38 protein-coding genes and 3 tRNA genes are annotated in these 42,301 nt (G+C 36.8%); 32 read left to right on the top strand and 9 right to left on the bottom strand.

The features are described 5' to 3' along the window. From ACWIUX_RS06910 to ACWIUX_RS06900, 3 genes are all read right to left on the bottom strand, one after another. Window positions 1–1,252, bottom strand: a 1,252-nt coding sequence (locus ACWIUX_RS06910) for an AAA family ATPase (protein WP_448589994.1), incomplete at its 3' end; no start/stop codon positions are given. Next, on the bottom strand, window positions 1,239–2,489 hold the full coding sequence (locus tag ACWIUX_RS06905; protein ID WP_448589993.1) for an exonuclease SbcCD subunit D C-terminal domain-containing protein: 1,251 nt from the start codon (window positions 2,487–2,489) through the stop codon (window positions 1,239–1,241). The genes ACWIUX_RS06910 and ACWIUX_RS06905, both read right to left, overlap by 14 nt. A gap of 43 nt (window positions 2,490–2,532) precedes the next feature. Further along, the gene (locus tag ACWIUX_RS06900) at window positions 2,533–3,549 is read right to left on the bottom strand and encodes a TQO small subunit DoxD (protein WP_448589992.1); all 1,017 of its coding nucleotides are present in this window, start codon (window positions 3,547–3,549) and stop codon (window positions 2,533–2,535) included. Between the two features lie 212 nt (window positions 3,550–3,761). Here ACWIUX_RS06900 and ACWIUX_RS06895 point away from each other — a divergent pair, with 212 nt between their 5' ends. From ACWIUX_RS06895 to ACWIUX_RS06870, 6 genes are read left to right on the top strand one after another with little or no spacing between them, the layout of a single operon-like run. Then, window positions 3,762–7,343, top strand: a complete 3,582-nt coding sequence (locus tag ACWIUX_RS06895) for a nitrate reductase subunit alpha (RefSeq protein ID WP_448589991.1) — start codon at window positions 3,762–3,764, stop codon at window positions 7,341–7,343. Beyond that, the gene (gene narH / locus ACWIUX_RS06890; protein ID WP_448589990.1) at window positions 7,340–8,776 is read left to right on the top strand and encodes a nitrate reductase subunit beta; all 1,437 of its coding nucleotides are present in this window, start codon (window positions 7,340–7,342) and stop codon (window positions 8,774–8,776) included. The genes ACWIUX_RS06895 and narH overlap by 4 nt, the downstream gene beginning before the upstream one ends. A gap of 2 nt (window positions 8,777–8,778) precedes the next feature. Further along, window positions 8,779–10,080, top strand: a complete 1,302-nt coding sequence (locus ACWIUX_RS06885) for an MFS transporter (RefSeq protein ID WP_448589989.1) — start codon at window positions 8,779–8,781, stop codon at window positions 10,078–10,080. Window positions 10,081–10,086: 6 nt separating this feature from the next. Continuing rightward, complete coding sequence (gene narJ, locus ACWIUX_RS06880) at window positions 10,087–10,596, top strand: nitrate reductase molybdenum cofactor assembly chaperone (protein ID WP_448589988.1); 510 nt, start codon at window positions 10,087–10,089, stop codon at window positions 10,594–10,596. Continuing rightward, window positions 10,583–11,272, top strand: coding sequence for a respiratory nitrate reductase subunit gamma (narI, locus tag ACWIUX_RS06875; protein ID WP_448589987.1), 690 nt, complete (start codon window positions 10,583–10,585; stop codon window positions 11,270–11,272). The genes narJ and narI overlap by 14 nt, the downstream gene beginning before the upstream one ends. A gap of 18 nt (window positions 11,273–11,290) precedes the next feature. Then, complete coding sequence (locus tag ACWIUX_RS06870; protein ID WP_448589986.1) at window positions 11,291–12,463, top strand: FprA family A-type flavoprotein; 1,173 nt, start codon at window positions 11,291–11,293, stop codon at window positions 12,461–12,463. 9 nt (window positions 12,464–12,472) lie between these two features. Here ACWIUX_RS06870 and ACWIUX_RS06865 read toward each other — a convergent pair whose 3' ends face one another. Beyond that, complete coding sequence (locus ACWIUX_RS06865; protein WP_448589995.1) at window positions 12,473–12,649, bottom strand: ferredoxin; 177 nt, start codon at window positions 12,647–12,649, stop codon at window positions 12,473–12,475. 119 nt (window positions 12,650–12,768) lie between these two features. Between ACWIUX_RS06865 and ACWIUX_RS06860 the strand changes: the two genes are divergently transcribed. From ACWIUX_RS06860 to ACWIUX_RS06815, 10 genes are all read left to right on the top strand, one after another. Further along, a complete protein-coding gene (locus ACWIUX_RS06860; protein ID WP_448589985.1) occupies window positions 12,769–13,506 on the top strand; it encodes a Rossmann-like domain-containing protein in 738 nt (245 codons plus the stop codon). A 125-nt stretch (window positions 13,507–13,631) separates the two neighbouring features. Next, the gene (locus ACWIUX_RS06855) at window positions 13,632–14,735 is read left to right on the top strand and encodes a linear amide C-N hydrolase (RefSeq protein WP_448589984.1); all 1,104 of its coding nucleotides are present in this window, start codon (window positions 13,632–13,634) and stop codon (window positions 14,733–14,735) included. Between the two features lie 349 nt (window positions 14,736–15,084). Next, complete coding sequence (locus ACWIUX_RS06850) at window positions 15,085–15,288, top strand: hypothetical protein (RefSeq protein WP_448589983.1); 204 nt, start codon at window positions 15,085–15,087, stop codon at window positions 15,286–15,288. Between the two features lie 43 nt (window positions 15,289–15,331). Further along, window positions 15,332–16,147: an electron transfer flavoprotein subunit beta/FixA family protein gene (locus ACWIUX_RS06845; RefSeq protein ID WP_448589982.1), complete on the top strand. Its 816-nt coding sequence runs from the start codon at window positions 15,332–15,334 to the stop codon at window positions 16,145–16,147. 11 nt (window positions 16,148–16,158) lie between these two features. Next, window positions 16,159–17,196, top strand: coding sequence for an electron transfer flavoprotein subunit alpha/FixB family protein (locus ACWIUX_RS06840; protein ID WP_448589981.1), 1,038 nt, complete (start codon window positions 16,159–16,161; stop codon window positions 17,194–17,196). Beyond that, the gene (locus ACWIUX_RS06835; protein WP_448589980.1) at window positions 17,183–18,484 is read left to right on the top strand and encodes an FAD-dependent oxidoreductase; all 1,302 of its coding nucleotides are present in this window, start codon (window positions 17,183–17,185) and stop codon (window positions 18,482–18,484) included. The genes ACWIUX_RS06840 and ACWIUX_RS06835 overlap by 14 nt, the downstream gene beginning before the upstream one ends. Continuing rightward, window positions 18,481–18,756 carry a ferredoxin family protein gene (locus ACWIUX_RS06830; protein WP_448589979.1) on the top strand — a complete coding sequence of 92 codons (276 nt, stop codon included), beginning with the start codon at window positions 18,481–18,483 and terminating at the stop codon, window positions 18,754–18,756. The genes ACWIUX_RS06835 and ACWIUX_RS06830 overlap by 4 nt, the downstream gene beginning before the upstream one ends. 121 nt (window positions 18,757–18,877) lie before the next feature. Next, window positions 18,878–20,638 (top strand): AMP-binding protein, encoded by a 1,761-nt coding sequence (locus ACWIUX_RS06825; protein ID WP_448589978.1) that lies wholly within the window; start codon window positions 18,878–18,880, stop codon window positions 20,636–20,638. Window positions 20,639–20,887: 249 nt separating this feature from the next. Then, complete coding sequence (locus ACWIUX_RS06820) at window positions 20,888–21,145, top strand: thioredoxin family protein (RefSeq protein WP_448589977.1); 258 nt, start codon at window positions 20,888–20,890, stop codon at window positions 21,143–21,145. A gap of 8 nt (window positions 21,146–21,153) precedes the next feature. Then, window positions 21,154–22,128: a permease gene (locus tag ACWIUX_RS06815; protein WP_448589976.1), complete on the top strand. Its 975-nt coding sequence runs from the start codon at window positions 21,154–21,156 to the stop codon at window positions 22,126–22,128. A gap of 3 nt (window positions 22,129–22,131) precedes the next feature. Here ACWIUX_RS06815 and tsaA read toward each other — a convergent pair whose 3' ends face one another. From tsaA to ACWIUX_RS06795, 4 genes are all read right to left on the bottom strand, one after another. Continuing rightward, window positions 22,132–22,839, bottom strand: coding sequence for a tRNA (N6-threonylcarbamoyladenosine(37)-N6)-methyltransferase TrmO (tsaA, locus tag ACWIUX_RS06810; protein ID WP_448589975.1), 708 nt, complete (start codon window positions 22,837–22,839; stop codon window positions 22,132–22,134). A gap of 18 nt (window positions 22,840–22,857) precedes the next feature. Further along, a tRNA-Glu gene (locus ACWIUX_RS06805) sits at window positions 22,858–22,933 on the bottom strand. 7 nt (window positions 22,934–22,940) lie between these two features. Continuing rightward, window positions 22,941–23,014, bottom strand: a tRNA-Gln gene (locus tag ACWIUX_RS06800). A 12-nt stretch (window positions 23,015–23,026) separates the two neighbouring features. After that, window positions 23,027–23,102, bottom strand: a tRNA-Phe gene (locus tag ACWIUX_RS06795). 135 nt (window positions 23,103–23,237) lie between these two features. On the opposite strand from ACWIUX_RS06795, the gene gltB reads away from it, so the two are divergent. The 15 genes from gltB to ACWIUX_RS06720 all read left to right on the top strand — a co-directional run bounded on the left by gltB (window position 23,238) and on the right by ACWIUX_RS06720 (window position 39,573). After that, on the top strand, window positions 23,238–27,794 hold the full coding sequence (gene gltB / locus ACWIUX_RS06790; protein ID WP_448589974.1) for a glutamate synthase large subunit: 4,557 nt from the start codon (window positions 23,238–23,240) through the stop codon (window positions 27,792–27,794). Between the two features lie 20 nt (window positions 27,795–27,814). Beyond that, window positions 27,815–29,281: a glutamate synthase subunit beta gene (locus tag ACWIUX_RS06785; RefSeq protein WP_448589973.1), complete on the top strand. Its 1,467-nt coding sequence runs from the start codon at window positions 27,815–27,817 to the stop codon at window positions 29,279–29,281. Between the two features lie 70 nt (window positions 29,282–29,351). Further along, window positions 29,352–29,921 carry an elongation factor P gene (gene efp, locus ACWIUX_RS06780; protein ID WP_448589972.1) on the top strand — a complete coding sequence of 190 codons (570 nt, stop codon included), beginning with the start codon at window positions 29,352–29,354 and terminating at the stop codon, window positions 29,919–29,921. Then, window positions 29,918–30,367: an acetyl-CoA carboxylase biotin carboxyl carrier protein gene (gene accB, locus ACWIUX_RS06775; RefSeq protein WP_448589971.1), complete on the top strand. Its 450-nt coding sequence runs from the start codon at window positions 29,918–29,920 to the stop codon at window positions 30,365–30,367. The genes efp and accB overlap by 4 nt, the downstream gene beginning before the upstream one ends. Before the next feature lie 164 nt (window positions 30,368–30,531). Continuing rightward, window positions 30,532–31,875, top strand: coding sequence for an acetyl-CoA carboxylase biotin carboxylase subunit (gene accC, locus ACWIUX_RS06770; RefSeq protein WP_448589970.1), 1,344 nt, complete (start codon window positions 30,532–30,534; stop codon window positions 31,873–31,875). Continuing rightward, complete coding sequence (nusB, locus tag ACWIUX_RS06765) at window positions 31,872–32,276, top strand: transcription antitermination factor NusB (RefSeq protein ID WP_448589969.1); 405 nt, start codon at window positions 31,872–31,874, stop codon at window positions 32,274–32,276. The genes accC and nusB overlap by 4 nt, the downstream gene beginning before the upstream one ends. A 53-nt stretch (window positions 32,277–32,329) precedes the next feature. After that, on the top strand, window positions 32,330–33,091 hold the full coding sequence (hisF, locus tag ACWIUX_RS06760; RefSeq protein WP_448589968.1) for an imidazole glycerol phosphate synthase subunit HisF: 762 nt from the start codon (window positions 32,330–32,332) through the stop codon (window positions 33,089–33,091). Between the two features lie 10 nt (window positions 33,092–33,101). Then, window positions 33,102–34,394, top strand: a complete 1,293-nt coding sequence (purB, locus tag ACWIUX_RS06755) for an adenylosuccinate lyase (RefSeq protein ID WP_448589967.1) — start codon at window positions 33,102–33,104, stop codon at window positions 34,392–34,394. Between the two features lie 14 nt (window positions 34,395–34,408). Continuing rightward, window positions 34,409–35,104: a phosphoribosylaminoimidazolesuccinocarboxamide synthase gene (gene purC, locus ACWIUX_RS06750; RefSeq protein WP_448589966.1), complete on the top strand. Its 696-nt coding sequence runs from the start codon at window positions 34,409–34,411 to the stop codon at window positions 35,102–35,104. A gap of 84 nt (window positions 35,105–35,188) precedes the next feature. Then, the gene (gene ispH, locus ACWIUX_RS06745; protein ID WP_448589965.1) at window positions 35,189–36,022 is read left to right on the top strand and encodes a 4-hydroxy-3-methylbut-2-enyl diphosphate reductase; all 834 of its coding nucleotides are present in this window, start codon (window positions 35,189–35,191) and stop codon (window positions 36,020–36,022) included. Further along, window positions 36,019–37,296 (top strand): ribosome biogenesis GTPase Der, encoded by a 1,278-nt coding sequence (gene der / locus ACWIUX_RS06740; RefSeq protein WP_448589964.1) that lies wholly within the window; start codon window positions 36,019–36,021, stop codon window positions 37,294–37,296. The genes ispH and der overlap by 4 nt, the downstream gene beginning before the upstream one ends. Before the next feature lies 1 nt (window position 37,297). Continuing rightward, entirely contained in the window at window positions 37,298–37,897 is a 600-nt protein-coding gene (plsY, locus tag ACWIUX_RS06735) for a glycerol-3-phosphate 1-O-acyltransferase PlsY (protein ID WP_448589963.1), read from the top strand. Further along, complete coding sequence (locus tag ACWIUX_RS06730) at window positions 37,894–38,877, top strand: NAD(P)H-dependent glycerol-3-phosphate dehydrogenase (RefSeq protein WP_448589962.1); 984 nt, start codon at window positions 37,894–37,896, stop codon at window positions 38,875–38,877. The genes plsY and ACWIUX_RS06730 overlap by 4 nt, the downstream gene beginning before the upstream one ends. Window positions 38,878–38,902: 25 nt before the next feature. Further along, window positions 38,903–39,223, top strand: coding sequence for an HU family DNA-binding protein (locus ACWIUX_RS06725; protein ID WP_448589961.1), 321 nt, complete (start codon window positions 38,903–38,905; stop codon window positions 39,221–39,223). Window positions 39,224–39,414: 191 nt separating this feature from the next. Continuing rightward, window positions 39,415–39,573 carry a hypothetical protein gene (locus tag ACWIUX_RS06720; protein WP_448589960.1) on the top strand — a complete coding sequence of 53 codons (159 nt, stop codon included), beginning with the start codon at window positions 39,415–39,417 and terminating at the stop codon, window positions 39,571–39,573. Window positions 39,574–39,665: 92 nt separating this feature from the next. Here the strand turns inward: ACWIUX_RS06720 and ACWIUX_RS06715 are convergent, their stop codons facing one another. Then, entirely contained in the window at window positions 39,666–41,207 is a 1,542-nt protein-coding gene (locus tag ACWIUX_RS06715) for a DUF4127 family protein (protein WP_448589959.1), read from the bottom strand. Window position 41,208: 1 nt separating this feature from the next. Here ACWIUX_RS06715 and ACWIUX_RS06710 point away from each other — a divergent pair, with 1 nt between their 5' ends. Further along, entirely contained in the window at window positions 41,209–42,108 is a 900-nt protein-coding gene (locus tag ACWIUX_RS06710; protein WP_448589958.1) for a glycosyltransferase family 9 protein, read from the top strand. Window positions 42,109–42,301 lie beyond the last annotated feature (193 nt).

Here is a 42,301-nt window from a genome sequence, read left to right as displayed (position 1 = left end):
TTAAATTTCCAAAAGCCATGTTTTCTTTTATGTAAGTCTTTAAACTATTTATTTTATTTTCAATGCTAGTAATACTTTCCTTTGTATCTTCGTTTTGTTTTATAATTTTTAACATTTCTTCTTCTTCGTTGTTTCGCAACTTTTTATAGGATTCTAAGTCTTTCTGGTTAATTTTTATATCATAATCAAGCGACCTAATTTCCTTTAAAACTGGTTCTAACAATTCTTTATCCTTTTCCTTCTTTTGTAAATTAACGTTTATGTTTTCTAGTGCAACCTTTAACCCTTCGAGTTGTTCGTTTAAATCTCTTTTCTTTTCCTCTTTATTTTTTAGGTTGTCTTCTTTATTCTTTATGGATTCATTAATATCTTGTAATTCTTTGTATTTGGGATAAAGGTCTTTTGCGAGTTGTGCTCGATCTCTTTTTAACCTTTGTGGTTCAAAGTCTTTTATTTCTTGCTCTATTCTTAAAAGATCCTCTTCTAATTCTTTTAGTCCAAGTTCAAGTTCTTTCTCCCTTCTTTTTTTATTAGCTAAATCGTTCATTTTTGAGAGTTCTTTATCGTACCTTTTTTCTTGCTCTAGACACCCCTCGTATTCGAGTCTAAGTTTTCTTTCATCTTCAGGAGATAATGTATTCAAACTCGCAAGATCTCTATTCAAAGAATCTCTCTCTTCCTTTAAGGCTTTTCTCTTCTCGTGAACGTATATGGAAATTTCGCTGTAGATCTTTGCTCCGGTAATCTGCTCAAGAATTGCAGATCTGTCATCAAGATTTGCTTTTAAAAAGGATGCGAAATCGCCTTGCGCAAGGAGAATAGACCTTGTAAATTGATCATAGCTCATTCCTGTTATCTCATTTATTTTCTCTTCTACCTTTTTTGTTTTTGTTTCTAAAATCTTATTGTTTTTAATATCAAACAGCTCTCTTTTCGGTTGTTGTGATTTAGTTTTATTTTGTCCCCAGTATACCCTGTATACGCCTTTTTGTGTTTCAAATGTAACTTCTGAGAAACACTCTTCTGTATTCCTTGACATCAACTCGTTATTATTTGTAGAAATTTTGTTCAATCTTGGGGTTCTTCCATACAGAGCAAGGGAGATGGCATCCAATATTGTAGATTTTCCCGAACCAGTTTGGCCTGTAATTAAAAATATAGAGCTTGAAGTAAAATCTGGGTGAGTAAAATCAATTAGCCACTCATTGTAAATGGAATTTATATTTTTTAGTCTAATTTTAAGAATCTTCACTTGATAGATCCCTCTCGCTCATATATCTAAGTATTTCTTTAAAGGCATTTCTCAATTCAGATCTTTGTTCCTCAGGTACAGATTTTTCCTCTAAACATCTTTCAAACATTGAAATCGGATCTAAACTTAATTCATTATCAGAAGACTCAAATTCATCGTTTAAGGAATTAGATAACCTACCATTTTTAATTTTTAATATTTCTATATTATTTGATCTAGACAAACTTTCAACTTGTTCTTTTAAATTAGATATTATCTCTTCTCCTGTATATACTACCTCTAAATAATATTCTTTACCCGTATTAGATAATTCCTCTAATTTTTGAGCTATTTCTTTAATGTTGCCACTTATAGAGATTAGATCTTTCTTCTTTGGTACTTCAATGCTTTCTACGGTTAAATTCTTATTATAAAATTGAGCTAAAAAAACCTTCTTTTTTTGTTCGTTAGATTTAAACCCCATTGGCAATAAGGAGCCAGAATATCTAATTTTTTCATTTTTGCCTATTATTTGTGGCGTGTGAATGTGACCTAGGGCAATGTAGTCAGCTTCTTGTGGCAGAAATTCTACTGGTATCTGGCATAGAGATCCTATATAGAGATCTCTTATCCCATCGTCATCTTCTAAAATGGCAGAGCCTAAGAAAAGATGTCCCATTATTATTATTGGTATGTCTAATTTCAACTCATTCTTTTTGTTCTTTGCAATTTCAAATACCATGTTATAGTGTTTTTTGATAGCCTTGATAACTTTGGTTTCCCTTTCACTTATAGACTCGCCTTCTTCGGGAAGTCTTAAATCCTTTTCTCTTAAATATGGTACTGCACAAACTATTAAAATTGGCTCGTCATTATCCGATAAAACTATAACTTCATCTTCTGGGTTTTCTGAAATTGACCCTATTACGTGAACGTTTAAGACCTTTAATATCTCCTTTGGTGCCGATAGAAAGGAGGGCGAGTCGTGATTGCCAGAAGTTATCACTACGCCTTTGCAATTGGATTTAGATATATTGTGCAAAAATCTGTAATATAGCTCTTGTGCCTGACTACTTGGAGTACTTGTATTAAAGATATCTCCTGATATTAGCACTACGTCGACATTCTTTTCTTCTATTACTCTATATAGCCAATTTAGGGCAAATTCAAACTCATCGTATCTTCTCTTTGAACAAATGGTATCTCCAATATGCCAATCAGACGTATGCAAAACCTTCAATGGCTTTGTTTTATTCAAATCCGCTCCTTAATAAATTTACAGTTTAGAAAATCGTTTAAACTCAGTTTATGTTAATGTACTTTTCCCATTTTAGGCCACTTACATCAATTAATTCTATTTTGTATTTTCCCCTTTCGAGCTTTATATTTTGGGTTGGCAATAACTCTATCTCAGCCTTAGCGCCAAGGGGCACTACTAAGCTATATTTATTTGGTTCTATCTTGTTAAAGTAAAAATTTTTAATTTTTGACTTGTCAACGTTTGTCTCGTTTGGATCGAAGGTTTCAACTATGTTGCCAGAATCATTAGATACAATAATTTGTCTAACAAACGCTCCGTATGTGTCTGGTCCGTCAACCCTGTAAAGAATCATTTTCAACGCTCCGTTGTCGTATAAATTTGCGCTTAAGATTTCTATTTTTGGCACTTTTGAAAGGTTATATAGTTTGCCATAGAGTCCGTTGTGCAGTGCTTGGTATGTAAAAAGTGTTATAAAAACTGCTATTATGCTGAAAATTAAAGCTATATTTCTTATCTGGACACTGTTTAGGTCAAAAGGACCAGATGTAAGAAGTCTTAAGATTTTTGAAGTCCTATTTTTTAAGAGAAGATAATCTATGGAAAATAGTCCGCCTCCAAAGCACATAACGACTAAACCGCAACCAATCCCTGCAATGCCTATTTGCCACTCGTCTACGCACGTCGAGCCCAACCAACCAGAACCCAAAAGTATACCAAGTGATAATAGCGTTGCTCCGAGCGAGGATAATCTTGTTAACAGTCCTAGAATTAACCCAATCCCTACTAAACCTTCAATAATAGTAAATGTGAATAAGAAAATATAAAGTAAATGAACATGAGTTATTAAAAATTCTATCATTGGTTTAATAAATAGAGCATGTGGCAGAAAGTGGTTGAAAGCGTGCCCCATATATGCAGGTGAATTTGGATCTAATTTCTCTGGATCGTTTATCACTCTTCTTAAAAAAGCGCTGAAAAATTGCCACCCTAAAATAAGTCTAATAGGAGTGACAAGAGTAGATATGCTATCAAAGGAAATCTTCTTTTCTGGTTGCACTTTTGTTCCCCTTAATTTTAAGGATATATAATTTAATATTATTATACTTCAATTGTTAACGCTAATTATTAACGCTACAACTTTTCGATCACAAGCTTTTTAATTCTCTTGATCTAAGTCAATTATTTTTTATGGTTAAGTAGTTACAATTTAAAATATAATGTAAAAAGAAGTGAATTTAGGGGAAAATCTTTTGAAAGGTGGGGTATGAATTGAGCGATTGGATAGAAGAGAAAAGAGAACCTTGTTTGGCTGAAGAAGGATATAGAAAGAGATTTTCTTATGACAAAGTAGTTAGATCCACGCATGGAGTAAACTGTACTGGTTCCTGTAGCTGGCAGATATTTGTGAAAGATGGCATTATTACTTATGAAATCCAGCAAAACGATTATCCATCTACCCAGGAGGGTCTTCCTGAATATGAGCCAAGAGGATGCCCTTGTGGGGCCAGCTATTCCTGGTATGAATATAGCCCACACAGAATAAAATATCCAATGATCAGAAGGTCTCTATATGAGCTATACAAGGAAAAAAGAAAGAACCTTGATCCTGTAAGTGCGTGGGGAGAGGTAGTGAAAAGCTCTTCTTTGTATAAGCAAAAGAGGGGTAACGGCTCTTTTATAAGAATCTCTTTTGACGAGGCACTTGAAATAATCGCTGCAGCAAACGTATATACAATAAAGAATTATGGGCCAGATAGAGTGGTTGGTTTTAGCCCCATTCCAGCGAAATCAATGGTAAGTTATGCATCAGGATCTAGATATCTATCTTTGATCGGTGGGGCTGTTTTGAGCTTTTATGATTGGTATTGCGACTTACCTCCATCTTCTCCTCAGATGTTTGGCGATCAAACTGATGTTCCAGAGTCAGCAGATTGGTATAACTCTACCTATCTTGTGTTGTGGGGCTCAAATGTGCCGCAAACAAGAAGACCCGATGCACACTTTTTTACTGAAACCAGGTATAAGGGAACAAAAACCGTAGTTATATCTCCCGATTTTAACGAAGCGTGTAAGTTTGCTGACATTTGGCTTAACCCAAGACCCGGAACCGATGCTGCTTTGGGGATGGCAATGGGACACGTGGTATTAAAAGAATTTTTTATTGACAAAAGAAGCGATTATTTTGAGTCTTATTGTAAAAAGTTTTCTGATATGCCTTGTCTGGTGATACTTGAAAGAGAGAAAGAATTTTTTAAGCCTGGAAGGTTATTTAGATCGAGCGATATGGGTAACAAAGAAAAGTTTGATGAATGGAAAACTGTAATATTTGATAAGGAAATTGGTATATGTGTGCCAAATGGTAGTATAGGTTTTAGATATCAGGACAATGGAAAGTGGAACCTTGAATCCAAAGATTCAAAAACTGGCAAAGAAATTAATCCAGAGCTAAGTTTAATTGATTTTAGAGACATTGAGGCAAAAGTCTTATTTCCATATTTTGGAGAGACCAAAGAAGTTATTGCTAGAAAGGTACCAGCAAAAAGAATAACTGTAAACTCCAAAGAATTTTATGTCTCAACCGTATTTGACCTGCTTGTCGCTCATTATGGGGTAAATAGGGGATTAGATGATGAAAACGTTGCAAAGGATTATAACGACCCTAATTGTTATACTCCAGCTTGGCAGGAGAAAATAACAGGAGTAAAGAAAGAAATCGTAATAAAGATCGCCCGTGAATTTGCAAATAATGCTCTTCTCACGAAAGGGAAGTCGATGATAATCATTGGTGCAGGCGTTAATCACTATTACTATACTGACACTATTTATAGAGCAGCTATAAATTTGCTTACAATGTGCGGTTGTATTGGGCAGTCTGGCGGTGGTTGGGCTCACTATGTGGGACAGGAAAAAGTTAGGCCGCTTGCGGGCTGGTCTACCTTTGCCTTTGCTCTTGACTGGTATAGACCTCCAAGACATGTTAACTCGACTTCCTTTTTCTATGTTCACACTGGTCAATACAGATATGAAACCTTGAAAGTCGAAGACTTACTTTCTCCTATTGCTAAAAAGGATTTATATAGTTCTCATCCATTCGATCTAAACGTGAAGGCCATAAGACTTGGTTGGCTCCCATCAGCACCATATTTAAACATAAATCCACTGGATATATTCGATCTTGCAAAGGCTAAGTCCATGAGTATATCCGATTATATATTAGACGAAATAAAGAAAAAAAATATTATGTTTTCTTATCAAGATCCAGAAAATGAGAAGAATTATCCAAGAAATATGTTCGTCTGGAGATCGAACATAATGGGAGCAAGTTCAAAGGGGCACGAATATTTTATAAAATATCTTTTAGGCGCAAAGTCGGGGCTAATAGAAGATGAAGCAGATTTAAGCATTCTCAAAGAGGTAAAAGTAAAAGAGCCAGTTATTGGTAAATTGGATCTTTTGGTTACAATGGATTTTAGAATGAGCACTACTTGTCTGTATTCCGATATAATATTGCCTTCAGCTACATGGTACGAGAAGGAAGATATAAGTACTACTGATATGCACCCATTCATTCACCCATTTTCACAAGCTGTAGACCCACTGTGGGAGTCCAAAACTGATTGGGAGATCTTCAAGGCAATTGCAAAGAAGTTTTCTGAACTTGCAAAAGACAATTTAGGAAAAAGAATTGACACTGTACTTTCTCCACTTTTACACGATACCCCTTCCGAGCTGGGTCAACCGACTGATGTGAAGGATTGGAAATTAGGTGAGTGTGACATCTTGCCAGGCAAAACATTTCCTAATATTTCTCAGATAGAGAGAGATTATTCAGATGTTTATCGACAATATATATCAATAGGACCATTGGTGGAAAAATTAGGAATCGGAGCAAAAGGGGTATCCTGGCTTTGCGGTGAAGAGTTAAACGACTTAAAATCTATTAATTCAGAAAGCAACGACTTAGTAAGTATCTTTTCAGCGAGAAACGTTTGTGATGCAATAATGCATTTGAGTCCTGAGACTAATTCAAGTATTTCGTTTAAGGCATGGGAAAATATTTCAAAAAAAACTGGAAGAGATCATTCAAATGTTTTGCCACCAAAAGAATATGCTCTAAAATTTAGCGATCTTCAGGTTCAGCCCAGGAGGACTATTACGTCACCTTGCTGGAGTGGGATAGAATCAAAAGAGATCCCTTACAGTGCAAATTATTTAAACGTTCACGAGTTAATTCCATGGCGAACGCTATCTGGCAGGATAGAAATCTATCAAGATCACAGGTGGATGAGAGATTTTGGTGAGAATTTTGCAATATATAAGGCGCCAGTTGATATTCTCTCTAATAATCAAATCAAACCTGACGAAAATAGCATAAAGTTAAAGTTTTGCACCGCACACCAAAAATTTGGCATTCACACAACGTTTATCGATCTTCAGATTATGCAAAATCTTTCCAGGGGTGGTCCTCACGTATGGTTAAGTGAGTCTGATGCAAAATCAATTGGTGTTTGTGATAACGATTGGGTAGAGCTAAGTAATAGAAACGGAACAGTAATTGCAAGAGCCGTTCTCTCGCAACGCATACCAAATGGTATGGTGATTATGTATCACGCACAAGACAAAGTCTTAAATAATCCCTTCTCACAAAAGACATCTGTTAGAGGAGGCGTGCATAACAGTTTGATAAAGATATTGTTAAACCCTTTGCATATGATCGGTGGCTATGCTCAGCTTTCTTATTTCTTTAATTACTATGGCACTATTGGCTCAAATAGAGATGATTTCGTAATTGTTAGAAAACTGTCTAAAGTTATCTGGACACAGAAAGAAAAAGGTGGTGAAGACCTATGAAGGTAAGAGCACAACTTGCAATGGTGCTAAATTTAGACAAGTGTATTGGTTGCCATGCTTGCTCTGTTACGTGTAAAAACGTTTGGACACAAAGATCTGGCTTAGAGTACGCATGGTTTAATAATGTTGAAACAAAACCGGGCATTGGATTTCCAAAAAATTGGGAGGTCCAAGACAGATACAAAGGAGGGTGGGAACTTTCGGGACAAAATCTTAAATTAAAATCTGGATCAAAACTAAATATTTTGCTAAATATATTCTCTAATCCAAACCTTCCTACCATTGAAGACTATTCAGAACCCTTTACCTTTGATTACTCTTATTTGAAGAACTCAGAAGAAGAGAACTTTCCAACTCTGAAGCCTGTTTCGGCTATTACCCATAAAGAGATCGATATAAAGTGGGGGGCTAATTGGGAAGACGATCTTGGCACCACCTTTGAGAGCAGGTCAAAAGACTATAACTTTAAAAACATCGATCCATCTTTGTATTCATCGTTTGAAAATACTTTTATGATGTACTTGCCAAGGCTTTGTGAGCATTGCCTTAACCCTGCTTGCGTTGCTTCCTGTCCATCTGGCGCAATCTATAAACGAGATGAAGATGGCATAGTGCTCATTGATCAAAATAAATGTAGGGGATTTAGAATGTGTGTGAGTGCCTGTCCATACAAGAAGATTTACTACAACTACAAAAGCGGAAAGTCTGAAAAATGTATACTCTGCTTTCCTCGTTTAGAGGTGGGAAAGCCTACTATCTGTTCTGAGAGTTGTGTAGGTAGAATTAGATATATCGGTATTTTACTGTACGATAGAGACAGAATAAAAGAGGTAGCTACAAGCGATGAAAAGGATCTTTACGAAAGTCAGCTTTCAATAATACTCGATCCAAACGATAAAGAGGTTATCTTTAAGGCAGTAGAGGACGGTGTGCCAGAGAACTTTCTAAATGCTGCAAAAATATCGCCCGTTTATAGGATGATAAAGGAATTTAAGATCGCTTTTCCACTTCACCCAGAGTTTAGAACTTTACCAATGGTATATTATATTCCGCCACTTTCATCCATAAAATCAGAGATAGCCTCAGAATTAGATGAAGATGTCTTGCCCGATGTTTCAAAGTTAAGAATTCCTGCAAAATTTTTGGCAAATTTGTTAACAGCAGGGGATGAAAAACCTATTGTTGATTCGCTAAATAAGCTTATGGCCGTGAGGAAATATAACAGAAATAAGATTCTTTATAAGGACGAAAGCGTTGAGATTCTTGAAAAGTCTGGGCTTACTATAGACCATGCAAAATATTTATATAGACTCCTCGCTATAGCTAATCAATCTGACAGATTTGTTATTCCGACTGCTCACAAGGAAGGGTACGAGGATGATTATGTGAAAAAGGGTACCGTAGGATTCCCAAAAAATGATTTTGGAGGCTAAAAATGACAGAAGATAAGGTATCAGTTCAGGGCTCACCAAATCAAGGCCTGTTTGGAGCAACGCTTGGATTCTTCTTCGGGTTCGCAGCTGTTAGTCTCTTTGGGCCGACGGCTATAAAGTTTAAGGACATTCTGGGACTTTCTCCTCAGATGCTCGGTCTTTTGGTGGCAATGCCAGCGCTTTCAGGTTCAATCTTAAGGATACCCTTTTCTGCTTGGGTTGATTCTGCTGGTGGGAGAAAGCCTTTTTTGACCTTGATGATTATTGCAATAGTTGGGCTCATCGGTCTGTCTGGACTTGTTTATTTTATTTTTGAAAACCAATCTTTTGCCAGCCAGAATAAGGCTTTGCTTTATTATCTAACCTTGTTCTTTGGCCTATTGAGCGGATGCGGGATTGCAACATTTTCTGTGGGCATCTCTCAAGTCTCATATTGGTTCCCGCAAAAGAAACAGGGTTTTGCACTGGGAACATATGCGGGGTTAGGAAACCTTGCTCCTGGAATATTTTCTTTTTTGCTGCCAATTAGCCTTGTAAACTTTGGAATAATTAATTCATATTTTATATGGCTTGCATTCCTGATAATCGGCGCGGTACTTTACTTTATAACAGGAAAAGATTCATATTACTTTCAAATGTTAAAAATGGGATATAGCAGGGAAAAGGCAATGGAATTTGCCAAAAGTTGTGGACAGGAGCTTTGCCCTGCCAAAAGCCTGATAGATAGTTTGAAATTGTCTGCAAAAACTGTGAGGACTTGGCTATTAGTAATTCTTTATTTCACCACATTCGGCGGTTTTATGGCTTTAACCGCATGGTTTCCTACTTATTGGACGCAGTATTTTAAAGTAAGCCTCTTTATTGCAGGTACTCTAACTGCAACATATTCAATACTTACCTCTGCTGTAAGAATATTTGGTGGAGTGATCGCTGATAAAATTGGCGGCATAAATACCTCTATAATATCCCTTGTTTTTATGGCAGTGGGTTCTTTGGGGATATTGTTTATTAGAAATATTGAATTTTGTGTGTTGTCTATGATTATTATGGCAATAGGCATGGGCGTGAACAACGCTGCTGTATTTAAGTTAGTTCCAAAGTTGGTTTCGAATGCAGTAGGAGGTGCTTCTGGATGGGTTGGTGGGTTAGGCGCATTTGGCGGATTTGCCATACCCCCCTTACTTGGTGCATTTGTTGCAAGAGGCGGTTCAGATGGGTATAGAGAAGGATTTTTAGTCTTTCTTTTGCTTGCAATTTTTTCAATAGCTATTGACATAATTTTAAAAAATATGGCTAAAGAGTAGTATATTATGAGTTTTTCAGAATTTATGAAGTCACTTTCTTTTCTTTTGAGATATCCAGATGAAACGTATAGATTTGATGTCGAAAAATTTGAAGAGAATACAAAGAACTTAAACTTGTATAAATATCTCAAAGAGTTTATAGCTTACTATAGGGGTAAATCTGATCTGGATTTGAAAGAATATTATGTAGGCACATTTGACCTTACACCTAAAAATTCTCTGTGTATGTTGGATCATATGCGCCTAAACAACTCTCAAAAGGGCTATGAGTTGGTGAAGATAAAAAATTTTTATAATGAATTTGGCTTTAACCCAAAAAATAATGAGATGCCTGACTATATTCCGTTATTTATTGAGTCTCTCTCCTATATCGAAAAAAAAGTTGCTATCGAGCGTTTAGGCGAATACGAATTGGCTTTTCAGAATCTATATTCAGGGCTTTTGGAATCGAAAAGTCCATATTGTGGTTTGTTTGGGATACTTTTAGATAAGGAGGCATTAGATGAGTTACTTTGATTATCTTATTTTTCTTTTTTATCCCTATGTAGTCTTGAGCATATTTGTATCTGTGAGCATATTTAGATTTTTTTACAGGCCATACAATTGGAAGACAGCTTCAAGCGAGATCTTTGAGGACAAAATATTAAAGTTAGGCAGCAACCTATTTCACTTTGGTATTCTGGCATTGTTTTTTGGACACCTATTTGGTCTTTTGACGCCTGAGAGGGTCTTTCAGCTTGTAGGCTTATCAAGCAGCCTTCATCAGATGATAGAGATAATTTTGGGCTCTGCTTTCGGAATCATAACGGTTATTGGCGTATTGTTGTTGACATTTAGAAGACTTACAAACCAAATGGTTTTATCCACGTCAACCTCGATGGATATTTTTGTGCTTGTGTGGATATTTTTTACCCTGTGTTTAGGTCTGACGTGCGTAATTTATTCTTTTCTGTTTGAGAGAGATGGACATCTTTTGGTATATCTATCTCAATATGTAAAAAATCTCTTAACATTTAGGTTTCAGGCAATAGATTATTTAAATATGATCCCTATGATATATAGAATTCATATATTCTTTGGTTTTACACTGTTTCTTGTGCTTCCATTCAGTAGGCTTGTCCACATATTTAGCGGTTTTGCGCTGCCCACTTATCTTTTTAGAAGGATTCAAATAGTAATAAAAAAATTTTGATAAATTTGGAGGTTTACAATGTCTATTAAAAAGATGTCTGACGGAGTTTGGTCTTTAAGATCTATTGACTGGGACAGGAGGATCTTTGATGAGCTTATTTCTTTGCCATATGGAACTACCTATAACGCATACCTTGTGAAAGGAAATGACAAATGTGCTCTAATTGACAGTACAGATCCTACTAAAACCTATGAGTTAATAAACGATCTCAAGAGGCTAAAAGTGAAAGTAGATTATGTAATCTCGAATCATGCTGAACAGGATCATAGTGGATCAATTGGCGACGTATTGAATCTCTATCCAGATGCTATGGTTGTAACCAATTCTAAATGCAAGGACTTTCTGATTGATTTGTTACACATAGACAGTACTAAATTCTTGGTTGTAAAAGAAGGTGATAGGTTAGAACTTGGCTCAAAGACTCTGCAGTTTAAGATAACTCCATGGGTGCACTGGCCAGAGACTATGATAACGTTCCTGGAAGAAGAAAAGATACTCTTTACATGCGATTTTCTTGGTTCACACATAGCAACCAGCGAGCTTTATGTGGCTGATATGCCCCTTGTATACCTGGCTGCAAAGAGATATTACTCAGAGGTGATGATGCCATTTAGAAATAATATCAAAAAGAACATAGAAATTGTAAAGGATATTGATCCAAAAATTATCGCACCAAGTCATGGTCCAGTTTATCAAGACCCAAAATTTATAATAAGCGCATATGAAGAATGGATATCTGATAGAGTAAAAAATCTTGTTTTGATACCTTACGTTTCTATGCATGGCAGTACGAAGGTATTGGTAGATAGATTAACACAGAGTTTGGTCGATCTTGACATTGAAGTTATGCAATTCAATTTAGCAAAGACCGATGTTGGAGAGATTGCTACCCATATGGTTGATGCTGCTACAATTGTGCTTGCAACGCCAACAGTATTACTTGGACCTCATCCTGCAGCTGTTTATGCCACTTATTTAGTAGCTGCCTTAAAACCAAAAACAAAATACTTTGGTTTAATAGGCTCATTCGGTTGGGGTTCAAAAGTGGTGGATACTGTTTCAAATATGCTTTCACCGTTGAAACCTCATATAATAAACCCAGTTCTTATAAAGGGTATGCCGAAAGAAGAGGATTTGAAACTGATAGATAATCTTGCTATCCAGATAAGAGAATTACACAAAAATTTATAATATTTATCCTCATTCTTCTAACCATATAGCCTCAACTGGACAGGATTCTTTGGCGCTTTGGCAGCAGTCGGTGCAAGTTTGTCTAATGACTTTTGCCACAGCGCCTTCCAGCTTAAATACATCGGGACAAAGCGCTTCACAGGTCCCACAGCCGACGCACAAGGTTTCGTTTACATAAGCTTTCATTATTTCACCCCTTTTTACAGTGCTTAAAGTATAGATAAAGCTTATAATACCTTTATAAATATTACAAATAAGCAATTTTTATTTTAAATTTTAGCAAAAAATTATATTTATTTGAGGTGATGACGAGCGTGCTTCTTAGTTCTTTGAAAGAGAGATGGTGGAAAAAAGTAGTTAATAAAGGGCTTCAATGGGAGGGCATAAATGTTGAAATTAAGGGTCTTACTCCAAAAGAAGCAATTGGTGAGCCACAAAGAGACGATTTCCCATTGCTAAAAGGGAAAGAATTCTTAATTCAAGCCAAAATCAAAGAGTCAATCGGTCAAGCATTTACTGCAATCCCATCTAAATTTAGTGGTTGTCTTGAAGAGATTAACAAATTGGATGAGTTACAAGAACGAAACAGGGCATTGATAGTTGCAACTATCAATGTTACCTACAGATATTTTGGGCTTTTACAAGATAGCGTTCACTGCAAGGATGAAGGACCAGAACTTTGTGCACAGAGAGTATTGGAACATTTCACAGGCAATTGTAAAAATTCAAAAATTGCAGTTATTGGATACCAGCCAGCTTTTGTGTCAACTCTTTCTAAGCATTTTGATATACGAGTGACCGATATGGATCCGGAAAATATTGGCAAATTTAAAAATGGAAGTCTAATTGAGTCATATGAATTAAACAAAGAGATAATAAAAGAGAGCGATGTAATTTTTATGACTGGTTCAACTATTGTAAATGGATCTCTTGATGAGCTTATTGAATACAGTTCGGGTAAGGAGATCATCCTATTTGGAACGACATGTGCAGCCCTTGCTTATGAATTTGGCTTTAAAAGGCTTTGTTTTCAGAGCAGCTAATTGAGTTTCTAATTAAGGCTTTAAAATTATAATAGTTTATATTATAATATATTTATATTATTGAATTTTGTGTTACATAATTTTTCAATAATCGTATTTTATAAAAAAAGCTTTGAGAGGATAATTTGTTATATAAAGCGAGATATTTGTTTGTAATAGTTGTGATGCTTTTTGCACTGCTGTGTATGGGTTCTATGGCATTCGGATGCACAGCAGTAGTTTTGCATGGCAAAGACATAATCGCAGCAAGAAATTTTGATTGGACTGATGGGCAAGCTTATGTAGTGAGGCACGAAAGAGGGGTTAAGAAAGAAGCAGACTTTTTGCAGGACGATGATGACGATGACTTCAATAGTGCTGAATGGGTCTCAAAGTATGGCAGTATAACCTTTGATGTCACTGAGACAAATCTTTTATATGGCCAGGTAAAAGTTCCTGTAGATGGCATGAACGAAAAGGGTCTATGGGTTTCATCATTGTGGCTTGATGATAATGACGGTAAGGTTATAAGTAATCTGGATTTTAAAAAGGCTTCAATAAATAACTGGAAATTAGTAGAATACCTGCTTGATAACTGTGCTGATGTAGATGATGCGTTAAGCGCTATCAAGAATATTCAAATAATAAGTTTTAACTACGCGGGTATGTCTGTAAATTTGCACTTTATTATGGCTGATAGCTCAGGTAGCGTTGCGATTGTGGATATCTTGCCAGACAACGAAATCATAGTTCGAAAAAATCCTGAACTTGATATCCTGACAAACAATCTTTATCAGTCAAGTTTAGATAATTTAAAGAGATACAAGGGTTTTGGTGGGGAACTAGATTTACCAAAAGATGCTGAAATGAACAGTGAAAATAGATTTGTAAAAGCTGCCATTCTCTATGACAATCTTAAAAAGTACCATAAAGATTCAATTTGTGATGCATTTAAAATTATGAGAGAAACTGCGCAAAATGATGTCGGAGAACTGCCATATGAAGGAATTACTCAGTGGACTGTTGGATATGATCTTACAAAAAAAGAAATTTATTGGTATTCTAGAACAAAAAATGCAAAAAAATTTATAAAGCTTTCTGAGATTGACTTCTCAAAGCCTCAAAAAATAAAACCTCTTGGCATTAGCGACGTGCTTGTGGGCGACGTTACAAACTATTTTAAAACTGGGGAAGAAGCCTCATCAAACAAAAAGCACAAATTTTTGTTTTTTGTTTTTAACTCTATTTAAACTAAAACGCGATCATTTAATAAAACATAGCAACTTTAGTATTCTTTGCTAGAGTAGACTTTAAGAACAAAAAGCTATTTCGCGAGCAGGATGCTCGCGTTACTATGAGATGCACATATTGCAGCGAGCAGGATGCTCGCGTTACTATGCGATTCTTTCTTTGCGCGAGCAAGATGCTCGCGTTACTATAGTTTTATCTCTGATTAACTGTCAAATGCTGAAGAAGGTTGATCGTTGAATAAAATTTATTTTATGTTATATAATATTTTGTACATTAATCATATTGACAAAAATAATACATAATATTATTGACTATAAAATTATAAATAAGTTAAGGAGAAAATTGTAATTGAATAACTGGGATCCAGATAATTATGACAAAAAAGTGGGCTTTGTTTCTGAATTTGGGAAGGAAGTCTTAAGAAAGAAATCTGTTGATACAGTTTTTTCTAATACTCTCCTCCATTGGGTAAAGATAGCATCTTTGGCAATTAAATCAATTTACCTATTGTTTATTGGCGTTCAAAATGAATATTTTTTAGCACTTTCTTAAGCTTTTTAGATTTTTAAGTAATTTTTATCTAAAGGAGGTTTATGTGCACTCTTTAGTTTTTATTAAACAAGTTCCAGATGCAGCTCAGGTTAGAGTAGATTATAATACTGGCACCCTTATTAGAGAAGGCGTTCCTGCGATAATCAACCCCTATGATACCCACGCCATTGAAGCAGCTGTTCAGATGAAGGACAAATTTGGGGGGATAGTCTCAGTTCTAAGCATGGGTCCTCCAATGGCTGAGGATGCTTTAAGGAAAGCTTTGTCTATGGGAGCAGATAAGGCATACTTGCTTTGCGATAAGGTTTTTGCAGGATCTGATACCTGGGCTACCAGCTATGCTTTGTGGGCAGGTGCGCAAAAGATTGTACAAGAAAATGGACCAGTTGACATATTTTGGGCTGGTAAACAGGCTATTGACGGTGATACTGCTCAAACTGGTCCTGGTTTGGCAACGCGACTTGATATACCGCTTGTAACCTGTGCCATAAAGATTGTAGAACTAAATCTTGAAAAAAGTTATATTGTAGTGCAAAGATTAATTGAAGGTGGGTTTGAAACCTTACAGGTATCAATACCCTGTATGATTACAGTTGAAAAGGAGTTAAACACTCTTAGGTTCTCTCCTCTTCCAGATCTAATTAGAGCTGCAAGGTCAAAAATACACCTACTTAATTCTTCCAATGTTGATATCGATCCAACAAAATGCGGGTTAAAGTATTCCCCTACTAAAGTAAAAAGGGTCTTTGTTCCCTCTAAAAGAGAAAGAGGGGAAATTCTTGATGTTAACGAAAATAATATTGCTAGTGTTTTATTTGAAAAGCTTGAACCTGTTTTAAGAAAAATGAATAAACTATAGGAGAGTTTGTTATGAGAGTTAGCAATATTGGTGAATACAAAGACGTGTGGGTTTTTATTGAACACGATTGTGGAAAAATCGAACATGTTTCTTTGGAGTTATTGACTAAAGGCTGTCAACTGGCAAAAGACATTGGATGTAAAGTTTGTGCCTTTTCTGTTGGTGAAAACGTTGAGGGATTTTCCGAAAAACTAGCAGAATACGGAGCTGAGAAATTTTACTTTATTGAAAGCCCTGTTTTAAAAGAATATCGAACAGAACCTTATAGGGATAGTCTTCTGTATCTAATAGAAAAATATAAACCTGAGATAATATTAATTGGGGCTACTACTCTTGGTAGGGATATTGCTGCCACGTTAGCCACTAAACTTAATACGGGTTTAACGGCTGATACTACTGCTCTTGATATAGATTTTGAATCAGAAACGAAGAATTTATTGATGACGCGGCCAACGTTTGGCGGAAATCTTATGGCTGTTATATATTGTCCAGATAACAGACCTCAGATGTCTACTGTGAGACCTGGTGTTTTTCAAGCGATAAAAAATCCGGTTAATATAGAGAAAATAAGGGAAGAATTCGAACTTTCTGAGGATAAAATTCCTAAAAAGATACTGGAAAAGGTAAAGACTGATTCGGACAAAGTAAATTTGGGATTTTATGACGTGATAGTTGCAGGAGGTAGGGGGATAGAGAAGAAGGAAAACATAAAACTATTAGTAGATCTAGCGAATATTTTGGGTGGAACTTGGGCTGTGTCAAGAAAAGTTGTGCAGATGGGATGGGCGCCATACTCAAGACAGGTAGGACAAACTGGTCAAACAGTTCATCCGAAGATTTATATTGCTGCAGGGATTTCTGGAGCAATTCAACATATTGCTGGCATGAAGTCATCTGAAATTATAGTGGCGATAAACAAGGATCCGCAAGCTCCAATATTTGATATAGCGACGTATGGAATTATTGGAGATGCTGTAAAAATTCTACCCAGATTAACGCAATATTTTGGTGAGAGGCTAAAAGCTGGAGGTTCAAATGAAAAGGACTGACTTTGACGTAATAATAGTAGGTGCAGGACCTGCAGGGCTTGCTGCTGGTTATGTTTTAGCTAAAGAGGGAATAAGCGTTGCTATTATTGAACGTGGAATTTTTCCCGGTTCCAAAAACGTTATGGGAGGGATATTTTACAGAAGCTCACTAGACGACTTAATACCAGATTTTTACAAAGAAGCTCCTATAGAAAGGCATATAGTTGAGCAAAAGTTCTGGTTTTTGTCAGAAGATTCTATGTTTTCTACTGGTCTTAGGAGTGAAAGATTTAATATTGAACCGTATAATTGTTTTAGCATATTTAGGGCTAAGTTTGACAAATGGTTTGCAAAGAAGGTAGCAGATGCCTCTGCAATGATAATCAATGAAACTGTAGTAAAGGATCTGATCTTAGAAGGGGAAAAGGTATCAGGCGTAAGAACTGATAGACCAAATGGGGATCTTTATTCTGATGTCGTAATAGTTGCAGATGGAGTTAATTCATTTTTAGCAAAGTCTCTTGGTTTGGGAAAAGAAATCAGAACGAACGACGTTGCAATCGCAGTTAAAGAGGTTATAGAGTTGCCAGATAAGGTAATAAACGATAGATTTGGAGTATCAAATAGTTCTGAAGGCGTAACAATAGAAATTACTGGTCCATATTTTAATAATATGAGGGCAATGGGTTTTATTTATACTAATAGAAATTCTTTATCAATAGGAATAGGTGCAGTAATAGAGGATTTAGTAAGACTTAAAATAAATCCAAATGATTTGCTTGAAATTCTAAAAAAGCATCCTGCAATAAAACCTTTAGTCAGCGGTGGAGAGGCTAAAGAATACATGGCACATATGATACCAGAAGGCGGTTATTATGCAATGCCAAGATTATACTCCGATGGTGTTATGGTTGTAGGCGATGCAGCTATGCTTGTAAACAGCATTCATAGGGAAGGCGCAAATCTAGCTATTGAGTCGGGTAAACTTGCAGCAAAGACATATATTGAAGCCAGAAAAAAGGGAGATTTTTCTAAAAAGACCTTAAGCTCTTATCAGAAAAAGTTAGAAGAATCCTTTGTATTAAAAGACTTAAAAACTTATAAAAATTTGCCAAAATTACTAGAAGAAAAACGATATCTCATATCAAAGTATCCAAAATTTATAATAGACTCTATGTACGAAATATATAATGTAGATAGAGTTCCTAAGTCAGAGAAGATAAGGTTGATTATGAATAGGGCTAAAAAAGAAATTGGATACTTTAATATTTTAAAGGATATCTTTAATATTTGGAGGAGTTTTAGATGAGAATTGAAGATAAGCTTTACTTAGTTGGATATAACGTTGATGAAGATGAGAGCCATATAGGAGTTAGTGACCCAGAGGAGTGTAAAAAATGCCAGGGTCGCCCCTGTACCTATATTTGTCCTGCAGGGGTTTATTCATATGATGATAAGGAGGAAAAATTATCCATTAATTACGATGCATGTTTAGAGTGCGGCACGTGTAGAATAGTTTGTAGCTTTATTACTTGGAAATATCCAAGAGGGGGATTTGGGGTACAGTATAAATTTGGATAAGAAAGCTATAATCTATTCCCTTATCCTACATTTTTGTCTTTTGATATATAGTACAGAAAGGTTTTTTATTATGTTATAATTACAGAATATTCTGACAATTGTGGAGGAGAAGGGATTACTTATGAAAAGAGAGACAGAAGAGTTTTTGAAACTTAGAGATTTTATTCTTACGTATCCTGATTATGAGACGTGCAGAAAAGAATTTATTTGGCCGCACTTAGTAAAATTTAACTGGGCATTAGATTATTTTGATTTTATTGCGTTAAATAACGAAGACACAGCTTTGCTATTCGTTGACGACGAAGGAAGTGAAATTTCTGTTAGTTATAACTCGTTAAGAAAAAGGTCTAATCAGGTAGCCAATTTTTTGAAAGAAATCGGCTTACAAAAAAGGGATAGAGTGATGGTAATGATGGAAAACTCAGCCTCTTTGTTCGAAATACTTTTAGGGATTATGAAAGCTGGAGGAGTTATAATACCTGCTGCTACTATGCTTCCGCCTGAGGATGTTGCAGACAGGGTAGAAACTGCAAATATAAAGTTTATTTTTATAGACAGTGAAATTGCAGTAAAACTCTCTTCAATTGAGAATATCCTAAACAGGTATCTTAGTGCAGTAATTAACGTTGGAAACAATTCGAGCTCTGTTTTTACTCAAAATAGGGAAAAGTCACCGGCTTGGATTAACTTTAATGAATTAAATTCCTTTAAGGAAGACTACTCTCCTTCTTTTATTACTTATTCCACCGATGAAATGTATTCTTTCTTCACATCTGGTACTACTGCAAAGCCAAAACTGGTTACGCACAATCATAATTATCCTGTAGGTCATCTCACTACTCTTTATTGGGTGGGTTGCAAAAAGGGGGATATTCACTACAATATCAGCGCTCCAGGATGGGCAAAACATGCCTGGAGCAGTGTTTTTGTGCCTTGGAATGCTCAGGCTACAGCCTTTGTATATAGATATAAAGGTAGATTTAATCCTAAAAACATCTTGTCGAAAATAGAAAAATATAAAGTTACTACGTTGTGCGCACCACTTAGCGTTTGGAAACTATTTTTAATTGAAGATCTGAAAAGCTATAACTTCTCTCTTAGAGAGGTTGTCAGTGCAGGCGAACCACTTAATCCTGAGATTATAAGAAAAGTCAAAGAGAGCATAAACCTAAACTTGAGAGAAGGTTATGGACAGACCGAAAGCACTCTTATGATTGGAAATTTTAAAGGAGAACACGTTAAAAAAGGTTCGATGGGAAAGGCTGCTCCAGGATATAATTTGAGTATTTTAAGTAGTCAGTTAGATGTTAAAAATTACGGAGAGGATGGACAGATAGGAGTCAAGATCTACCCGATTAAGCCACTTGGAGTTTTAAATGCGTACAATGATGAGGCAAAAAATGCATCTGTGTTTAAGGGGGGATATTATCTTTCTGGTGATACGGCTTATATGGACAAAGATGGATATTTTTATTTTGTAGGGAGAACCGATGATGTTTTCAAGAGCCTTGATTATAGGATCAGTCCCTTCGAGGTTGAAAGTGAGATTATGGAACATCATGCGGTTCTTGAGGTTGCAGTAGTTCCAACTACTGATGAAAGAGGACTGGTAGTTCCAAAGGCATTTATTGTATTAAAGCCTGATTATATACCATCACGCGAGATGGCTCTTGAGATCTTTAGGTTTATTAGGAAGCATATGGCACCATATAAAAGGCCTAGAGTTATAGAATTTTTGGATTCATTTCCTAAGACAGTAAGTGCAAAAATAATAAGAAAGGATCTAAGAGAGTATGACCAAAAACTAAAAAAGAAAAAGATTAATGCTGAGCACGAATATAAGGAGAAGGATTTTTTGGAAGATTTGAAAAGTAATGTATAAATTTATATATTGCTTCGTACACTTATAGTAAGCCAAGTATCCTGCTGGTAGTCTTTTAAGAACAAAAAGCTATTTCGCGAGCAAGATGCTCGCGTTACTATGAAGGGAGAGGAAGTTTCGCGAGCAAGATGCTCAGGGTACTATGTTTTATGAAAAGCTAAATAGAAATTTTCTAAATACTTGACGAAATTTATTATATAATTATAATATACATAATTAATAATATATTGTTTAGGAGGAGGTAAAAAGGTGATTATAAAGATTTTAGGTACAGGATGTGCAAATTGCAAAAAGCTATATGAAAACACGAAAAAGGCTATCGAGATGGGACAGGTTGCAGCCTCTATTTATAAGGTTGAGGATGTCAAGGAGATAATGAAGTATAAAGTTATGAGTACTCCAGTTCTTGTGATAGATGAAAAGATTATTTTTAAGGGTAAGGTCCCCTCGCCAGAAGATATATTGAAGGCAATATTTAACGAAATGTTAAATAAAAATAAAGGATAGTTAATTTTATGCAAATATTTACCTGGCTTGCTGATTACGTAGTTTACGATCTTTTGCACCTTGAGAAGGGGCACCACCTTACTAGCGCTATACACTTTTTTATTGAAGATACCTCCAAAATATTTTTTCTTCTTCTGGTTATTATATTCATAATAACTTATATAAGAAGTTACCTGACCCCAGAGAAGGTCAGATCGCTTCTTGTAAAGAAGGGCAAAAACGTTTATTTTGCTCATCTTTTAGCCGATCTGGTGGGCATAATAACTCCATTTTGCTCCTGTTCTGCTGTACCACTTTTTATTGGGTTTGTTGAGGCTGGAGTTCCGTTGGGCGTTACTTTTACATATTTGATCGCTGCCCCGACTGTTAACGAAGTAGCGCTAGTTCTTTTATATGGACTATTCGGCTGGCAGATAGCTGCTATATACATACTTTCGGGCGAGGTTATAGCATTTTTTGGTGGGATTATAATCGGAGCCATGAAACTTGAGAAATATGTAGAGGATTATGTATATGAAAATGTCTCGACAGAGATAGATTTAGATGTAGAGGATGCCAAGACAACTTTCACAGATAGGGTAAGAGAATCTTTTGAATATACTATAAATCTTATAAAAAAGATTGGTATATGGGTTATTATAGGCATAGGTATGGCATCAGGGATGCACGGATGGGCGCCTACTGGCTTTTTGGCACAGATTGCAGGACCAGGCAATCCTTTTGCAGTATTGGTAGCAGTGCTAATTGGCATTCCGCTTTACTCAAACGCCGCTGGTATGATACCCGTAGTATCAGAGCTAATCAGGCTTGGTGTTCCTGTTGGCACGGCATTGGCCTTTATGATGTCTGTCACCGCGGTGTCGCTTCCTGAGACGATTCTATTAAGACAGGTCATAAAACCGCAACTTATCGCTATATTTCTAGGAATAGTGACGCTATCAATAATCTTTACAGGATATCTTTTTAATTTTCTTTTGCCTTAAGTTTTATCGGGGTGGGGGGATAATTTCTATTGAGTTACTTTTGTCAAATTCGTATTCAAGTCTACCAGAGTGTAGTGTAGCTCCACTAATAAGTATAGCTGCTTCGAGAAATTTTAGACTACCCCTAACTTTATATCTTGTTTTCTTGCTTCTTATAACTACATTTTTATCTATAAGTTCGAGAAAGAATTCTATAGCTTCACTTGCATCCTGAGAAATGCCGCCAAGAGACTTTTTTACAAAACCAGTTAAAAGCTCTCTTCTTTCCTGTGTATTAAACTTTGTAAATATAAAGCTCTTCTCCTGTGAGGCAGATAAAAGGATTTCGTTAAAGGGTGAATATGATTTAATGTCAAGTATTGGCGTTTCATCGTAGAAGTCTAAACCTGAAACTGTCAAAATATTTCTTTCTCTTTTTATAAGCTCTACTGTATCTAACGCTATGGGATTTGGCCTTACTGGGCTTCTTAGAGAAAAGACACCTGTCTGAGGCAAGCTAAAATCCCCTCTTAGATAAACTAAAAGAGGTTTATCAGATGGGTTTCCAAAGAGCGCAACTATTACTAAAAAAGAATTGTTTTCTATGCCAGTTAATCCAGCTTCAAATTCTTCGAATACATGTATCTTGCCCTCGTAGCCGTTTGGCGGAATTTTTGCCCCTACTTTTAAGTTTGAAACCACTTTGCCTATTGCTTTAAAGGATTCACTCATCTTTCCCCCTTAAAAAAATGGTAGCCCTATGGGGATTCGAACCCCAGTTACCGAGCTGAGAACCCGGCGTCCTGGTCCACTAGACGATAGGGCCACACAATTGGCTGGGGAAGATGGATTCGAACCACCACTACATGGTCCAGAGCCATGCGTCCTACCGTTAGACGATTCCCCAATACGGTAAAGATGGTGCCGAGGGCCGGAATCGAACCAGCGACACGAGGATTTTCAGTCCTCTGCTCTACCTACTGAGCTACCTCGGCAAATCATATATATTTATACATTATTTCGATTTAAAATGCAAGTACTCGAAATATCTTTCTAAACTATTCACAATTTATGATTATTTTTATACAATAAAACCATTTATAAACTAGACAAGAAGAGGAGAAAAAGAATTGACAGTAAAGAAATTTACAGATGGTTTGTACGATCCCTTTTTTGAACACGATGCCTGTGGAATAGGTTTTATTGCCAATATTAAAGGCAAGAGATCTTCTAAAATTGTTCAGAGCGCTTTAAAGATTCTAGTCAATTTAGATCACAGAGGGGCAAGGGGTTGTGAGGAGAACACAGGTGATGGTGCAGGCTTGCTGGTTCAGATTCCGCACAAGTTTTTTAAAAAGTTTGTGCCAGGTCTCCCAGAAGAGGGAGATTATGCAGTAGCTCAGATATTCTTTCCAAGAGAAGAAGACAGGATAACAGAACTTGAAGCTAAATTTGGAAGAATTGTTGAGGAAGAAGGTCAGAGTATTATTCACTGGAGAAAACTTGAAACAGATAACACTTCCTTGGGAAATGTTGCAAAACTTAAAGAACCAATAGTAAAGCAAGCCTTTATAAAAAGGAATAGCGCGATAAAAAGGGGAATAGATTTTGAAAGGAAGCTTTATCTAATTAGAAAAAGAGCAGAAAAGGAAATAAAGTATGCCGATGAAATAAATTCGCTCTTTTATATTTGTAGCCTATCTTCAAGGACAATTGTTTACAAAGGGATGCTCACACCAGATCAAGTGCCAGAATATTATAAAGATCTTCAGGATACCAATTTTGAAAGTGCAATTGCAGTAGTTCATTCAAGATTCTCAACAAACACCTTCCCATCATGGGAAAGGGCTCATCCGTATAGATATCTAATTCACAATGGAGAAATAAATACACTTAGGGGTAATATCAATTGGATGAAAGCAAGAGAAAAGCTCTTTTCATCAGAAATATTTCCTGATATAACCAAGTGTTTGCCTATTATCAACGAAGACGGATCCGATTCTCAAATATTTGATAACTGTCTTGAGATGCTTTACCTTACTGGTAGGAGTTTGCCCCATGCTGTTATGATGATGATACCTGAACCCTGGCAAAATCACGAGAGCATGGACGATAAGAAGAAGGCTTTTTATAAATATCACAGCTGTCTGATGGAACCATGGGATGGTCCTGCTTCAATAGTTTTTACAGATGGATTGATTGTAGGCGCTGTATTAGATAGAAATGGTCTTAGACCCTCAAGGTATTACGTAATGGATGACGATACAATTGTTCTTTCTTCAGAAGTTGGGGTATATGATGTTGAAGCAGAAAGGGTTGTTCTTAAAGATAGGCTTAGGCCTGGTAGGATGCTCTTAGTTGATACTGAACAGGGAAGGATAATCTCTGATGAAGAGCTTAAAAGAAAGATATCTGAAGAAAAGCCTTACGGAACGTGGATTAATGAGTATATGATAACTTTTGATGATTGCGAGGCTAAACCTGATCCTGTAGCAAAACAGAATTTAGGCATGTCTTTAACTCAATTGCAACTTGCATTTGGATATACGTATGAAGATGTAAAAAAGATAATTGAACCAATGGCTCTTCAGGGTGTAGAACCTGTAGGGTCAATGGGATATGATTCTCCACTTGCAGTTCTTTCAAATCAGGAGCAACTTTTGTACAACTATTTCAAACAACTCTTTGCTCAGGTTACAAATCCGCCACTTGATGGTATTAGAGAAGAGCTAATAACAGCTTCTGAATTACTTCTTGGCAGTGAAGGAAATCTAATTGATCCAAAGCCAGATGACTGTAGACGTCTTCTAATAAAGAATCCAATACTTACTAACTTAGATATGAGAAAAATAAGAGATCTCGATCAAAACGGAATAAAATCCGAAACAGTATCTATGTTATTTGATAGAAATACCGATCTAGAGACTGCTCTTGATAACCTTTTTAAAAAGGTAGACGACCTGATTGATAGTGGAGTAAACGTAGTTATACTCTCTGATAAAGGTTTAAGTTTTGATTTAGTTCCAATTCCTGCTCTTCTTGCTGTATCAGGGTTAAATCATCACCTTATCAGAAAAGGTGCAAGGACAAAGGTAAGCATTGTAGTTGAATCAGCAGAACCACGTGAGGTGCATCACTTTGCATGTCTGATAGGATACGGCGCTAGCGCAATAAATCCATATCTTGTTTTTGAAACCTTAAAGGATATGCATGAGAAGTCGCTTTTGGATATAGACTATAATTTAGCTGTAGAAAATTACATAAAGGCTTCTTTGAAAGGTATAATGAAGGTTGCCTCCAAGATGGGTATTTCAACCCTTCAAAGCTATTTGGGCGCACAGATATTTGAGTGTGTAGGAATTGGTAAAGAGGTTATCGATAAGTACTTTACAGGAACCCCATCAAGAATTGGTGGAATTGACCTGAATTTGATAAAACAGGAAACCTTATTAAGGTTCGATAAAGCCTTCTTGTCAAATAATCAAGTGCTGCCTTCTGGAGGGATATACCAATACAGGGATGATGGAGAATATCATGCTTATAGGCCAGAAACCATATATCTATTGCAGAGGGCAGTAATAGAGGGCGATTACAAGAAATTTAAGGCTTTTACTGCATCGCTTCATGAAGGCTGTGGTGCGATTCAAAATCTAAGGGGACTCTTAAAATTCAAACAACAAAACAACCCAATTCCAATTGAAGAGGTTGAAAGCGTAGAGTCAATTGTAAAGAGATTTAAAACTGGAGCAATGAGCTATGGTTCAATTTCTAAAGAGGCACATGAGACCCTCGCTATAGCTATGAATAGAATTGGCGGCAAGTCAAATACTGGTGAAGGCGGTGAAGATTTATCTAGATACATTCCAGATGAAAATGGCGATTCAAGAAATAGTGCTATAAAGCAAGTTGCATCTGCAAGATTTGGAGTGGATATCCTTTACCTTTCGAATGCCTCTGAAATTCAGATAAAAATGGCTCAAGGTGCAAAACCTGGAGAAGGCGGCCAACTTCCTGGCCAAAAGGTTTATCCATGGGTAGCAAAAACAAGGTACTCAACTCCAGGGGTTGGACTTATTTCGCCACCACCACACCACGATATATACTCTATTGAAGATTTGGCCGAACTCATTCACGATCTCAAGAATGCCAACCGAAATGCAAGGATTAACGTTAAGCTTGTTTCCGAAGTGGGAGTTGGAACTATTGCTGCAGGGGTTGCAAAGGGCAAGGCAGATGTGGTATTGATATCGGGCTATGATGGTGGAACAGGGGCATCTCCTCGTTCGAGCATAAGGCACGCAGGGCTTCCCTGGGAGTTAGGATTGTCTGAAACCCATCAAACGCTTGTTTTAAATAACTTAAGGGATAGGATTGTTGTTGAAGTAGATGGCAAACTTATGTCAGGTAGAGATATTGCGATTGCAGCGATGCTGGGTGCCGAAGAGTTTGGGTTTGCCACCCTACCACTTGTGGCTCTTGGATGTGTTATGATGAGAGTTTGTAACCTTGACACCTGTCCAGTAGGCATTGCTACTCAAAATCCTGAGCTAAGAAAGTATTTTAGGGGTAAACCCGAGTACGTGATAAATTTGATGTACTTTCTTGCAACAGAGTTAAGAGAAATCATGGCACAAATGGGATTTAGAACTGTAAACGAGATGGTCGGAAGAACTGATTGCCTTGAGGTGATAAAGACTGAACATTGGAAGGCAAAAACTCTCGATCTTAGTCCAATTTTGGCAAGGCCTCAAGTTGATCCTTCAGTTGGCAGATTCTGCAGAGTGAAACAGAATCATTCTATTGAGAACTCTTTAGATTTTAGAATATTGTTGGACAAGTGCAAAAGTGCAGTAGAAAATAAAAAACCGATAGAGCTTTCACTGCCTATTAGAAATACCAATAGGGTAGTAGGTACAATTCTTGGAAATGAAGTTGCCGTAAGATACGGTTTATCTGGATTACCCGAAGATACTATAAGGATAAAATTTACGGGTTCTGCTGGTCAAAGTTTTGGTGCCTTTTTGCCACAGGGGATAACTTTGACTCTTGAAGGCGACTCAAATGACTACATAGCAAAGGGACTTAGCGGCGGCAAGATAATAGTATATCCTCCGGAAAATTCAAGATTTAACGCACACGAAAACATCATTGTTGGCAACGTTGCCTTTTACGGAGCAACGTCGGGAGAAGGGTATATAAGAGGTGTGGCAGGAGAAAGATTTTGTGTGAGAAATTCTGGTGCTGAGGTTGTAGTTGAAGGCGTTGGCGATCACGGTTGTGAATATATGACCGGTGGTATTGTAATCTGTTTGGGTAAAACGGGTAGAAATTTTGCGGCTGGAATGACTGGCGGGATAGCTTATGTTTACGATTTAAACGGTTCTTTTAAAGAAAAGATAAATCTAAATACTGTCTATATTGAAACTATCGATGGTTTTTCTGAAGAGAACAAGGTGAAGTCAATGATTGAGAAACACTTAATTTATACAAATTCTTCTCTTGCTGAAGAGATTCTCTTAAATTGGGAAGAAAGCAAGAGAAGGTTTGTAAAGGTTATACCAAGAGATTACAAGAGAATGATCCTTGCAATTGAGAGAGCCTACGCTGCTGGTTTTAGCGGTGATGAAGCTCTTATGGAAGCTTTCTATGAAAATATTAAGGACAAGTCAAGAATTTCTGGTAACTAATAATAATTTTGGAGGTATCTATGGGCAAGATTGGCGCCTTTCTTGAACAAAAAAGAATAACCCCTTCCGAGAGAGATCCTCTTGAAAGGATTAGAGATTTTAACGAATTTAGAATACCTATGAGCGAAGAACACATAAGACTTCAGGCTTCAAGGTGTATGGATTGTGGGATACCCTTTTGCCACTCGGGAGTCCTTCTTGGTGGTATGACTGCAGGATGTCCTCTCCACAACCTTATTCCTGAATTCAACGATCTGATTTACAAAGGAATATGGAAGGAAGCGTACAAAAGGCTTATTGCTACTAATAACTTCCCTGAATTTACAGGAAGAGTTTGCCCAGCCCCTTGTGAGGGTTCTTGCACAGCGGGTTTAAATTGGGAGAGCGTGACTATTAAGAACAATGAGTTATATATTATAGAAAAGGCCTTTTCATTGGGTTTTGTGGAAAAGAAGGTTGTTAAGAGAACGGGGAAAAGAGTTGCGGTTATTGGATCTGGCCCGTCAGGACTTGCCTGCGCTGATACCTTAAATGCTTTTGGGCATGAGGTTTCAGTCTTCGAGAGGGCTGATAGAGTCGGGGGGCTTCTTATGTACGGCATACCTAATATGAAGCTTGATAAGAGTATTGTAATGAGAAGGATTAGTCTTATGGAAGAGGAGGGGGTAAAGTTTTTTACCAATAAGGAGATTGGAGTAGATATATCCTTAAAGAGTCTTTTAAGCGAATTTGATAGCATAGTGCTTTGCTGTGGCGCAACAAATCCTAGAGACATAAAGGTTCCTGGAAGAGAGTTAAGTGGAATATACTTTGCTGTTGATTTTTTGAAATCAAATACTAAAAGTCTTTTGGATAAAGATGATTCACATTTGATATCAGCAAAAGATAAAAACGTGGTAATAATAGGTGGAGGGGATACGGGTACTGATTGTGTGGCTACGGCTATTAGACAGGGATGTAAAGACGTTATACAGATTGAAATACTGCCAGAACCGCCAAAAGTTAGATTACAAAATAATCCGTGGCCTGAATGGCCAAGGGTGTTAAAGGTTGACTATGGTCAGGAGGAGAGAATAGCTCTTTTCGGAAAGGATCCAAGGATCTATCTAACAACTGTGACTAGTTTTGAACCTAAAGAAGACAAAAAGAGTGTAGGATGGGTTAACACTATTAAAGTAAAATGGGAGAGAGATGAAAAAGGAAACTTTATTCCGAAACAGATTAAGGGAAGCGAAGAGAGATTAAGAGCTGATATGGTATTAGTTGCCATGGGCTTTCTTGGGCCAGAGGACAAGGTTATAAGAGAGCTTTCTATCGAACAAGATCACAGATCAAATGTTAAAGCACAGTTTGGTAGTTTTAAAACAAATGTCGAAAGGGTTTTTGCAGCAGGAGATATGAGAAGAGGACAAAGTCTTGTTGTTTGGGCTATTGCAGAGGGGAGAGGCGCGGCAAGGAGCGTGAATGAGTATCTAAATAACATATAAAATAGTATAATTTAATATGATTTGAATAATATATTAATTGTGAAATTTAAATAATATAGGAGTGTAAAGTATGGCTGAAATTTCTATGAACGATTTAAAAAATGCTACAAACATTTTAATTGATGGAAACGTATATCAGGTTGTTTATTTCCAACATGCAAGAAAGGCGCAAGGCGCTGCCTATGTAAGAACGAAGTTAAAAAATCTAAAAACTGGTGCAGTTCTTGAAAAGACTTTCAGGTCTGAAGACAAAATAATAGAAGCAGAGGTTGAAAGAAGGCCGTTTCAATTTCTCTACAAATCAGGCGATACCTATCATTTTATGGATTTGAACAATTATGAGCAGTGGGAGTTAAGCAAGGATGTTTTAGGGGATGCCACAAATTATCTTAAAGAACAAGAAAATGTTGATGCAATAGTTTACAATGGAGCACTTTTGAATATCGAGCTTCCAACTACTGTAGATCTTAAAGTTGTTGAAACTGAACCTGGAGTAAGAGGTGATACAGCACAAGGAGGTTCAAAACCTGCAACCCTTGAAACCGGGGCTGTAATAAATGTACCTCTATTTATAAATGTAGGGGATGTTGTAAGAGTAGATACGCGTACAAATCTTTACGTCGAAAGGGTAAAGTCATGATTAACTTTGATCTTGAAGAAATAAAAGAGTTAATAAAAGCTATGAATGAAAACTCAATTACTGAGTTTTACTTGGAGTCCGAAGGAATCAAGCTCAACTTGAAAAGAGAGGGCTATGTTCAGGCCATTACCGATGTAAGCAGTTCTAAGAAGTTTGATGAAAGTGTAAAGAATAATGCCGATCAGAAATTAGAGCTCCAACCCAAAGAAGTTTTTATAAAATCTCCAATGGTAGGCACATTTTATAGATCCCCCTCACCTGATTCTCCCCCTTTTGTAGAGGTTGGTGATTATATAAAAAAAGGACAGGTAATTTGCATTATTGAAGCGATGAAACTTATGAATGAGATAGAGTCTGAAGTAGATGGTGTGATAAAGGAAATACTTGTTGAAAATGCCATGCCAGTAGAATTTGGTCAGCCCTTGATGATCGTTGAAACAGGGTAAACCATTATCTAGACTTTGGCAACCTTTAATAGTTATATTATATTCTGTTATTATATTCTGTGGGCAGGATGCTCGCATTACATTAGAGGTGAATTGATGTCTGATAAAGTGCGTTTTACTAGATATTTTGCTAATAAATATAGTGATTTTAGTTATTCAGCTCTATGAAAAGGATATTAATAGCAAACAGAGGCGAAATTGCCTTGAGAATAATAAGGGCACTTAGAGAGTATGGATATTTTTCTGTATTGGCTTATTCTGAGGCAGATAGAGATAGTCTTCCTGTAAAACTTTCAGATGCTGCAATATGTATTGGCCCTGCCAGTGCAAGAGGAAGTTATCTAAATATACCTGCTATAATTAGCGCTGTTGAAATAACAGGCTGTGACGCTGTTCATCCAGGATACGGATTTCTTGCTGAGTCTCCTCAATTTGCAAGAGTTTGTATGGATGCTGGAATTATTTTCATAGGTCCATCTCCTGAAGCTATGGAAAAGGTTGGGGATAAATCAGTAGCTAGAGCTGTAGCCAAGAATGCTGGAGTTCCTGTGGTGCCTGGCTCGAATGGTTTTGTTTCGTCAAAGGATGAGCTTTTTAAGCTTGCAAAAGAGATAAGCTTTCCCCTAATACTAAAGGCAGCGGCTGGGGGCGGCGGAAAGGGCATGAGAATTGTTCAGAGCTTTAGTGAACTTGAAAATTCTTTTGATACTGCTTCTAATGAAGCTAAAACGGCATTTGGAAACAGTAAGCTATACCTCGAAAAATACGTTTCAGAACCCAGGCACATAGAGATTCAGTTTGCAAGAGATAAGTTTGGTAACTGTGTATCGCTTTTTGAAAGGGAATGCTCTATTCAACGAAAGCACCAAAAACTTCTGGAAGAAAGTCCTTCCTCTTTTGTCAGCCCAAAGTTAAGAAAAGAGTTAAGCGAGGCTGCGCTTGCTATTGCTAATCAGGTGGACTATGTTGGCATAGGCACAGCAGAGTTTTTGGTTACACAGGAAGAAAAGTTTTATTTTATTGAGATAAATGCAAGAATTCAAGTCGAACACCCTGTGACAGAAATGGTTACAGGCATAGACCTGGTTGAATTGCAGTTGATAATTGCTGAGGGGAAGCCAATTCCTTTTTCTCAAGATGATGTAAAAATTACGGGACATGCTATAGAGTGTAGGATAAACGCTGAAGATCCACGTAATAACTTTTGTCCATCCCCTGGCAAGGTAACTCAATTTATACCTCCATGCGGTCCTGGAATTAGGTGCGATAGTCATCTTTACTCTGGATTTGAAATTGTCCCATACTATGATTCTCTGATTGCAAAGGTTATTTCATACGCCCCTAACAGGGAAAGAGCTATAAATCGAATGCAGAGAGCATTGTATGAGATGACTGTTGAGGGAATTTCAACTACTATAGACTTTCACATGGAAGTTCTGAAAAATGCATTTTTCAGGAAAGGCGATTATTATACAAATTTTGTTCAAAGAAGAATGGGTATAAAGTGAAAAAATCTTTAAGATATTTAAGAGAGATAATCTTAAAGATTTTATACGAGCTTGAAATAAATAAAATGAGTACCCTGGGCTCTCTTTTGGAAAGGTATGGCGAACACATGCACGAGGAAGACCTTGAATTTATAAAAGTAAGAGCTGAAGGAATTGTTGAAAACAAAGTATCTATTGAAAAATTATTAGATGAACTTTCTGTTGAATGGCCAACAGAAAGGATGGTGTTAACAGACAAGCTAATTATGGAAATTGCGATTTTTGAAATAAATTTTTTGGGGTTATCGCCGTCCATTGCCATAAACGAAGCAGTTGAACTTTCAAAGCTTTACGGTACTGAGAAATCCTACAAATTCGTAAACGGTATACTTTCTAAAGTAGCAAGTTCTAAAAAGTCTTAGGCTCTAAGTTTTGATTTTTCTTTAAACTACGACGTCTTTAAGGAGGGCAGCCTATGCTCGCAAAAAGAATTATACCTTGTCTTGATGTAAAGGATGGAAGAGTTGTAAAGGGTATAAGTTTTGTAAATTTAAGAGATGCTGGCGATCCTGTGCTTCTTGCTAGAACCTATGATAGAGAAGGCGCTGACGAGTTGGTTTTTCTAGATATAACGGCTTCAAAAGAAAAAAGAGATATAATGCTTAAGGTTGTGCAAGATGTTGCAAAAGAAGTCTTTATACCCTTTACTGTGGGAGGTGGTATAAGGTCTCTTGAAGATATGGAAAGGTTGCTTATGGCTGGCGCGGATAAGGTTTCTATAAATACTTCAGCCGTTTTTGATCCAGAATTAATTACCAAGGGCGCTACTACGTTCGGAAGACAGTTTTTGGTGATTGCTATAGATGCTAAAAGGTATCAAAACTCATTTAGGGTTTTTACACATGGAGGCTCGAGACCTACAGATCTTGATGCAATTGAATGGGCAAAAGAGGTAGAAGATAGGGGTGCAGGAGAGATATTGCTAACTAGTATGGATCAAGATGGCAGAAAAACAGGATATGATATTGAACTTACAAAAAGGATATCCGATGCTGTGAATATACCCGTGATAGCCTCTGGTGGTGCAGGAACCATTGAACATGTAATAGAGGTTTTCAAGAAGACTCGTGCGACAGCAGCGCTGCTTGCAAGCGTTCTTCATTTTGGCGAAATAAGAATTAAAGATATAAAAATTGCTATGGAAAGAGAAAAGATACCAGTAAGGTTGGACTGGTAAAGGAGGTCTTATGGAACTTGATAGATATGCACAGAGTGAACTTAAAGCGATATTTTCTGAGGAAAGAAAGATTAAACTTTGGCTGGATGTTGAATTAGCGGTTCTTAAAGCTTGGGAGACAGAAGGGGTGATTCCCGAAGGAACTTACAAGGCAGTCCTTTCAAATGCAAAAGTAGACATAAAGAGAATGAAAGAGATTGAGAGCGTGGTTCATCATGAGATTATCGCATTTCTTACGGCTCTCTCAGAAAACGTTGGCGAAAAGAGCAGATTTATTCATCTTGGTCTTACTTCATCCGATATCCTCGACACTGCTACAAGTTTACAGATAAAAGAGGCAAATGACGTTATTTATCAAGAGTTAGAGAATCTTGAAGCTATTTTAAAAGACTTAGTGATAAAGACCAAGGACGTGCTATGTGTGGGACGTACTCACGGAGTTCACGCTGAACCTATTACGTTTGGATTTAAGCTTGCAAACTTTCTACTTGAATTAAAAAGAAATAAAGAAAGACTTCAAAACGCAGCTAAAGAGGCAGCAGTAGGAAAAATTTCTGGTGCAGTGGGAACTTACGCTCATCTTAATCCGGATATAGAACGTCTAGCTCTTGAGGAACTTGGACTTAAACCTTTAGAGATATCTACTCAGATTATACCAAGAGATATCTTTGCAAATGTGTTTTCTGCATGGGCTTTGATTGGTGCATTTATAGAAAGGCTAGCCCTTGAGATCAGGCATCTTCAAAAAACTGAAGTTTTAGAAATGGAAGAACCCTTCTATGAGGGTCAAAAGGGGTCTTCTGCTATGCCTCACAAGAGGAATCCAATACTTTGCGAGAGGCTTGATGGGATGTCCAGAATCCTAAGGGGTAATCTAGTAGTAGCGCTTGAGAACACTGCCCTTTGGCATGAACGTGATATATCGCATTCTTCAGTTGAGAGGATGATTATACCAGAAAGCGCTATTTTAACGCACTATATGATTAAGACCATGAGTAGAATTTTAAGGGATTGTAGGATATATCCTGATAATATGATGGAAAACCTTAACTTTAGAGGCAAGCTTATATGTTCTCAGAGGCTTCTTTTGGAGCTTGTGAGAAAGGGAATGTTAAGAGAGAACGCTTATAAGATAGTCCAAACGCTTGCTATGAAGGCATTTAACGAAAAGATAAACTTTGAAGAGATCGTGAGAAAGGATCCTGAGATAAAATCATATTTAAGCGAAGAAGAGTTAAATGATGTGTTTGATTACAAATACTTTGTTCGTTATGTGGATGAAATAATTTCAAGAATATTGTAAAGGGAGATGATTTCGTGAAACTTTTGTATGAAGGGAAAGGGAAACAAGTCTTTTTGACAGACGATCCTGATTTGGTTGTTTTTCGTTTCAAAGACGAGGCAACAGCATTTGACGGAGTAAAAAAGGAATCCTTTGGCGGTAAAGGCGAAATGTGTGCCCAGATAACGGAGATCTTGATGTCTCTTCTTGAGAAAAATGGTGTTCAAACTCACTTTGTAAGGCGACTCTCCCCAAACGAGGTACTTGTAAAAAGGTGTTCAATGCTACCCATAGAATTTGTAGTTAGAAATTATTCAGCAGGATCCATTGCAAAAAATCTTGGTTTAAAAAAAGGCATAAAATTTCCTTTCCCTATCAAGGATATCTTTTATAAAAGCGATGAGCTTCACGATCCTATGTTAAATGACGATAGAGCTGTAGCCCTTGGTTTTGTAACCTTTGAAGAACTTAAAGTCTTATACACGAGCGCACTAAAGGTAAACGATGTACTTACTAACTTCTTATTAGAAAAGGGCATTATACTTGCTGATTTCAAGCTAGAATTTGGAAAGTTTAAGGATTCAATACTATTAGCGGACGAAATTACTCCAGATTCAATGAGACTTTGGGATAAGGATACCCTCGAGCCATTTGACAAAGATAGGTTTAGATTTGACCTTGGCGATTTGCTTGCTGGTTATAGGTTATTTTTGGAAAAGATAAGCACATAATAATTTTATGAATTATAGGCGGCTATATCTTCACTTAGCGCTATCCTTGTTGTTGAAAATTGATATGCTTTGAGGATGGGATAGATGATAATAAAAAGGGCTTCGTCTTTAGGCTTTTGTTATGGGGTTAGACTTGCCCATAAAAAGGTTATTGAGGCTTTAAATAAATATCAAAGGGTAAATACTCTTGGGCCTTTAATTCACAACGAACGTGAAGTAAAAAGGCTTGCTCAGCTAGGCGCTATTCCTATAAACTCTCTTGATGAGGTTAACGCTCCTGCAATAGTATTGAGAACTCACGGAGTAAGGCGCGATGTGCTTGAGAGCGCTAAGAAGCTTGCGATCAAGGAGGTCATAGATGCTACCTGTCCTCATGTGGCAAAAGCGCAAAATATTGCCAATAGGTTTTATCTTGATGGCTTTCGTGTGGTAATATTAGGAGAAATAGAGCATCCTGAGGTGCAGTCAATTTTAAGTTATGCGCCCAATGCAATTGTTGTAAGTGAAAATTTACAGAATTTTAATTTTGATAAAGGCATTGTAAAAAAGGTGGGGCTTTTGTCTCAAACTACACAGCCAATTGAAAAACTAAAGATCCTTGCTGCAAGATTGGTAGAGCTTTCACAGGAATTGGTGATAGCAAATACGGTTTGTTTTGCCACAAGGAAAAGACAGGAGGCAGCAAGAGAACTGGCAAAAGAGGTTGATGCTATCGTTGTAATAGGCGGGAAGGCTAGTTCGAACACAAAGAAACTGTATTTATCTCTTAGCTCTTACAACGTTGCGGTTTATCAGGTTGAAGGTGCTATGGATCTTCCTTTAGATTTACTCAAGTATGAAAGAATTGGCATTACTGCAGGGGCATCTACGCCTGAATGGATTATTGAAGAGGTAGAAAGTAGGTTAAAGAGTTTATGAAAAGGCTTCCTATTGTAGTTTTGACAGGCAGGGCAAATGTGGGGAAATCTACACTTTTTAATAGGTTGCTTAAACAAAGCTATTCTATGGTTTCATCAGTGCCTGGAACTACAAGGGATTTTCACGAAGGCATTTTTAGATATACTGATTCAACCGCAGTAACCTTAGTGGATTTACCAGGTGTCTTGGCTGGTGACTATCTCTCTGAACTTGCTTTTGAAAAGTCTAAAAAAATTATAGAGAAATCAGATTTAATAGTTTTGATAGTAGAAGCCAAAGGTTTGACCCATCTTGATGAGGAGATAGCCCTATACCTTAGAAAGTTTAATAAACCCATGATTCTTGCAGTAAACAAGTCTGAGGGTAAAACCGATTTAGCGGATTTTTATTCCCTCGGGATTGAAGACATTGTGCAAATAAGCGCTTATCACGGTTTAAATATATACCAGCTTGAAGATCTTATATTTAACAAGATTACAGGGCGCAAATTTGAAGAACCAAATCCTATTGTTTTTGGCATATTTGGCCTCCCAAATGTGGGGAAGTCCTCCTTAGCTAACGCAATATTGGGTGAAGAGAGATTTATTGTTTCTGATATTGCTGGTACGACAAGAGAGGTTGTGGCCAAACAATTTAGAAAGCTTGGGAAAAGCTGGCTTTTGCTTGACAGTGCAGGTATAAAGAGAAGGAAATCCTATGACAAGGAACTTGATGGGCTAAGCGTTTCAAGAAGCATATCAGCCTTAAATGCTCCAATGGGAGTACTTGTTGTAGACGCGAGCCGTATGGTTACTCGTCAGGATAAAAGGATAGCAAATCTAATGCTAGAAAGAACTGGTGCTTCAGTTATTTTTATTAACAAAAAGGATCTAGTTCCCAAATCTTCTGTTGCAATCGTCTACAACAACATAAAGGAGGATCTAAAGTTTATGGATTCTCCAGTTATTTTTGGTTCTGCCTTGACAGGGGAGAATGTTAATCTTGTTTTAGAAAATCTTAGAGAAATTTGGGAAAAGGCTATGAGATCTTATTCTAAAAAGGATATTTTAAAAGCAATAGGATATGCAGTTTCAAAAAGGCCTATTACTGTTGAGAACAAGTTTTTTGTAGTAAAGAATATAAGATTTGAATCAAAATTTCCTTTAATTGTTGGTATAAGATCAAATGTTAGACAAGATCTTGTTCCAAAGTCATATCTGAAATACCTTATAAATACCGTGAAAAAGGAGCTTGATATGAGTGGCATAAACCTAAAAATAGGATTGATAGATTAATATGTCTTTCCAAAATATTCTTGTCTATTTTTCCTTTCTTATAATTTCTTATATTGTAGGGAGCTTGCCATTTTCGCATTGGGTTGCCCTTTTTAAGGGATGCGATCTTAGAAAGATAGGAAGTGGTAATGTCGGCGCTACTAACGTATACCGAACGCTTGGCTTAAAATATGCCTTAATTGCTGGATTTCTTGACGCTATGAAGGGCTTTTTGCCTGTGTTTATTGCAAGATTTTTTCTGTTTGCAAACAGCGAATTATTTGCTGTTTTGGTAGGTTTTGTTGCAATGTTTGGACATATTAGCTCGCCATTTATGAAATTTAAAGGTGGTAAAGGCGTTGCTACTGGTGCAGGTGCCTTTTTGGGTCTTGACCCGGCAGCGCTGTCGGTAGGATTTATTGTATGGTTTATAACTCTAAAAAGAACACGGATAATGTCTCTTGCATCTATATTTGGTGCTTCAAGCATACTTATATATGAAATATTAATAGGCTCTATCTACATGAAGGTTGTCTCATTGTTGGCTTTTTTGATAATATTGTTTAGGCATAAGGATAATATCAGAAGATTATTAAGAAACGAGGAGCTAAGGCTAAAGTGATTGCTGTAATAGGTGCGGGAACATGGGGAACGTCTTTTTCTACCGTAATTTCAAGTAAAAGCGATGTGTTAATTTTTGCAAGAGATGAGGAAATTGCAAGAAGTATAAACAACCTTCATGAAAACGTAAAGTACCTGAAGGGTATAAGGTTACCATCAAATATTAAGGCAACTACAGATAAGGGGTTACTTTCCGAAATAAATGATATAGTATTTTCAGTGCCCGTTCAATCGGTAAGGCAGGTAATAAATGATTATAAGCCGTTTTTTAAGAAATCGGTTAGGATCTTGAACCTTGGTAAGGGTATAGAAATACACACACAAAAGAGGGTATCAGAGATATTTAAAGAACTCTTGCCTTCCTCGAGTTACTCGGTTTTGTCAGGTCCAAATTTCGCTAGAGAGGTAGCTCTAAAAGAATTTTGTGCAACTGTTGTGGCATCAGAACGTGAAAATGATGTTGAATATTGGCAAAAACTATTGATCTCTCAATACTTTAGAGTGTATACTACAAGTGATGTGGTGGGAGTTGAGATTTCGGGAGGATTGAAAAACGTGATCGCTATAGCTGCGGGAGTTGTTAAAGGTTTGAATTATGGTGATAATTCGAAGGCTGCACTTATTACGAGGGGATTAGCTGAGATTGCAAGATTGGGTTTGAAACTAGGGGCAAAGCAGGAAACCTTTTTTGGGCTCTCAGGGGTTGGAGATCTCTTATTAAGCTGCACTTCTTTACAAAGTAGAAATTTTAGTGCAGGCGTGCTTCTTGCCAAGGGGTACAGCTTGGAAGATATAAAGAAAAAATTAGGAAGCGTAATAGAGGGTTTGTATACCTCTGAAGCGGCTATAAAACTTTCCACAAAGCTGGGGGTAGATATGCCAATTACCAAGCAAGTTTGGGCAATTTTAAACCAGCAAAGTTCCATAAAGGATGCGATTGATTCTTTAACTTCTCGAAGGCCACTTAAAGAATTTTACTAACTTATTTGAAAGGAGGTGATTTTTTTTGAGAAAGACAGATCTTATTAATGCAGTTGCTGAAAAGTGCAAGGGCATGACTAAAAAGGATTGTACAGCCGTAGTAGAAGCCGTTTTTGATTCTATTAGAGATACCCTTAAGAAGGGTGAAAAGGTGCAGTTAATTGGTTTTGGTACCTTTGAAGTCAGGGAGAGAAAGGAGCGAAAGGGCAGGAATCCTAGAAGCAAGGAAGAAATAGTTATTCCTGCTATGAAAACTCCAGGCTTTAGGGCTGGTAAGGCTTTGAAAGAAGCAGTTCAGCCAAAAAAAGCTGAGAAAAAGCCTGTAAAAGGCGCAAAGAAAAAATAAATATTCACAAAAGGAAAAGGGGAGGGTGAACTTTCCTTTTCCTTTTTTCCTCCCGTTAATTTTATTGCACAAAACGCTTGGTTTTGTTATTATTCATAAATATGAATATCTTTAAAAGGAAAGATAGTAAAATTTGCTATAGATGTAATACACAAAATCCTCACGATGCGTTTTTCTGCAGGAATTGTGGTATGCCTCTGACAAGAGATGCGCTCTTTCAGGACTCTACCAAAAAAATGCATTTGAAAAGAAATTCTATGGCTATGCCATACCTTTTATTTTTGATAGTTGCTTTAATAATAGGCCTTGCAGTGGGTTTAGTTTCTTCTCTTAGCGTATTTAAAAAGTAATTCTAACGTCTTTCCCTTGATCAAGATTCTCAGCGCACTTATAGTAGTACTTAAGAATCAAAAGCAATGCAGCCTGAGCAAGATGCTCAGGGCTATAGCAATTTTATATCTATTTCTATATTTGCCTCAAAGGTTCTATTCCACGGTAGGGAGAACTTTACAGCTGTAATGTCAAATTTTATAGGGCTATACATCTTCAACTCTTCTGAAATTCCTGGAAAGTATTGAAAAAATATGTTTTTGGCTATATCTATACTCTCCTTTGTCATCTTAAAATTAGACTGATTATTTTCTAATAATATATTATTTATTTTAGGCCTTATTACGTTCTGATAGTAATAGTCATAAATTACTCTCTCTATTAGAAATCTAAAATTCTCTTTATAATTTTTGCCAGATATATAGCTTACTGCTTGCGATAGGACTGTTCCTGTGGTATTTGCTGCTGTGTTCCAGCCTGCATAGGCAATAAGCCTAAATATCAAGCCACTTGAGAGTAAAAGCTTAAACATCTTCTCGTCTGTCATATTTAAGTCTGACACGTCTGCAAATGCTACGTATTTTTTGCTATTGATAAGAGATCTAACTGCTTTGAAGGCTATCTCTTCATATCCAGATTTACCAAAGATTATCGTATAAAAAGTTGGATTTAAGTTTTCTAATATTAGCTGTAGGAGGTTTATCTGAGAGAGAAGGTTCTTCCCAAGTGGCACCGTTTCTAAAGGCATTACTTCTTCTTCTATCTCTTCCGGCACGAAAATAGTTTTTACGCTTATTGTCCCAGATTTGCCAAATCTTGTTACGAGAAGCATGCCTATTTCATCTGACCCCTGCACTATTTTGGTATTTTTTGTAGCAATCATGCTTAATCTCTTCTTTTCTTCGTATGCCACGCCCCTGTCAGCCGAGTCATCCTGTGCAAGCACCAATAGGTCGACCTTTTCAGAGTTTCTTATTAGCATTTTGTCTACAAAATAGTTTATCTTTCTTGACTTTATATAGTCCTCCAATAAGTCTGGCGGGACATATGTTAAAAGAAGCTCTCTTTCATAAAAATTTACAGGGTTTTTTATGTCTTCTTCAGAGAATTTCATTATCTCTTCGATCTTTGTGGCGTAGAAAAGCTCTTTGTCATCTAATACCGTAGGCATTAGCCTCATAAGAGATTTAAATAGATATACGCTGTCAAATATGCCTGAGCTCTTTAAATCAAGCAGTCTCTTTGTGTACCAAATAGCATCATCCTCTGACATCTGCGTCTCTCTGGAAGGCACAAGTCCGCCGAAGATCATCGAGTCAGCGCTAACTATAGCGCAATTTGCCCAATTTTCTACTAAAAATGCTAATATTTCCTGACTAGCTGCCTTTTTTCTCCTCTCTGAAAGGGTTTCTTCAGGTGGGATTAAAAGCTTTATGCCCAATATATCTGCCAACCTTTTGGGATATACCAGATTTGGCGGTCTGTTGTCCAAAGGTACATAACATGCATCTCTTGATGAAGCTATGCTAAAATCACTGAAGTATATATTATTTATCAGAGGTGAGATTATAAGCATTTTTAAGAAATCTCTTCGAGAAAGAGAGGATTTTGAAAGAATTCTTTTTATAACGCTTTCTTCTCTTGGCGATTGCATAATGACTCTACCTGTTTTTTTTGAGCTTGAAAAGATGTTTCCAAAAGTTCAATTTGACGTCCTGGTTGGTGAAAGGTCAAAGGAAATATTTTTGACCTTGCCGAATGTAGATGAAGTCTTTTTGTACACGTCTAAACATAGAGGCATAATGGGGAAGATTCCTTTAATAAAGAATATTTCAAAAAAAAGGTACGACCTTGTCATAGATCTCAGACACTCCATTCTGCCGATATTCGTGCGTTCTAAAAAAAAGATATTCACAACCTTTAAACCAAAAATCTCTGGGATTCACGCAACTGAAGAACACCTAAAAAATGTCTTTCACAAATGCGCGCAAAGCTTTGAATTTGATTATTCTGATAAGATTATAATTGATACTAAGACTATTATCAAGTTTAGCGATGTTTTCGACAGGATACAGGGCTCGGTTGGTATCGTTCCAGGCGCTACCTGGCAGCCTAAGGCGTATAGGGTTGAGGGTTTTATCAGTGTTGCAAAGAGGCTGAGAGATTTAGGTTTGAATTTAGTTTTACTCGGATCAAGCGATGAAATAGATCTTTGTGAACAGATCTCAAAAGAAGTGGAGTCACTCAATCTTTGTGGTAAAACGAATTTAATGGATTTGTTCTACATTATAAAAAACCTTTCAGTTCTTGTTACCAATGACTCAGGACCTATGCATATAGCTTCTCTTTTAGATATCCCTACAGTTGCCCTCTTTGGACCGTCTGATGAGAGAAGGTATAGGCCCTGGGGGAAAAAGTTCAGGGTATTGATGCACAAAGAAATCTGTAGAGAGTGCCTTTATCAGAGGTGCGATAAGGGTGGAAGTTGTATGGACCTAATAAAGCCTGATGAGATAGTCAAGGCTACAATAGATATTTTGAGAACATTAGAATAAAGTTAAAATAATGTTAATGTGAAGCTAAGCGCTTGACAGATTTTTTTAATATGTTATAAATAGAATAATCTTTTTTTAACTTTTTATTTGACAACTAAATATGATTTTGCTTCTCCCAAAGCTTTGAAGGGCGTTAGCCTTCAAAGAGCCAAATGCAGAAACTTGCAATCAGCAAAAAAAGGAGGTGTATTCC

It is taken from the genome of Thermodesulfobium sp. (genome assembly GCF_053498235.1).
The sequence above is the reverse complement of the archived record's forward strand: the minus strand, read 5'-3'. Positions and strand labels throughout refer to the sequence as shown.

Excerpts from the sequence above, each read along its gene's own strand:
- narH (WP_448589990.1), top strand. The coding sequence starts at position 7,340 with ATGAAGGTAAGAGCACAACTTGCAATGGTGCTAAATTTAGACAAGTGT.
- ACWIUX_RS06885 (WP_448589989.1), top strand. The coding sequence starts at position 8,779 with ATGACAGAAGATAAGGTATCAGTTCAGGGCTCACCAAATCAAGGCCTG.
- narJ (WP_448589988.1), top strand. The coding sequence starts at position 10,087 with ATGAGTTTTTCAGAATTTATGAAGTCACTTTCTTTTCTTTTGAGATAT.
- narI (WP_448589987.1), top strand. The coding sequence starts at position 10,583 with ATGAGTTACTTTGATTATCTTATTTTTCTTTTTTATCCCTATGTAGTC.
- ACWIUX_RS06870 (WP_448589986.1), top strand. The coding sequence starts at position 11,291 with ATGTCTATTAAAAAGATGTCTGACGGAGTTTGGTCTTTAAGATCTATT.
- ACWIUX_RS06865 (WP_448589995.1), bottom strand. The coding sequence starts at position 12,649 with ATGAAAGCTTATGTAAACGAAACCTTGTGCGTCGGCTGTGGGACCTGT.
- ACWIUX_RS06860 (WP_448589985.1), top strand. The coding sequence starts at position 12,769 with ATGACGAGCGTGCTTCTTAGTTCTTTGAAAGAGAGATGGTGGAAAAAA.
- ACWIUX_RS06840 (WP_448589981.1), top strand. The coding sequence starts at position 16,159 with ATGAGAGTTAGCAATATTGGTGAATACAAAGACGTGTGGGTTTTTATT.
- ACWIUX_RS06835 (WP_448589980.1), top strand. The coding sequence starts at position 17,183 with ATGAAAAGGACTGACTTTGACGTAATAATAGTAGGTGCAGGACCTGCA.
- ACWIUX_RS06830 (WP_448589979.1), top strand. The coding sequence starts at position 18,481 with ATGAGAATTGAAGATAAGCTTTACTTAGTTGGATATAACGTTGATGAA.
- ACWIUX_RS06825 (WP_448589978.1), top strand. The coding sequence starts at position 18,878 with ATGAAAAGAGAGACAGAAGAGTTTTTGAAACTTAGAGATTTTATTCTT.
- ACWIUX_RS06815 (WP_448589976.1), top strand. The coding sequence starts at position 21,154 with ATGCAAATATTTACCTGGCTTGCTGATTACGTAGTTTACGATCTTTTG.
- tsaA (WP_448589975.1), bottom strand. The coding sequence starts at position 22,839 with ATGAGTGAATCCTTTAAAGCAATAGGCAAAGTGGTTTCAAACTTAAAA.
- ACWIUX_RS06785 (WP_448589973.1), top strand. The coding sequence starts at position 27,815 with ATGGGCAAGATTGGCGCCTTTCTTGAACAAAAAAGAATAACCCCTTCC.
- efp (WP_448589972.1), top strand. The coding sequence starts at position 29,352 with ATGGCTGAAATTTCTATGAACGATTTAAAAAATGCTACAAACATTTTA.
- accB (WP_448589971.1), top strand. The coding sequence starts at position 29,918 with ATGATTAACTTTGATCTTGAAGAAATAAAAGAGTTAATAAAAGCTATG.
- accC (WP_448589970.1), top strand. The coding sequence starts at position 30,532 with ATGAAAAGGATATTAATAGCAAACAGAGGCGAAATTGCCTTGAGAATA.
- hisF (WP_448589968.1), top strand. The coding sequence starts at position 32,330 with ATGCTCGCAAAAAGAATTATACCTTGTCTTGATGTAAAGGATGGAAGA.
- purB (WP_448589967.1), top strand. The coding sequence starts at position 33,102 with ATGGAACTTGATAGATATGCACAGAGTGAACTTAAAGCGATATTTTCT.
- ispH (WP_448589965.1), top strand. The coding sequence starts at position 35,189 with ATGATAATAAAAAGGGCTTCGTCTTTAGGCTTTTGTTATGGGGTTAGA.
- der (WP_448589964.1), top strand. The coding sequence starts at position 36,019 with ATGAAAAGGCTTCCTATTGTAGTTTTGACAGGCAGGGCAAATGTGGGG.
- plsY (WP_448589963.1), top strand. The coding sequence starts at position 37,298 with ATGTCTTTCCAAAATATTCTTGTCTATTTTTCCTTTCTTATAATTTCT.
- ACWIUX_RS06720 (WP_448589960.1), top strand. The coding sequence starts at position 39,415 with ATGCCTCTGACAAGAGATGCGCTCTTTCAGGACTCTACCAAAAAAATG.
- ACWIUX_RS06715 (WP_448589959.1), bottom strand. The coding sequence starts at position 41,207 with ATGCAATCGCCAAGAGAAGAAAGCGTTATAAAAAGAATTCTTTCAAAA.
- ACWIUX_RS06710 (WP_448589958.1), top strand. The coding sequence starts at position 41,209 with ATGACTCTACCTGTTTTTTTTGAGCTTGAAAAGATGTTTCCAAAAGTT.